We start from the raw sequence: 56,663 nt of genomic DNA on the forward strand, positions 1-56,663 counted from the left end.
GTGCCGACCGCCCGTTCGACGAACGTGATCGGCACCTCCACCACCCGCAGCCCCTGCCGGGCCGTGCGGAGCGTGAGGTCCACCTGGAAGCAGTAGCCCTCCGACTCGACGTCGGACAGGTCGAGCTTGTCCAGCGTCTCCGCGCGGTAGGCCCGGAAACCGGCGGTCGCGTCACGGACCCCGAGGCCCAGCATGATGCGGGTGTAGACGTTGGCGCCCCGGGACAGCAGCTGACGGGAGGCCGGCCAGTTGACCACCTTGCCGCCGGGCACGTAGCGCGAGCCGATCGCCAGGTCGGCGCCGCCGGCCACCGCCCGCAGCAGCTCGGGCAGCTGCTCGGGCTGGTGGGAACCGTCGGCGTCCATCTCCACCAGCACGTCGTAGCCCTTGTCCAGGCCCCACCGGAAACCGGCGAGGTAGGCGGCGCCCAACCCCTGCTTGCCGGGCCGGTGCAGCACGTGGACGTGGTCGTCGGCGGCGGCCAGCTCGTCGGCGACCGCACCGGTGCCGTCGGGGCTGGCGTCGTCGGCCACCAGCACGTGCGCCTCGGGGACGGCGGCGCGCAGCCGCTCGACGATCAGCGGCAGGTTGTCACGCTCGTTGTAGGTCGGGACGATGACGAGCACACGGTCGAGAGCCTCCACGGTCAGTCACTCCCCATCCGGTCTCCTCGCCTTCCGGCGCCCCACATGGCGACGCCGGCCGCCGCCACTCCCATCAGCGCCAGCGCCCACTCAGGCAGCGCGCCCACCCGGGTCGCGATCGTCTCCTGCGTGCGCACGGGCACCTTCACCACGGTCATGTCCGCGACGAGCTCGCGGGTCCGCCAGGAGACCTTACCGTCCGGCGTGACATAGGCGGAGATCCCCGTGGTGGCGGCCGTGACGACCGCCCTGTTGTGCTCCACGGCCCGCAGCTTGGACATGGCGAGCTGCTGCGGCGGCAGGTTGGTCTCGGCGTAGCTGGCGTTGTTGGTCTGCACCACGATCGGGGTGGCGCCGGTGCGGACGGTGCCGCGGACCGTGCCGTCGTAGGCGACCTCGTAACAGTTGACGGCCCCGATCGTCACCGGGCCCAGCCGGAGGTCGCCCGGCCGGGTGCCGGCCACGGACTGCCTGCCGACGAGGTTGGCCCGCTCCCACAACGCCAGCACGATCTCCTTGAACGGGGTGTACTCGCCGAACGGCACCAGATGCTGCTTGTCGTAGTAGGCGCCGGGCCCGGTGGCCGGGTCCCAGACGAGGCTGCGGGTGGCGCGGTGCTCGTCGCCGATGGCCACCACCGCGCCGACCAGGGTCGGCACGCCGACGTCCTTGACGGAGTCGTCGATGATCTCCCGGGCGTACGGGTCGCGGTAGGGATCGATGTCGGTGGAGTTCTCCGGCAGCACGACGAGGTCGGGCCTGGGCAGCCGGCCCTCACGCACGGCGCGGGCGAGCCGCTTGGTCTCGTTGACGTGGTTCTTCAGCACCACGGCCGGCTCGTCGCCGAGCGCGTACATGCCCCGGCCAGGGACGTTTCCCTGGACGATGCCGACGTTGACGGTGCGGCCCTCGTCGCCGGGCCGCGGCACGGCCGCCGTCACCAGCGGCACGGCCAGCGCCAGACCCACGGCGCCGGCCGGCACCCACCGCCGCGCCCCGCGCGCCCGCCCGCCCCTCAAAGGTGGCGAGCCGCGCCGAGCCAGGACCGCGTACGCCAGCAACCCGCCGCACAGGACGACCGCGAAGGACACCAGCGGCGCGCCGCCCAGCGCGGCGTAGCGCGTGAACAGCGACTCGCCCTGGCTGAAGGCGAGCCGCGCCCAGGGGAACCCGCCGACCGGGACGAGCCCGCGCGCCCACTCCATGGCCACCCACAGCCCGGCGAACCACAGCGGCCACCATCGCAGCCGGAACACCGGCGCGGCCAGCGCGGCCATCACGGCGTAGAAGACACCGGAGACGCCGACCAGCATCACCCAGACGTCGTCGCCGATGGGGCGCACCCAGGCGAGAGCGGGCAGCAGGAACACGACGGCGGCCAGGTAGCCCAGCCAGGCGGCCCGGCGCGGCCGGGTGCCGTGAAGGGCCGCCACGACCAGGCCGATGCCGAGGGGCGCGCCGATCCACCAGTCGATCGGCGGGAACGCGAGGTACAGCAGCGCCCCGCCCGCCATGGCCGCCACCGTCCTCGCCAGCGTGGCCCTGCGGGACTCGGGCGGGCTGCCCGCGCGCCCCACGACGGGCGGGACGCCGCCCGGCCCGCCCGAAACGTCACGCGCGCCGCCGCCCGCGACCCCGCCGTCCGCAGTCCCGCCGTCCGCAGTCCCGCCGCCCGCAGTCCCGCCGCCCGCAGTCCCGCCCTCCGCGATCCCGCCACCCGCGATCCCGCCACCCGCGGTCCCGCTCTCCGGAGTCCTGTCGTCCTGGGTCCTGTCATCCGCGGTCGTGTCGTCTACGGTCCTGCCGTCCGGCGCCTGCTCCACGGGGCGGGGCGGGACGGTGGGTCGGCCGCCGGACGGGCCAGGGCGCGACGGCGGCTCGCCGGACGATGGCTCACCCGTCGTCGGCCGTAGGCCCCTGCTGTCCTGCACCACTCCGCCCGCTCCTCGCCGCGCCTGCCCCGGGCACGCGCCCGCCTGCCCTCGTCCGACCCTCATGTCGCATCAGCAGGCCGCGCCCGTGGCGGCGAACCTGCTAGTCGAAACGGTACCGCTCCCGGGCGGCCCTGAGGTCGCCGTGGCGCGGCTGATCGCGCAACAGGAGCCCCAGGTGTGCCACGGGTGGGAAGGGAGACCGCCGCGCGCGGGGGCGGCGGGCCGGGCGGAGGGCGGGGATCGCTGGTGGAGCCGGAGGTGGAGCGGCTGGGTGATCCCGCGGACGACGAGGCCGAGGGATCACCCGCGCTGATGGCGATCCTGCGCACGAGAGCGGGAAGAGGGCCCGGAAACCCTTCGGACCGGACCCGTCTCGTCGGCGGCGAGCGCGGAATTCCGTTGTCTACTGGGCTACCGGGCCCGTCCCGGGTCCAACCCCCCGCCCGGCTGGGGTGCCCCGACTCGACGGACCGACGGCCCTGCACCTGGCTGTGTGGACGAAGTCACGCTCCGTCACGGACGCAGGATCCGACGATGTCAGAGACGGCCAACCGGCCAAGTCCCGTGCTGGACTGCGCAGCAAACTACCGACTCCACCTCAGATGTCAACCGTGTCCCGATCAGCAGAAACATCAAGTTTTCGCAGGTAGGACATGCTTGGCCTGCCTCGCCAAAGCGAGTCAGAGCCCATTTGTCGACATATGTCCCTGCCGCGGCAGGTCGCCGAACGCCTCCGCCAGCGGGCCGGGCAACGGCTCGTCGTACAGGATGCCGAGTCGCTGGGTGGCCCTGGTCAGCGCCACGTAGAGATCGCTCAGCCCGCGCGGCGACTGGGCGGCGATACCGCCCGGCTCCGCCACGAGCACCGAGTCGAACTCCAGCCCCTTGGCGTCGGCGACCCCCATCACCGTGACCGGCGCGTCGAGCGCCGCCGCTCCCCCGCTCCGGCCGGTGCCGGGGGCGACCACCACGGCGCCGTCCACGGCCGCGGCGACCCGATCGCCGAGCGGGCCGAGCAGCGCGTCGGGCACCACGACCGCGACCTTGCCGCCCTCGCCGGCCTCGGCCTTGACCAGCTCGGGCAGCGCGGCGGCCGGCGCGGTCCAGGGGCGGACCCCGCCCTCGCGGACCGACGCGGGCGCCCGCAGGGCCGGGTCGATGGCGGCGAGCACCCGGGCGGCCACCTCCATGAGCTCGACCGGCGTGCGGTAGTTGACGGTGAGCCGCTCCTGCCGCCAGCGCCCCGCCACGTACGGGTCGAGCACCTCGGCCCAGGAGCGGGCGCCCGCCGCCGAGCCGGTCTGCGCGATGTCTCCGACGATCGTCATCGACCGGTTGGGCACCCGCCGCATGACGGCCCGCCAGGCCATGGGCGACAGCTCCTGCGCCTCGTCCACGATGACGTGGCCGTAGGCCCAGGTGCGGTCGGCGGCGGCGCGCTCGGCGGTGGTGAGGTAGGGGCCCTGGCCCCGCTGGCGTTCGGCGAGCCGTTCGGCTTCCATGACGTCGGACAGGCCCGTCAGCTCCAGCACCTCGCGGGCGTAGGCCAGCTCGGCCTCCCGCTCGTGCTCCTCGGCCTGCCGGGCCGCCGCGAGCTCCTCCTCGGCCTGCAGCGCGGTGGCGCGCAGCACCTGTTCGTCGATCTCGCCGAGCAGTTCGGCGGCCTCGTCGAGGAGCGGCACGTCGGACTCGGTCCACTCCGCGGCCCGGCCGGCGTCGCGCCGGAGCAGCGCGCGCTCCTCGCGGGTCAGCGCGGCGGCGGCGTGGCCGAGCCGTTCGGGCGAGCCGTACAGGCCGAGCAGCAGGCGCTGCGGGGTGAGGTATGGCCAGAGCCGGTTGAGCGCCGCCTTGACCACGGGCTCGGTGCGCAGCTCCTCGCGCAGGTCGGCCAGCTCGTCGTCGTCGATGAGGCCCCTGCCGAGTTTCTTGGCGGCCTGGCGGGCCAGGGCGTTGAGCACCGACCTGACGAACACGGTGCGGGCCTGGTTGTGCGGGCGGCGCGAGCGGCCGGCCTTGTGCCGGGCGGCGTCCAGCATGGGACGGTCGATGGTGAGGGTGTAGCGCCCGAGGGCGAGCTCGACGGGCTTGCGCGGCATGCGCTGGCGGTCGCGGACGGCCCGCGCGATCACTTCGGCCATGCGCGCGTCGCCCTTGAGCGCGGCCACCTCGGGGCGCTCGCGGGCGGTGGCGGTCAGGCCGGGGTAGAGCTCGCCGACCGTGGACAGCAGCACGTCCGTCTCGCCGAGCGAGGGCAGGACCTGCTCGATGTAGCGCAGGAACGTCGGGTTGGGGCCGAGGATGAGCACGCCGCGGCGCTCCAGCCGCTCGCGGTGGGTGTAGAGGAGGTAGGCGGCCCGGTGCAGGGCGACGACGGTCTTGCCGGTGCCGGGGCCGCCCTGGACGACGAGGACACCGTTGAGGTCGGCGCGGATCACCCGGTCCTGCTCGGCCTGGATGGTCGCGACGATGTCGCGCATGCGGCCGGTGCGCCGCTCGTCCAGCGCGGCCAGCAGGGCGGCCTCGCCGTTGAGCGTGGCGCGGTCGTCGTCGCTCAGCGCGTCGAGGTCGAGCAGGTCGTCGTCCACGCCGACCACCGCGCGGCCCTTGGTCTGCAGGTGGCGGCGGCGGGTGACGCCCATGGGCGCCGCCGGGGTGGCGCGGTAGAACGGCTGCGCCACGGGGGCCCGCCAGTCGATGAGGAGGCGCTCCTGCTCGTCGTCGGTGAGCCCGAGCTTGCCGATGTAGAGCCGCCCCTCCTCGACGTGGTCGAGCCGGCCGAACGCCAGGCCGCGCTCCACCGCCCACAGCCGGGCCAGGCGGGAGGCGTACATCTCGGCGAAGGTGTCGCGTTCGGAGCGGTTCTGCATCGTTCCCACCGCACCCGCGGCCAGCACCTCCTTGAGCCGGCGCTGCGTGCGCTCGCGCAGCGTGTCGAGGCGCTCGTAGAGGCGGGTGACGTAGTCTTGCTCCCTGGCGAGCTCTGTTTGACGAGTTCCCGCCAGACCATTATTGTTGTTAATGGGACACTCCGGGCCATTCTGCTTGTTGTTACGACAAACGACGACATTAGCACGCCCGTCGAGGCACTCCCATTCTTCCGCCTCTCCGACGCCTCGCGTCGCGCCGGCCGCAGTCACGGCTTGGTTTCACCTCTTGACCTCAGGGCCCTGGACTCCTTACGTTCACCTCTAGTTAGGAAAGTTTCCTAACTTCGAGCGAAGGAGGACGTGTGAGCAGTCCTGTGCCGGGGACTCCGAGCCTGCTCCGCGCGATCAACGACCGCGCGGCGCTGCAGGCGCTCCTGGAGCGGGGGCCGCTGACCCGTCCGGAGATCGGCGCCCTGACCGGCCTGTCCAAGCCGACCGCCTCCCAGCTCCTGGCCCGCCTGCAGGAGGCGGGGCTGGTGGTGCTGGACGGCATCAGGGAAGGCCTGCCGGGCCGTACGGCGGAGCTCTACCGGATCAACCCGGCCGCGGCGTACGCGGGCGCGCTCGACGTCACGCCCGGCCGGATCGAGGCCCGCGTCGCCGACATCACCGGGGCGATCGTCGGCGAGCACACCCTTCCCACTCCGCGCAGGCCGGCCGGCGAACTGGTCGACCGGCTGCGCGCCGCGCTGGACGGCGCCGGCCCGCCCGGTCCGCTGCGGCAGGTGGTGATCGGCGTGCAGGCGGCGATCGACCCGTCCACCGGCCGGCTCGGCTACGCCACCGCCAAGGACATGCCGGGCTGGCACATCCCGGACCTGGTGCCCACCCTGTCACGAGGGCTCGGCGTGCCCGTCGCGGTCGAGAACAACGTCAACCTCGTCGCGCTCGCCGAACAGGCCCACGGCGCCGCCCACGACCACCCGGACTTCGTGCTGCTGTGGGCCGACGAGGGCATCGGCTCGGCCATCGTGCTCGGCGGCCGGATGCACCGCGGCGCCACGGGCGGCGCGGGCGAGGTCGGCTACATGCCCACCCCGGGCGCGCCGACGGCCCGCGAGGCCGGACGGCTCGCCAACCACGGCTACCAGGCGCTCACCGGCGGCCAGGCGGTGCTGAAGCTGCTGCGCTCGTACGGCGTGCGCGGCCCGGACTTCCGCCAGGCCGTCGCGAACGCGGTGCGCCTGGCCCAGGGCGGCGGCCAGCGGGCCGACGACGCGCGGGCGGGGCTGCGCGACATCGCCGCCCGGCTGGCCGTGGGCCTGGCCGCCATCACCTCCGTCGTCGATCCCGGCCTCATCGTGCTGACCGGCGGCGTCGTGCTGTCCGGCGGCGAGACCCTGCGCGAGCTGATCGAGCACGAGCTGCACGCGCTGACCATCCCCCGACCCCAGGTGCGGCTGTCGAGCGTCGACGGCAACCCCGTGCTGGCCGGGGCGCTCGACCTGGCCCTCGCCACGGCCCGTGACGAGGTCTTCCGTTCCACGGTAGTCCCCACATGATCAGGAGGCACCCCCCGTGCGCTTCGTCCCCCTCGCGGCAGCCGGCCTCACGGCCCTGGCGCTGACCGCCTGCACCGCGGGCAAGGAGGCGGCGCCGTCGCTCGGCGCGCAGCCCAAACCCTCCGGCTCGGCCTCGCAGGCCCTGCCGGCCGCGACCCTCGAACTGTGGCACGGCTTCTCCACCGACGCCGAGGTCAAGGCCTTCGAGGACGCCATCGCGGGCTTCAACAAGAAGTTCCCCCAGATCAAGGTGAAGGCCACCAAGGGGGTCCAGGACGACCAGATCACCCAGGCCATCCGGGGCGGCAGGGCGCCCGACGTGGCGGCCTCCTTCACCACCGACAACGTCGCCCAGTGGTGCCGGTCGGGATCGTTCCAGGACCTCACGCCGGTCATCGAGCAGGACGGCATCGACCTGACTGTGCTGCCGGAGGTGTCGCGCACCTACACCGCGTTCGAGGGCAAGCGCTGCACGATGCCGCTGCTCGCCGACGCGTACGGCCTCTACTACAACAAGTCCCTGATGAAGGGCGAGCAGCCGCCCAGGACGCTGTCGGAGCTGACCGCGCTGACCAAGAAGCTCACGGTCCGCGACGCGAACGGCGACATCAAGGTGGCCGGGTTCATCCCGAGCTTCCAGTACTACGAGAACTCCCCCAGCCACATGGGCCCGATGGTCGGCGCGAAGTGGTACAACCCCGACGGCACCTCGGCGATCGGCTCCGACCCTGCCTGGAAGCAGCTGCTGACCTGGCAGAAGGAGCTCGTGGACTGGTACGGCTACGACAAGCTGGAGAAGTTCCGCAAGAGCCTCGGCGACGAGTGGAGCGCCGAGCATCCCTTCTTCAAGGGCAAGGTCGCCATGATCCTCGACGGCGAGTGGCGCAACGCCATGATCGCCAATGATCCCCAGGCGAAGGACATGGACTACGGCACGGCCCCGTTGCCGGTGGCCGACGACAAGCCCGACCTGTACGGCAGCGGCTTCACCGCCGGGACCGTGATCGGCGTGCCGAAGGGCGCCAGGCACCCCCAGCACGCCTGGGAGCTGGTCAAGCACCTGACGACCGACACGGACTCGCTGGTGACCCTGTCGAACGCGCTGCGCAACGTGCCCACGACCAAGGCGGCCATGGAGTCGCCGAAGCTGGCCGAGGACGCCAACTTCAAGACGTTCCTCGACATCTTCGCCCACCCGAAGACCTCGACGCTGCCGGCCAACGTCAACAGCGTCTTCAACCAGGAGGCCATGTCCACCTTCCTGGCCCGGTGGGAGAAGGGCGCCGTGCCCGACCTGGACGCGGGACTGAAGTCCGTGGACAAGCAGATCGACGACAAGCTGAAGCTGTCCGGGGGCTGATCCGCGATGGCTTCCGTCTCCCACGCCGCCACCCCCCGGTGGCGGCGCGGCGAGGGCCTGCGGGCCCTGTTGTGGCTGTCACCCTGGCTGGTCGGCGTGTCGGTGTTCTTCGTCTATCCGCTGTTGGCCACGGTCTACTTCTCCTTCCACCGCTACGACCTGTTCACGCTGGAGTTCGTCGGGCTGGACAACTACCGCTACCTGCTCAACGACCCCAGGGTGGTGACGTCGGCGCGCAACACGCTGTGGCTGGTGGCCTTCATGGTGCCGGCGCAGGTGCTGTTCGCGCTGGGGCTGGCCCAGCTCGTCACCATGCTCAAGGCCGGGGTCGGGCTGTTCCGGACGATCTTCTACCTGCCGACGCTGGTGCCGGCGGTGGCCGGGACGGTGACGTTCGTGTTCCTCATGAACCCGGGGACCGGGCCGTGGAACCAGTTCCTCGCCCTGGTCGGCGTCACCGGACCCGACTGGTTCGGCGACCCGGCCTGGTCCAAGCCGAGCCTGACGCTGCTGGCGCTGTGGGGCTGCGGCAACACCATGATGATCTTCCTGGCGGCCCTGCTCGACGTGCCCAGGCACCTGTACGAGGCCGCCGCCATCGACGGGGCCGGGCCGTGGCGGCGCTTCCGCAGCGTCACGCTGCCGGTGATCTCGCCGGTGCTCATGTTCTCCGCGATCACGGGGGTGATCTACGCGCTGCAGTACTTCACCCAGGCCATGATCGCCTCCCGGGTGGCGTCGGGCGCGACCGACTCGGCCGGCTCCGCCTTCGTCCCCGGCTACCCGGACGAGTCGCTGCTCACGTTGCCGCAGTGGCTCTTCCACGTCGGGTTCCGCGACTTCAGCATGGGATACGCCTGCGTGCTGGCGCTGCTGCTGTTCGGCACGTCGATGATCTTCACGTTGGTCCTGCTGCGCCAGTTCCGCCGTGCCGAGGAGGGCTCGTGAGCGTCACCGTCACCGCGTCGTCCCCCGCCGCCCTGCGGGGTGCGCGCCGCGCCGGCGCCGGCGCGCGCCGGCGCCGGGTCCTCATGTGGGTCGCCACGCACGCGCTCGCCCTCGCGCTGGCCCTGATGTTCCTGGCACCGGCGGTCTTCCTGTCGCTGACGGCGCTGATGACCGACGAGCAGGCCCTGACCAGCCGGCTGTGGCCGCACACCTGGAACTGGGACAACTTCGCCACCGTCTTCGCCAAGTCGCAGCTGCTGCGCTGGACGGCCAACACCCTGCTGTACGCCACCCTCGGCACCGTGTTCATGCTGGTGTCGTCAGTGCCGGTGGCGTACGCGCTGGCGAGGTTCCGCTTCCGCGGCCGGCGGCCGGCGTTCCTGCTGGTGATCACCACGATGATGCTGCCGCCGCAGGTCGTCGCGGTGCCCGTCTACCTGCTGTGGGCGCGGGCGGGGCTGACCGACAGCCTGTGGCCGCTGATCCTGCCGATGCTGCTGGGCGACGCCTACTCGATCTTCCTGCTGCGCCAGTTCCTCATCACGATCCCCCGCGACTACACCGACGCCGCGCGGGTCGACGGCTGCTCCGACCTGCGGACGCTGCTGCGGGTCGTGCTGCCGATGGCGCGGCCGGCCATCGCGGCCGTCGCGCTGTTCCAGTTCTTCTACTGCTGGAACGACTACTACGGGCCGCTGCTGTACGGCGGAGTGGCCCAGGACGGCTGGACCCTGTCGGTGGGGCTGGCCACGTTCAAGGCGTTCCACAGTGTCCAGTGGAACCTCACCATGGCCGCCACGCTGCTGGTGACGGCCCCGGTGATCGTGTTGTTCTTCTTCGCCCAGAGGGTCTTCATCGAGGGCGTCACGCTGACAGGAGTGAAGGGTTGAAACTCGCCGTGGTCGGGGGCGGCTCGACGTACACGCCGGAGCTGGTCGACGGGTTCGCGCGGCTGCGCGACGAGCTGCCGGTGACCGAGATCGCCTTGATCGACCCGAACGGGCGGCGGCTGGAGCCGGTCGCGGGAATGGCGCGGCGGATGCTCGCGCACGCCGGGCATCCCGGCCGGGTGACGGCGACCTCCTCGGTCGAGGAGGGCGTCGCGGGCGCGCAGGCCGTGCTGGTCCAGCTCAGGGTGGGCGGGCAGGCGGCGCGCGAGGTGGACGAGACGCTGCCGCCGCGCTGCGGCTGCGTCGGCCAGGAGACGACGGGCGCGGGCGGGCTGGCCAAGGCGCTGCGCACCGTGCCGGTCGTGCTGGAGATCGCCGACGTGGTGCGGCGCAACGCGCCGGAGGCGTGGATCGTCGACTTCACCAACCCGGTCGGCATCGTCACCCGGGCGCTGCTGGACGCCGGGCACCGGGCGATCGGGCTGTGCAACGTGGCCATCGGCTTCCAGCGGCGCTTCGCCGGCCTCCTGGGGGTGCCGCCGTCGCGCGTGTCGCTCGGCCACGTGGGGCTGAACCACCTGACGTGGGAACGGTCGGTCCACCTGGACGGGCGGGACGTGCTGCCGTCGCTGCTGGCCACGCACGGCCGGGAGATCGCCGACGCGGTCGGCCTGCGCCCGGAGCTGGTCCGGCGGCTGGGCGCGGTGCCGTCGTACTACCTGCGCTACTTCTACGCGCACGACGCCGTCGTCGAGGAGCAGCGCTCCAAGCCGCCCCGGGCCGCCGAGGTGGCGGCCATGGAGGCGGAACTGCTGCAGCTGTACGCGGACCCGTCGCTGGTCACCAAGCCCGAGCTGCTGGCCGAGCGTGGCGGCGCCTACTACTCCGAGGCGGCGGTGGCGCTCATCGCGTCGCTGCTCGGCGACCGGGGCGACGTCCAGGTGGTCAACGTGCGCAACGACGGCACGCTGCCCTTCCTCGACGCCGACGCGGTGATCGAGGTGCCCGCCGCCGTGTCGGCCGCGGGCGCCAGGCCGCTGCCGGTGGAGCCGGTCGAGCCGCTGTACGCGGGGCTGATCGGGCACGTGTCGGCGTACGAGACGCTCGCCCTGGAGGCGGCCAGGCACGGCGGCGCCGACCGGGTGCGCGACGCCCTGCTCGCCCACCCGCTGGTCGGTCAGGACGCGGTCGCCGAGGAGCTGACCGGGCTGCTGCTGGAGGCCAACCGCTCCTTCCTGCCGTGGACGGTGCGTCCGTGAACGGTGCCCCGGCACAGCCCCGCAGGCTCGTCCTGGCGGTCGACGGCGGCAACAGCAAGACCGACGTGGCCGTGGTCGCCGACGACGGCGAGGTACTGGCCACGGCCCGCTCGGGGCCGTTCCTGCCGCAGAGCGCGGGCGTCGCGGCGGCCGTGGACGTGGTGGAGCGGGCCGTGGCCGACGCGGTCCGGCACGTCCTGCCGGCCCGAGGGCGGCCGCCGTTCGACCACGTGGCCGCCTACCTGGCCGGGGCCGACCTGCCGGTCGAGGAGGAGGCGCTGGCCCGCGAGTTCGCGGCACGGGGCTTCGCCGCGGACGTGGTCGTGCGCAACGACACCTTCGCGCTGCTCCGGGCGGGCGCGTCGGGCCCCTGGGGGGTCGCCGTGGTGTGCGGCGCGGGCATCAACGCCGTCGGCGTCTCGCCCACGGGTGAGGTGGCGCGCTTCCCGGCGCTCGGCCGGATCAGCGGCGACTGGGGCGGCGGCCAGGTCGTCGGCGAGGACGCGCTGTGGCACGCGGCGCGCGCCGAGGACGGCCGCGGCCCCGCCACGGTTCTGGTGGACGTGCTGCGCGCCCACTTCGGCGTCCGCACGGTCGAGGAGCTGGTGCTGGACCTGCACTTCGGGCGGGTGCCGCACGGCCGGCTGCACGAGCTGGCCCCCGGTGTCCTCGCGGCGGCGGCCGGCGGTGACGCGGCCGCGCTGGGCCTGGTGGAGCGGCTGGCCGGGGAGGTGACGACCATGGCGCGGGTGTGCCTGCGCCGCCTCGGCCTGCTGGAGCAGCCGGCCGAGGTGGTGCTCGGCGGGGGTGTCCTGCGGGCGCGCGATGCGCTGCTGACGTCGCTGCTGGAGCGCGGCTTCGCCGCGGCGGCGCCGTACGCCGAGATGGTGGTGGCCGACGTGCCGCCGATCGTCGGAGCCGCCCTCAACGGGCTCGACCGCCTCGGCGCCGGAGAGGCGGCCAGGTCCCGGCTGCGCGCCCGCTACGCGGAAGGCGTGCCGGCCTGACAGCGCGGACGGGACGGACGCCCCGCACAGCACCGACGACCCGCACGGCAGGGACAGCCGGCACAGCATGGGCAGCACGGGCAGCACGGGCAGATGTCACCGGCCCGGCATGACGCGTGTCATGACAGGCCGGTGACACAGCGGACTAACCCGGCGCCGCCGAAGGGATCATGCTGATGCCATGATTCCCACCCGATCGACCGTCCGGAAGGACGACAGGACCGACGACAGGACCACGGCGCGGCGCCGGGGCCGCCGGATGCTGGCCGCGACCGCCGCCGGTGCGATGCTCGCCACCGCGGCGACGGCCGCTCCGGCCGCCGCCGTCACCCCGGTGACCGGCCCGTCCGCCACTCCGTCCGCTGCCCCCGCCACGCCGTCGGCGGCGGACGGCTCACCGCTCGACCGCGGCGCGCTGCGGCAGTCGCTCGACGCGGTCCACGAGGCCGGCATGTACGGGATCTACTCAGCCGTGCGCGACGGGGGCCACGGCTGGAAGGGCGCCTCGGGCGTGGCCGACGTGGAGACCCGCCGGCCGGTGCGGCCGGACATGCGGCACCGGGTGGGCAGCATCACCAAGACGTTCACCGCCGTGGCCGTGCTGCAGCAGGTGGAGCGGGGCGCCGTCGAGCTGGACGCGCCGGTGAACCGCTATCTGCCCGGGCTGCTGCCGGGCGAGCGCGGCGGCAAGGTGACGGTGCGGATGCTGCTCAACCACACCAGCCACATCGCCGACTACATCGCCGGGGCGTTCCCGTCGCTGGTGCAGGGGTCGCCCGCCAGCCTCGACGAGCACCGCTTCCGCACGCTGCAGCCGCGTGAGCTCGTGGAACTCGGGCTGGCCGCGCCGCCCACCGGCGAGCCCGGGGCCACGCCGGGCTCGTACTCCAACACCAACTACATCATCGCCGGCATGCTGCTGGCGAAGGTCACCGGCACCCCGGCCGAGCGCTACATCACCCGCCACGTGATCGACCGGGCGGGGCTGCGCGACACGTCGTTCCCGCGCGGCCCGCGCATCCCCGGGCCGCACTCCAAGGCGTACGAGTCGTTGTACGGGCTGATCGACCCGCCGCGCGACTACAGCGTCTACGACATGTCGTGGGGCGGCACTGCCGGGGCGCTGGTGTCGACGATGGACGACCTCAACCGGTTCTACCGGGCGCTGCTGCGGGGCCGGCTCGTCGGCGCGGCCCAGCTGGCCGAGATGCAGAAGACCGTGCCGGTCGGGGTGGGCGGGTTCGCCATCGACTACGGCCTCGGCCTGTACGCGCTCGACCTGCCGTGCGGCCGGTTCTGGGGGCACGACGGCGGGGTGTGGGGCATGGGCACCCAGTCGCTGACCGGCCCCGACGGCCGCCGGCAGCTGTCGTTCGGGTTCAACCTGATGAAGTACCAGCGGGTCAACGAGGACGGCCGGCTGGAGCCCCACCCGATCGACGGGGCCATGGTGAGCCACCTGCTCGCGGGCCTGTGCGGGACGGACGCCGCCAGGACGGCGCAGGCCCCCGTCACGCCGCTGCCGGCGGACCGGATGCTGTCGATCAAACGCTGACCCTCGCGCGGGCGCGGGCGCGCCGCCGGGCGGCGCGCCCGCTGTCAGGGCACCGTGTCAGGACACCGTGTCAGGACACCGTGTCAGGCAGGGCCGCCGGCAGCCGCCGTCAGGGGGCGGCGTCGGGCCCGTCGGGCTTGCCCGGGTGGCCCGCGAGCTCGGCGGCGCGGTGCTCGTAGGGGGTGCTGAGCACGACCGTGGTGCGGGTGGAGACGTTGGCCGAGGCGCGGATCTGCTGCAGCAGGTCCTCCAGCGCCACCGGGGAGGCGACGCGGACCTTCAGGATGTAGCTCTCGTCGCCCGCCACGCTGTGGCAGGCCTCGATGGCGCTCAGGTGGGCCAGCCGGTCGGGGGCGTCGTCGGGCGCGGCCGGGTCGATGGGCTTGATCGACACGAAGGCGGTGAGCGGCAGCCCGATCGCGTCGTAGTCGATGATGGCGGCGTAGCCGCGGACGACTCCCCGCTTCTCCAGGCGGCGCACCCGTTGGTGCACGGCGGAGACCGAGAGCCCGGTCTCCCTGGCCAGGTCGGTGAAGCTCATCCGGCCGTCACCGGCCAGCAGCGTGACGATCCGGCGGTCGATCTCCTCCATCGGTCAAAAATAGCCCGTCGAGGTCACGACATGGTCCCGACGGGGGTGACTCCCCTGCGCATGGCATGCTCGACGAGCGTGATCAGCACGTCGCGGCCGGAGTCGCGCCGGCGGGCGTCGCACAGCACGATGGGGATCTCGGGCTCCAGGTTGAGCGCCTGGCGCACCTCGCCGACGGTGAAGGGCCGGGCGCCGTCGAAGCAGTTGAGCGCCACCACGAACGGCGTCTCGCGCCGCTCGAAGTAGTCGATCGAGGGGAAGCAGTCGGCCAGCCGGCGGGTGTCGGCGAGCACGACCGCGCCGAGGGCGCCCATGGTCAGCTCGTCCCAGACGAACCAGAACCTCTCCTGCCCCGGCGTGCCGAACAGGTAGAGCATGTAGTCACTGTGGATGGTGATGCGGCCGAAGTCCATGACGACGGTCGTGGTGGGCTTGGATTCCACGCCCGACAGGTCGTCCACGTACTGCCCGACGTGCGTGAGCGTCTCCTCGGTGCGCAGCGTGCGGGTCTCGGAGACGGCGCCGACCATGGTGGTCTTGCCCGCGCCGAAGCCACCGGCGATCAGGATCTTGATCGCGGTGGGCAGTCTCCGGCGGCCGGAGAGGCCGAAGTCCATCGAGCACCGCCCGTATGTCCCTGCGCGGCAGGGCCGCACGTAGTCCGCCCAGGAGGGCCTTGTCAGGCGAAGCTGTCAAGGCGCAGAAGTCGTTGATCAGTTACCTCGATACCGAGCCACCCTAGCAACGCCACATAGTCCCCTCAAGCCACATACCCGTTCAAATATCAACTTTTCCTGGCGCCGTCACCTCCGTGCGGCCAGGCCCTCAGGACCTCAGGCGGGCGCCCCGTGCACCCCGGCGTGGAAGTGCATGCGCCGCCGCAGGTAGGCGGCCGTGCGGGGGCTGAGCCGGCTCAGCTCGCCGATCAGTTCGGCGGCCTCGCGCGCCAGCTCCGCCATCGCGCCCGTCACCTCGGCCCGGCTGACGCCGAGCATGAGCACGTTGAGGTCGCCCCAGCTGACGTCCCGGCGGTAGGAGGCAAGGTCGCCCAGCAGGTGCAGGTAGCGCTGGACCTGCCCGCTGGCGGGCAGCAGCTCCGCCAGATGCCCCCGGGCCCACTCCTCCCCCGCGTAGATCCAGTACGACAGGTCCACGAAGCGGGAGCCGTGGCTGTCGGCGTTGTCGACGTACCCGGCGAGCGTGGGCACGGCCCGGCTGTCGCGCCACACCCAGGCGCGGACCATCGCGGTGAGCATCCGGGCGAGCTGGTCGCGCCACAGCCGGTGCGCGGCCCCGAAGGCGGCGACCGTGTCCAGCTCGTCGCGCAGATCCGCCAGGAACCGCGTCACCGCCGTCCTGGGGCCGGCCCCGTCGGCGACGGCCAGGCAGTCGCGCACCAGGGCGTCCACCTGGTCACGGCCCGTGGCGGTGTGGTGGACCAGCCGCTCGACGGCCAGCACCCACAGCGCGGCCCGGTTGCCCACTTTCAGCCCGTCGGCCCCCGTCCAGGGCGAGCTGAACGCGCCGGCCAGCGTCAGCGAGGTGTACAGGTCGGCGTCGAAGGCGGCCGGAGGGAACAGCCCGCCGTACATCTGGGCGCAGCGCCGCAGGTCCCTGCCGCACTCGGCGGCCAGCGCGCAGGCCCGACCGGCCGCGAACGCGTCGTCCAGCTCGTCGGCCGGCATCTAGGACCGCTCGATCGGCACGCGGATCATGGGCGGCGTCCCCCGCTGTCCGGCTGTCATCCCTCGCATGCGCATTGTCACATGATCAACACATCCGATCAAGGCGCGCGACGCGCCGCCGCAGTCGGCGAGGATGGAGGCGACCCGGCCTCGGAAGGGGAGCCGCCATGCAGATCACGCTCGTCCAGGGTGACATCACCCGGCAGCACGTCGACGCCGTCGTCAACGCCGCCAACTCCTCCCTGCTGGGCGGCGGCGGGGTGGACGGCGCCATCCACCGGCGCGGCGGACCGGCCATCCTGCGGGAGTGCCGCATGCTGCGCGCCGGCCGCTACGGCCGGGGCTTGCCGACGGGCCAGGCGGTGGCCACCACGGCGGGCGACCTGCCGGCCCGGTGGGTGATCCACACCGTCGGACCCGTCCACTCGGCCACCGAGGACCGCTCAAGTCTGCTCGCCTCCTGCTACCGCGAGGCGCTGCGCGTCGCCGACGAGCTGGGCGCCGCCACGGTGGCCCTGCCCGCCGTGTCCACCGGCATCTACGGCTGGCCCGTCGAGGACGCCGCCCGCATCGCCGTCAGCACCGTCAGGTCGGCGCGCACCCGGGTGACCGAAGCCCGGTTCGTGCTGTTCACGGCCGACGCGCACGCCGCCTTCCGGCGCGCCCTGGAGGCGGCCGGACCCTCGGACGAGGAGATCGCGGCCCGGCTCGCCGCCCAGCCCGAGGAGCGCTGGCAGGAGCTGTTCGCCCGCGCCGACGCGCTCACCCCGGACGACCTGCGGGTGTCGTGGGGCGGCGGCCAGGAGGTCCGGCCCGGCGTCATCCAGGCGCCCTACCCCGTCTACGGCGACGCCGTCACCCGGATCCTCCGGCTGCTGGGCGAGCTGGAGGTGACGGTGGTGTTCGGCTGGCCCGACTGGGTGCGCGGCAACCCCCTCTGGCCGGCCGGGCAGGGCCTGGACGACGCCCCGGTGGCCGACGCGGCCCGGCTGGTCACGGCGATCGTCCGCGGCGAGCGGTTCGCCGACGGGACGATCGGGCAGGCCATCGACCAGGGCGCCTTCCAGGCCGTCCTACGCCGGCTGCGCCACTGGTTCGACGAGGAACGCCCCCTCGCCGGATAGCCGGGCCGGCCGGGTCACTCCTTGGCCACCGCCCGGCCGATGACCAGCCGCTGGATCTGGTTGGTGCCCTCGACGATCTGCAGCACCTTCGCCTCGCGCATGTAACGCTCCACGGGGAAGTCCTCGACGTAGCCGTAGCCGCCGAGCACCTGCACCGCGTCCGTGGTCACCTTCATGCACACGTCGGTGGCGAACAGCTTGGCCATCGCCGCGCGGGTGCCGTACGGGCGGCCGGCGTCGCGCAGCCGGGCCGCGTCGAGGTAGAGCGCGCGGGCGGCGGCGATCTGCGTGGCCATGTCGGCCAGCATGAACGACACACCCTGGAAGTCGACGATCCGGCTGCCGAACTGCCGCCGCTCCCGCGCGTAGGCCGCGGCGGCGTCGAAGGCGGCCTGGGCCAGGCCCACCGCGCAGGCGGCGATGCCGAGCCGGCCGCCGTCGAGCGCCGCCATGGCGATGCGGAAACCCTCGCCCTCGGCGCCGACCAGCGCCTCGGGCGGCAGGCGTACCCCGTCGAAGCGCACCTGCGCGGTGGGCGAGGAGCGCATGCCCATCTTCCGTTCGGGCGCGGCGAACGACAGCCCGTCCACCCCGGCGGGGACGTGCAGGCAGGACACGCCACGCGCGCCCGGCTCGCCGGTGCGGGCCATGAGCAGGTAGAAGTCGGCCACGCCGCCGTGGGTGGTCCACGCCTTGACCCCGTCGACGGTGTAGCCGCCGGGCCCGGGCACGGCCCTGGTGGTCAGCGCGGCGGCGTCGGAGCCGGACTGCGGCTCCGACAGGCAGTAGGCGCCGAGCAGGTCGCCGCCGACCATGCCGGGCAGCAGCGACTCCTTCTGCTCCGCGCCGCCGAACGCCGCCACCGGGAAGCAGGACAGCGTGTGCACCGACACGCCGAGGCCGACGGCGAGCCAGCCGGCCGCGAGCTCCTCGACGACCTGCAGGTAGACCTCCTGCGGCTGGGCGGCGCCGCCGTACTCCTCCGGGTAGGGCAGGCCCAGCAGCCCGGCGGCGCCCAGCGTGGCGAACACCTCGCGCGGGAACCGCCCGGCCGACTCGTCGGCCGCGGCCCGGGGCGCGACCTCCTTGGCCACCAGCTCACGGGTCAGCTGGATCAGGTCGTGCGCCTCAGGGGTGGGCAGGGCACGCTCAACGGTCATCGAGAAACTCCTTGTGAGAGTGTAGGTGTCCCGATTCTGCCTAAACGATCACCAATGTACGAGGGGTGTCGTTGAGCCGGATCGGGCCGTCGTCTCCGCACACCACGATGTCCTCGATCCGGGCGCCGTGCCGGCCGGGCAGGTAGAAGCCCGGCTCGACGGAGAAGGCGAAGCCCGGCTCCATCAGCTCGGTGTTGCCGGCGACGATGTAGGGCTCCTCGTGGGTCTCGACGCCGATGCCGTGGCCGGTCCGGTGGATGAAGTACTCGCCGTAGCCGGCCTCGGTGAGGACGTCGCGGGCGGCCGCGTCGATCGACTCGCACGTCACGCCGGGACGCACGGCGGCGCAGGCCGCCTCCTGGGCCCGGCGCAGCGCCTCGTACGGGGCGGTGAAGTCGGCCGGCGGCTCGCCCACGCAGTAGGTGCGGGTCGAGTCGGAGCAGTAGCCGTTGTGCAGCTGGCCGCCGATGTCGACCACGACGGGCTCGCCCGCCTGGATGACCCGGTCGGACACCTCGTGGTGCGGGCTGGCGCCGTTGGGTCCGGACGCGACGATGACGAAGTCGACCGTGGCGTGACCGGCGGCGAGGATGGCCTCGGCGATGTCGCGCCCCACCTCCCGCTCGGTGCGGCCGGCCCGCAGGAAGCCGGGCACCTGCCGGTGCACCGCGTCGATCGCCTCGCCCGCCTGGCGCAGCGCGGCGACCTCCGCGGGCGACTTGCGCATCCGCAGCTCGCGCAGCACGCGGCCGGCAAGCACCTGCTCGGCGTCCGGCAGCACCTCGCGGAAGCGCAGGGACGCCATCGCCCACATGCGGTCGGCCAGCCCGACCGTGGCGGGCCTGCCGAGCCGGTCGGCGGCGATCCGGTAGGGGTCGTCGGTCTCGTCCCACGCCACGAACTCCAGGCCCAGCCGGGAGGCGGGCGAGGCCTGAGCGGCGGGCAGCTCCAGGCGGGGCACCATCATGTACGGCTCGCCGGAGGCGGGCACCACCAGGCAGGTCAGCCGCTCCAGCGGCTTGGCGTCGTAGCCGCTGACGTAGCGCAGGTCGGGGCCGGGCGTGAGCAGCAGCGCGTCGATGCCGGCCTTGGCGGTGGCCTCCTGGACAGCGGCGAGGCGCGAGACGGGGTACAGGTCTTCTGAGGACGTCACAGCCCAAATCTACTCGGATGACGCCGCCTAAAATCCGCGAAAAGGTCTCGCCACACGGCTGGCCATGACCACCGTCCGCACCTGTACGGTCGCATATTGTGAGGCTAATGTCCCGTTCCACGCGTTCCGAGGGTGAGCTGATGGTCGACGTCATGAGCGGCGGGCCGGGGCAGCTCCGCCGTACGACGAGCACGGCCGCCGCCACCCGCCAGCCGGGCGAGCTGCTCGCCGCCCGCCTGGCGCACGCCCAGCGGCTGGGCAACATGGGCTGGGCCGAGTGGGACCTGCGCACCGGCGCGGCCACCTGGTCCGACCAGATGTACGTGATCTTCGGCCGGGACCCCGCCGACGGCCCGGTCGGGCTGGCCGAGCTCGCCGCCCACGTCGAGCCGGCCGACCTGCGGCTGCTCGACCAGCTCCTGGTGACGGCCGTGCAGGGGCGCGGGCCGGCGCAGGCGGAGTTCCGCATCCGCCGCGGGGACGAGCTGCGCAACCTGCGCGTCGTGCTCGAACCTCTCGACCCGTACGCCCGCACCGGCCCGGCGGACGGCGCGGGCGCGACGCGGGGCGTGCACGGCGTCGTCCAGGACATCACCGGCCGCCGCCGCGCCGAGCGCATCATGTCGGAGTCGCGCCGCCAGCTGCTGGAGGCCCGGGAGCGGGCGGCCGAGGAACGGCACGTGATGCTGGCGCTGCGCGAGGCCATCCTGCCCGAGCCGACCGGCTGCCTCGACCTGCCGCACACCAGGATCGCCGTGCGCTACGTGCCCGCCGAGAAGACGGCGAGCCTCGGCGGCGACTGGTTCGAGGCGACCCCGCTGCCCGACGGGCGGGTCCTGCTGGCCATCGGCGACGTGTCGGGCCACGGCCTGCCCGCCATCGCCCACATGGCGCAGCTCCGCCACGCCCTCGTCGGTCTCACCATGACCGGCGAGTCGGCCGGCGGGCTGCTCGCCTGGCTGAACGAGCTGGCCATCCACCGGCTGGAGGGCACCACCGCGACCGCCGTCCTCGGTCACCTCGACGCCTCCACCCGGGTGTTCACCTGGGCCAGGGCCGGCAACCTGGCGCCGATCCTGGTGCGTGACGGCGTCGCCCGGCCCCTGGACCAGCCGCGCGGCGTGCTGCTGGGCGCCACCTGCGACCAGCCGTACGAGCTGGCCAGGACGCAGCTGACCGAGGGCGACCTGCTGCTGATGTTCACCGACGGGCTGGTGGAGCGGCGCACCCGCGACATCGACGAGGGCCTGTCCCTGGTGCTGGCCGCCGCCGCCCGGCTGCGGGGCTGCGACCTCGACGCGGGACTGGACAAGCTGCTGGCCGACATCGGCGGCCCCAATCCCGAGGACGACGCCTGCCTGCTGGCCGTCGGCATCCGCGACGACGCGCCCGCACCCTGACCGGCCGGGCCCGGAGAGTGCGACGATGGGGGCGTGCTCATGCTTCTGGACACCCCGTCGCTGTACTTCCGGGCCTTCTACGGCGTCCCCGAGTCGATCACCGCGCCCGACGGGCGGCCGGTCAACGCCGTCCGCGGCCTCATCGACATGATCGCCACGCTGGTCCGGCAGCACTCCCCCGACCGGCTGGCCGCCACCATGGACGCCGACTGGCGGCCCGCCTTCCGGGTGGCGGCCGTCCCGACGTACAAGGCGCACCGGGTCGCCCAGGGTGACGCCGAGGAGGTGCCCGACACGCTGGTGCCGCAGATCGCGATCATCGAGGAGGTCCTCGACGCCATCGGCATCGCCCGCCCCGAGGCGGCCGGCTACGAGGCCGACGACGTGATCGGCACCCTCACCGCCCGCGAGCCCGGCCCGGTCGACATCGTGACCGGCGACCGCGACCTGTTCCAGCTCGTCGACGACGCCCGCCCGGTCCGCGTCCTCTACACCGCGCGCGGCATCCGCAACCTGCAGGTGGTGGACGAGGCGTTCCTGACGGCCAAGTACGGCATCCCCGGCCGGGCCTACGCCGACTTCGCCACCCTGCGCGGCGACCCCAGCGACGGCCTGCCGGGCGTGGCCGGCGTCGGCGAGAAGACCGCCGCGGCCCTCGTCACCCGGTTCGGTTCGCTGGAGGCCATCCTGGCGGCGCTCGACGAAGGCGTCGCCGACGGGTTCCCGGCGGGCAGCCGCACCCGGCTGGCGGCCGCCCGCGACTACCTCGCCGTCGCCCCCGCCGTGGTCGAGGTCGTCTCCGACGTGACGCTGCGCGCGGACGACCTCACGCTGCCGGCTGAACCCCGCGACCCCGCCGCCCTGGTGCGGCTGGCCGACGAGCACGGCCTGGACAGCCCGCTCAACCGGCTTCTCGACGCCCTGACCCGCTGACCGGCCCGGCCGGGCCGGTAGGTTGTGGCCCGTGTCGAGCATCCAGGTCACCGGCGACGTCCCGGCCCGCCTCGAGGACGGCTTCGTCCGCATCGCGCGTGAGGCCGGGCTTCCCGGCGCGTTCCCCCAGGCGGTGCTCGACGAGGCCGACTGGGTGGCGGAGGTGCCCCGGCTGCCCGGCGAGGACCTGACCGACCTGCCGTTCGTCACCATCGACCCGCCCGGCTCGATGGACCTCGACCAGGCCCTCCACCTCGAACGGCTACGCGGCGGCTACCGCGTCTGGTACGCCGTCGCCGACGTGGGCGCGTTCGTCCGGCCGGGCGGCGCGATCGACCGGGAGGCCCGCGAGCGCGGCGAGACCGTCTACCTGCCCACCGGGTCGGTGCCGCTGCACCCGAGGGTCCTGTCGGAGGGCGCGGCCAGCCTGCTGCCGGGCGCGGCCCGCCCGGCGGCGGTGTGGCGGATCGACCTCGACGCCGACGGCCGCCCCCTGGGCGCCGACGTGCAGCGGGCGCTGGTGCGCAGCCGCGAACGGCTCGACTACGCCTACGTGCAGGCGGCCGTCGACACCGGCACCGCCGACGGCGTGCTCGGCCTGCTGGCCGAGATCGGCGCCCGCCGGCTGGAGCTCGAACGGGAGCGCGGCGGCGTCACGCTGCCCACCCCCGAGCAGGAGGTGGTGCCCGGGGGCGGCGGTTACCGGCTCGCCTTCCGGCCACCCCTGCCCGCCGAGGCGTGGAACGCGCAGATCTCCCTGCTCACCGGCATGGCGGCGGCGTCGATGATGCTCGACGCGGAGATCGGCGTGCTGCGCGTCCTGCCGCCGCCGCGGCCGGACGACCTGGACAGGGTGCGCAGGGTGGCCACGGCCCTCGACGTGCCGTGGCCCGACGGAGCCTCCTACGGCCAGGTGGTGCACGGCCTCGACCCGGCGGTCCCCCGGCAGGCCGCCTTCCTGCAGGAGTCCCGGGTGCTGCTGCGCGGCGCCGGCTACGTCGCCTTCGACGGCGCCCCGCCCGCGCTGGCCGACCACGCCGCCGTGGGAGCGCCGTACGCGCACGTGACGGCCCCGCTGCGCCGCCTGGCCGACAGGTACGTCACCGAGGTGTGCCTGGCCGTCGCGGCGGGCGAGCCGGTGCCCGCCGCGACTCGCGAGGCGCTGGCGGACCTGCCCGGCCTCATGGCCGCCTCCGGCCGCCGCTCCGGCGCGGTGGAGCGCGCCTGCGTGGACCTGGTGGAGGCGTTCGTGCTCCGCGACCGGCTGGGCGAGCCGTTCGACGCGATGGTGATCGACGTGGCCGACCACGGCGGGAGCGGCCAGGTCCAGCTCGCCGACCCGGCCGTGATCGCCCGCTGCGACGGCCCCCTGCCCTTGGGCGAGCGCGTCACCGTCCGCCTCACCCGCGCCGACCCGGCCACCCGCGAGGTGCGCTTCACCCTCGCCTGACGCGCGGCGGCGTCAGCGGACGGTCCAGGTGACAGTCCGGGTCAGGTCGCCGTAGGTGTTGTAGGACCTGGCCCACCCGAGGGTCTCGAACCGCCCGTTCTCCTGGTTGATCCACTTGTCTTCGCGGTTGAAGTTGTAGCGGTCGTAGGCGTGGACGGTGATGTCCATCGTGGCCTGGTCGCCGTCGATCCGGACGTCCGCGCTGCCCCAGATCGAGTGGCGGCCGAGCGCGAACTCCCAGTTCTTCGTCTCGGTCTCCTTGATCTGCGCCGGCTCGCCGGTCATCTGGAACTCCCGCCGCCCGGTCTCCCGGTGGAGACGCTCGGCGTTGTCCTGGGCGCGGCGGATCTCGGCGTCGACGGCCTCGCGGATCAGCTTGTCGTCCTGGTAGGCCTTCTCGTAGTCGACGCTGTAGTCGTCACCGGAGCCCTCCAGGTAGTGCTTGAAGGTGGCGGCCGCCTCGTCGAAGCCCGGCGTCGCCTCCTCGGCGAGCTGCAGCGCCCGCCACTTCTGCCAGGCCACGAGGTCCTCCGCCGACGCTGTCGCGTCCGGGTCGTACGGCCACGGGTCGTCGTAGGGGATGCCCGGGTCGCGGGCCGGGCCGAGGTCGTATCTGCCGTCGCGCGGACCCTCCTCGGGGGGGTTCAGCGGCGGCCGCGGGCGGCTCTCCGGCCACCCCGCCACCACCCAGGCGGCCCCCGCGGACGTGGCGATCAGCCCCTTGTTCCCATACGCCCGGCGCAGCGGCGAGAGCGCGGGGCGGGCCTGGAACGACGGCGCCTTGGCGCGCAGGATGCGGCGCAGGCGGGTCTCCACGGCGCGGATCAGCTTCTGGCCGAAGTATCGCTCCAGCCTGCCGCGCAGCGTCGCCACGGCCTTCCTGGCGAACACCCGCAGCATCATGACCACGCCGCGCGCCTTGACCGCGGCGAGCCCGCCGGAGACGACGGCCATGGACGCCGCCCACACCAGGGCGATCAGGACGTAGGTCGCCAGCAGCAACAGGGCGATCTTGACGATCTCGACGGCCCGCGCGAACACGTCGCAGCCGTCGGCCAGGGCGTGCAGGGAGGCGGCGAGACCCTGCAGGTGACCGGACCGCTGATCCTCGGCGTGGTAGTCGGCCCAGTGGCCGGCCATCGCGTCGATGTGGTCGCCGGCGTTGTGCCGGACGGCGTGCCCGACGGCGCCGTGCGCGGTGGGGATCGTCTCGCGTTCGAGGGCGGTGGCGCAGGCGCGCAGCGCCGCTCCGCAGGCGCGGATGCCGTCCTCGTCCTCCGGCGGCCAGTCCACCTCGAGCAGGGCGAACGGGGACTGCAGCTGCGCGGGCAGGGTCAGGGCCATGGATCGCGGGGTACGGCGTCAGACCGGGAGGGCGCCGGGCACGGTGGGACCGGGGAGCGTTCCAGGGACGCGGGCGCCGGGAGCCGCGTGGGCACCCGCGCCGGGGGCGGGCGGTGCGCCGGCCTGCACGGTGGCCACGGCGTCCTGCTCGGCCCCCCGCAGATCGTCGGCCATGGCCTGGAAGCCGTCTCCGGTGCCGCGAAGGTTGGCGTGCAGCACGCCGCAGACCTCCTCGAGCAGATCGCCGAGCCGGTCCATCGCCATGCCGACGGAGGTCCCGCCCCACGCCGTGCCGCCCGTGCCGCGCACGGCCGCCAGCAGGGCGCCGGTGTGCCGCTCGAAGTCGGTCGCGGCCTCAAGCATTCCCTGGCCGGCGCCGCGCAGCGACGAGCGGTCGAAGGTGTACCCCTCCTGCACCTCGTGCCCCCTCCATCACCCAAGACACTGACAAAAGACACTTTACCCAGGCGGCTCCGCTGGGCAGACGTCCCGGGGCCGCGCCATCGGCGGTCGCGGCCCCGGCGGTGGGGCGTCGGGTGAGTGGCGGCCCGCGCCGGTGACGGGCCGCGCCGGTCAGGTGAGGGAGGAGTAGGCCACGACGCCGCGGCGCATCGCGTCGACCGCCTTGGTCGCGGTCTGCTTGATCCTGCTGTCCGGCGGGGCGGCGTGGCCGAGCTGCCCGAGCAGGTCCATCAGCTGCTTGACCCACCGGACGAAGTCGCCCGCCGCCAGCTCGTTGCCGTTGACGCCGTCCATGAGCACCGCGTCGAGGCTGTGCCCCTTCGTCCACCGGAACGCCGCCCAGGCGAAGCCCAAGTCGGGCTCGCGGATGGTGTCGAGGCCGTGGTCGGCCTCGATGCCCTCCAGCTCCCCCCACAGCCGGATCATCGAGGTCAGCGCGTCCTGCGCCCGTCCGGCCGGGATGCGCGGGCGGCGGGCGTCGTCGGCCTGCCGCGACTCGAACACCAGCGCCGACACGCACGCGGCCAGCTCCGCCGGCTCCAGCTTCTCCCACAGCCCGGTGCGCAGGCACTCGGCGGTCAGCAGGTCGAGCTCGGTGTAGAGGCGGCCGAGGCGCCGGCCCTCGTCGGTGACGGTCTCGTCGTGCAGGTAGCCGAGCTGTTCGAGCACCGAGCAGATGCGGTCGAAGGTGCGGGAGATGACGTGCGAACGCCCCTCGACGCGCCGCCGCAGCCCCTCGGTCTCGCGCAGCAGCTTGTAGTAGCGCTCGGCCCAGCGGGCGTGCTCCTCGCGCTCGTCGCAGCCGTGGCACGGGTGCCGGCGGATGCGCCGCCGCAGGTCGTTGATCTCCTCGTCCTCCACGGCGTGGTCGCGGGCCCGCGGCGGCTTGCCGAGATCACGGTCGCCGATCTTGGCGAGCAGCGTGGAGACGAGGTTGGCCCGCTCCTTCGGCGAGCGGCCGTTGAAGTTCTTCGGGATGCGCAGCTTCTCGATCGGCTCGACCGGCACCGGGAAGTCGGCCGGGTCGAGCTTCTTGACCTGCTTGCCGATCGTCAGGACCAGCGGGCTGGGGCCGTGGCCGCGCGGGTTGCGGCCCGGGTCGAGCACGATCGCCAGGCCCGCCCGGCGCCCGCCCGGCACCCGGATGACGTCGCCCGGCTGGAGCGCCTCCAGCGACCGGACGGCCGCCGCCCGCCGGGCGGCGCCGCGCTGACGCGACAGCTCGGCCTCGCGGTCGGACAGCCGCCGCCGGAGCCCGGCATACTCCGTGAAGTCGCCCAGGTGACAGGTCATCGCCTCCTGGTAGCCCTCCAGGGCCTCCTCGTGCTTGCGCAGCTGCTTGGCCAGCCCGACGACCGCCCGGTCGGCCTGGAACTGCGCGAACGACTCCTCCAGCAGGGTGCGGGCCCGCTCGCGGCCGAACTGGCCGACCAGGTTGACGGCCATGTTGTAGGACGGCTGGAAGCTGGAGCGCAGCGGGTAGGTGCGGGTGCCGGCCAGCCCGGCGACCGACAGCGGGTCCATGCCCGGCTGCCACAGCACCACGGCGTGCCCCTCCACGTCGATGCCGCGCCGCCCGGCCCGGCCGGTGAGCTGCGTGTACTCGCCGGGGGTGAGGTCGGCGTGGCTCTCGCCGTTCCACTTGTCGAGCTTCTCGATGACGACGCTGCGGGCGGGCATGTTGATGCCGAGCGCGAGCGTCTCGGTGGCGAAGACCGCCTTGACCAGGCCGCGGGTGAACAGCTCCTCGACGACCTCCTTGAACGCGGGCAGCATGCCGGCGTGGTGGGCCGCCAGGCCGCGCTCCAGGCAGTCGCGCCACTCCAGGTAGCCGAGCACGGCCAGGTCCTCGTCGGGCAGGTGGGCGGTGCGTTCGTCGACGAGCTGCCTGATCTCGTGCCGCTCCCGCTCGGTGGTGAGCCGGATGCCGGCGTGCAGGCACTGCATGACGGCCGCGTCGCAGCCGGCGCGGGAGAAGATGAACGTGATCGCCGGAAGCAGGCCCTCGGCGTCGAGCTTCTCGATCACCTGGGCGCGGTCCGGCGGGCGGGAGCGCTGCGGGCGGCCGTAGCCGCGCCGGCCGCGGCCCGCGGTGAGCCGCTCGGCGTCGCGCGTCACCCGCATCAGCGTGGGGTTGATGCGCGGCACGTCGTCGTCGGCCATGAACATGTCGTAGACGCGGTTGCCGACCATCATGTGCTGCCACAGCGGCACCGGCCGGTGCTCGTCCACGATGACCGTGGTGTCGCCGCGCACCTCGCCCAGCCACTCGCCGAACTCCTCGGCGTTGCTGACCGTGGCCGACAGGGCCACCAGCCGGACCGACTCGGGCAGGTGGATGATGACCTCTTCCCACACCGCGCCGCGGAACCGGTCGGCGAGGTAGTGGACCTCGTCCATGACGGCGAAGCCCAGCCCGGCCAGCGTCGCCGACCCGGCGTAGAGCATGTTGCGCAGCACCTCGGTGGTCATGACCACGATCGGGGCGTCGCCGTTGACGCTGTTGTCGCCGGTCAGCAGGCCCACCTTGGCGGTGCCGTAGCGCTTGACCAGGTCGTTGTACTTCTGGTTGGACAGCGCCTTGATGGGCGTGGTGTAGAAGCACTTGCGGCCCTGCTCCAGGGCGAGGTGCACGGCGAACTCGCCGACGACCGTCTTGCCCGAGCCGGTGGGCGCGGCCACCAGGACCCCGTCGCCGGCTTCCAGCGCCCGGCAGGCGTCCACCTGGAAGTCGTCGAGCTGGAAGTCGTACAGACCTCGGAACGATCTGAATGCGGCCCCGTCGTCCCCGAACTTCTCGCGGAAGGCCGCGTAGCGTTCCGCTGGCGTCGTCATAATCGCCAGCCTACCGAAATCAGCATTCCGGTCCGTCCGGGGTGATCGCGGCACCGCCCGCGCCTTTACATCGTAGATCTCATGCCAGGACCCTGAGCACGCCCGGCCGCACCGCGCACGCCACCGGCCCCGGGCCGACGCGTTCGCCGTCGGCGTAGGCCACGACGTCGGGAGCCTCCAGCAGCACGCTCCGCACCCGGGTGATCGACACGGCCGGATGGGTCACGTGCGTCCCCCGGTAGACCCGGGGGAAGACCCGCAGGAACTCCCCCGTGCCGACGGCGTCCAGCACCATCACGTCCAGCAGCCCGTCGTCGGGCCGGGCCTGCGGGCACACCCGCATGCCCGCGCCGTAGGAACGGGTGTTGGCCACCGCGACCAGCATCGCCTCCCGTTCGGACGTGACGCCGTCGAGCGTGATCCGGAACGGGATGGGCCGGAAGCCGCGCAGCTCCTCGGCGACAGCGACCAGGTACCTGGCCCGCCCCGGCGGCCAGGTGAGCCGGTTGGCCCGCTCGTTCACCCGCGAGTCGAAACCACAGCACACCACCCCGGCGAACAGCTCCTCCACCCCGCCCGCGCTGACGGCCGCGGCGTCCACGGGCCGCGACCGCATCCGCAGCACCGTGCGGGCGGCCGCCATCAGGTCCCCGCGCGGCAGGCCGAGCGCGGCGGCGATGTCGTTGCCGGTGCCGGCCGGGATGATGCCGAGCGGCACGTCGGTGCCGGCCACGGCCTGCACGGCCAGGTGCACCAGCCCGTCACCGCCGAAGGCGACGAGCGCGTCGGGACGTTCGGCCACGGCGGCGCAGGCCCGTTCCAGGGCGTCGGCGGCGTCACGGCCGGCGATCACCGACACCTCCGCGCCGCCCGCGCGCAGGCGGCGCGCCACGGGCTCCAGCAGTCGCAGGGAACGGCCGCCACGGGCGGCGGGGTTGACGAGCAGGACGAGTTGAGGGGACACGCCCGGAACGTATCGCCTATCGCGCCGGACCGGAATCCTCTTCCAGCGGCGAGGCCTCGTCGTCGGACAGGTGCGAGAAGTCCTCGGCGTCCGGCGACCGCTTCTCGCGCAGGTACATGAACCCCTCCGCCACGAAGTACAGGATGATCATCGGTGCGGCGAGCGCCATCATGGTGATGGGGTCGCCGCCCGGCGTGATGATCGCGCCGAACACGAACATCCCGAAGATCACCGTACGGCGGTGCTTCTTCACCGTGGCCCGGGGCAGCACGCCGATGATGTTGAGGAACACCAGCAGCAGCGGCAGCTCGAACGAGACGCCGAAGATCACCAGCATGATGAGCACATAGCTGACGTACTCGTCGATCTGGACGGCCGCCACCGCGTCGCTGGGCGCGAACCCGAGCAGGATCGCCAGGCTGGTGTCCATGACGATGTAGGCGAGTGCCGCGCCGACCAGGAACAGCGGGAGGGCCAGCGCCATGAAGGTGACGGAGTAGCGCTTCTCGTTGCGGTAGAGGGCCGGGGTGACGAACGCCCAGATCTGGTAGAGCCAGACCGGCGACGACGCGACGACGCCGACCAGCGCCGAGACCTTCAGGGTGAGGAAGAAGGACTGGAAGATGCCGCTGAAGACGAGCGTGCAGGTGTTGTCCCGCAGCATCTTCGCCTGCGCGGTCTCGCAGTAGGGGGCCTTGACGAACTCCCACACCGGATCGAAGAAGATCCAGCCCACGATGATGCCGCCCACCAGCGCGATCGTCGAGACGAGCAGCCGGTTACGCAGCTCCCGCAGGTGGTCCATGAGCGGCATCCGACCCTCGGGGTCGGGCGTGGGCCCGCTACCGTTCGACCGTTTGAGCAGCGCCATCTAGCAGTCCAGGTGAGGAGTAGGGACGGGTCAGGCTCGCTTGTCGGCCTGGGCGCCGGCGCGCAGCCGGGCGGCCTGCTCCTCAAGCTGGCGGGCCTGCTCCTCGGCCGACGGCGCGGGCGCGACGGGCTGCGCGGGCGCGATCGGCTGCGGCTGCACCGTGGGCTGGGCGGTGGCCTGAGCGGTGGTCTGGGTGCCCGACGGCTCGTCGTCGTCGTCGCGCAGCTTGGCCGTCTCGGACTTGAAGATGCGCAGGGACCTGCCCACACCGCGCGCCATCTCGGGCAGCTTCTTGGCGCCGAACAGCAGGATGAGCACCAGGGCGATGATCAGAAGTTCAGGGACTCCGAGGTTCGGCATGTCACGTCCTTACCGGGCTAGTGCCTTTTCAGGCACGATCGTACGCTCCCAGAGCATGTGTCTCATCCTCCGGCGAGTGAATTCTGGCCGACTTCGCCGCGAGCCGCGCCCGCGCCCCGGCGACCTCCCTGTTCAGCCTACGTGCCGCCCGGATGACGCGGGCGCCCGCCACCAGCAGCGCGAGCACACCGGCCACGCCCAGCCCGGCAGCGAGAAGGATCCACGTCATGACCGATGAGCGTACAGCGCCAGCGCCCGCTCGGCCTGCTCGCGGACCCGCTCGGCCATGGCGGGCGGCGAGACGACCCTGCCGGTGTCGCCGAGCCGCAGCGCCAGCTTGACGACCCAGTCCTCGTCGCGGGCGCGCAGCGTGACCCGCAGCCGCCCCTCGCCCAGCTCGGCGAGCCGCTCGCACGGGTAGTACTCGGCCACCCACCGCCCGGCGGCGCTCACCTCCAGCTCGACCAGCTCGTCGGTCGGCGAGGGCCGGAAGACCCCCCGGGTGACGTCGATCGGCTCGGCCTCGGCGGGCGGGTCGGCGGGCACGTCCAGCACGTCGACGCCGAGCACCCGGTCGAGCCGGAACAGCCGCATCGCCTCGGCCCGGTAGCACCAGCCCTCCAGGTAGGTGCGGCCGTCGGCCACCACCAGGCGCATGGGGTCCACCTCGCGCGGCGTCACCTCGTCGCGGCCGGGCACGTAGTAGCGCAGCGAGAGCCTGCGCCGCCGGGTCAGCCCGTCGCGGACGCGGGGCAGCGCGTCGGGGGCGGCGTCGACGTCCACGGCGACCTGGCTGCTGACCTCGGCGGCGCCCTCGCCCGCGGCCCGCTCCAGCTTGGCGACCACCCGGGGCAGCGCGTCCCCGGGCACCTCGGCCAGCTCCGGCATGGCGGCCAGCATGCGCAGCGCCACCAGCAGCGCGCTCGCCTCGTCGATGCCGAGCCGCAGCGGCCTGGCGATGGTGTCGGCGTTGTCGATGACGATCTCGCCGCCGTCCCACGACACGTCGATGAGGTCGCCGGGCGTGTGGCCGGGCAGCCCGCACATCCACACGAGCTGCAGGTCGTCGATGAGCTGCTTCTCGCTCAGCCCGAACACCTCGGCCACCTCGCCGACCTGCGCGCCCGGGTGGGACATCAGGTACGGGACGAGGGCCAGCAGTCTCGGCAGCCGGTCGGCGGACCCGCTCATGCCAGGGCTCCCTTCAGTCGGCGGATGACGGCCTCGCGGGCGTCGGGCGGCTCCACCACCTCGACGTCGGCGCCGAGGCTGGCCATCCAGCCGGCCAGCCGCTCGGTGTCGGTGAACACCAGCTCGGCCTCGTCCCAGCCCTCCGAGCCGGGGTGGACGGCCGTGGCGAGCTGGCGCAGCCCCTCGCAGGCGCCCTGCCGGACGCGGACGAGGGCGGTGCGTTCGGGGGCCGGATCCTCGGGGAAGCCGACCATGGCCCGCAGGTCGACCCCCTCGGGCACCTCCACGGCGCCCGGCCTGCCGACGGTGGCGACCTGCCCGGTGATGCGGCTCAGCCGGAACGCGCGGGGCGCCCGGCGGTCGCGGTCGAACCCGGCCAGGTACCAGCGGCCGCGCCGGCTGACCACTCCCCACGGCTCCACGGTGCGCTCACGGACGTTCTCGCTGCCGGCGCCGCGGTAGTCGAAGCGGACCACGCGCCGGTCGCGCACGGCGTTCCACAGGGCCGGGAAGGCCGGATCGCGCGTGTCGACGCGCAACTCCAGCGCGCCGCCGCCGACCCCGCCGCCGATGCTCTCGTCGGTGGCCACTCCCCCGGCTCGCAGCTTCAGCAGCGCGCCGGAGGCGGCCTCGGCGAGGCTGGCGCGCTGCCACACCTGCGCGGCCAGGCCCAGCACGGCCGCCTCGTCGGGCTCCAGGGTGATCTCGGGCAGCTCGTACGACTGGCGCTGGATGCGGTAGCCCGGCTCCTCCTCCCACGGGTCGCGGACCACGTCGATGGGGATGCCGATCTCCCGCAGCTCGTTCTTGTCCCGCTCGAACATCCGCTGGAACGCCTCGTCGCCGTCGCGGTCGTAGCCGGGCACCGCGTGGCGGATCTGCTCGGCCGACAAGGGCCGCCGGGTGGCGAGCAGGCAGATCACGAGATTCAGCAACCGCTCGGTCTTACGGCGCGACATCTGCCTCACTCCTCCTTCATCGACGCTACCCTGCCCCCGTGATCAGATGGCGCAAGGGCGAGGTCGTACGGATCCGGCGCGAGTGGCCGGGGGCGGTGGAGCTGGACGTCGCCGTGCCCGAGGGGCAGTGCCGGGCGCTGGCCTATCCGGCCCTGGTGGGCCGCCCGGAACCCGGCGACGAGGTGCTGCTCAACACGACGGCACTCGCGATGGGTCTCGGTACGGGAGGTTACGCCATGGTGGTGGCCCTCCCGAACCGTTTGCCGCAAGATCCTGAGGGGCCGGGGCACCTGGTGAAGGCGCGCTACACGCCGCTGCAGGCCACGGTGCTCGGCGCGGACGAGCAGGACTCCCCCCACCACGAGATCCTGCGCGACGCCGACTCGCTGGACGGGATGCCGGTGGTGGTGGCCGACCTGCACTCGGCGCTGCCGCCGATCCTGTGCGGCCTGTACGAGGCGTCCGGCGGCGCTCCCGGCGTCCGGGTGGCGTACGTGATGCAGGACGGCGGGGCGCTGCCCGCGTGGTTCTCGATGGCGTGCGCGCGGCTGCGCGAGATCGGCTGGCTGGCCGGGGTGGTGACGGTCGGCCAGGCCTTCGGCGGCGACGTGGAGGCGGTCACCACCCACACCGGCCTGCTGGCGGCCCGGCACGTGCTGCGGGCCGACGTGGCCGTGGTGACCCAGGGACCGGGCAACCTCGGCACGGGCACCCGGTGGGGGTTCTCGGGCGTCGCGGCGGGCGAGGCGGTCAACGCCGCCGCCGTGCTGCTCGGCCGGCCGGTGGCGGCGCTGCGGGTCAGCGAGGGCGACCTGCGCGAGCGCCACCTCGGCGTGTCGCACCACTCGCTGACCGCCTACGGCCGGGTGGCGCTGTCCCGCGCGCACGTGCCGGTGCCGATGCTGCCGGGCGAGTTCGGCGAGCGGGTCCGCGACCAGGCCGAGCTGCTGGCCGTCCGGCACGAGCTGGTGGCCGTGCCGGTGGCCGGGCTGCACGAGGCGCTGCGGGAGTCGCCGGTGCGGTTGTCGACGATGGGGCGGGGGCTGGAGGAGGACCTGGCCTACTTCCTGACCTCGGCGGCGGCGGGCAGGTTCGCCGCCTCGTTGCTGTCGTAGGGCTCCTGGAAGGTGAAGGCCGCGGGGCTCGGCCCCTCGGCCTTGAGGTGGCCGAGGCGCGCCATGGCCTCGGCCAGGGTGGGGATGGTCCCCTCGGGCACCCACCACATCACGCTGTACGGTTCGGCGACCCGCAGGAACCACTCCCTGCGGCGCCGGAGCACGCCCAGGTGGGCGCTGCGGTAGGCGAAGTTCCACAGGTTCTCGATCGAGTCCCACACCGAGAAGTTGACCAGCAGGTGGTCGCCGTAGTCGTGCACCACGGTCGCGGTGGGATCCTCCTCGCTCTCCTTGAGCCGCCAGACGAACCCCGGGGCGGCGTCGGCCAGGTCGTTGATCGGCTCCAGCAGCTCGACGAACGTGGCGAGCTCGGGGGCGTCGATGGGCGCGCGCAGGTGCGCGACGTTGAGCTGGGCGAGATGCATGGAAGTCAGCAGACCACTCCGCCCCCTTCTATGTCAATCTTCATTTGTTTTAGAAGTGAGTGACACACAGCACTCCCCCACCAGCGGATCCAGCACCGCCCGCTCCGGCACGTCGCCCAACCCCGCCAGCAGGCCCTGGCACAGCGCCAGGTTCATCGAGCACACCAGCAGCGGCTGCTCCCTCGACAGCGCGTGGAAAGGGCAGTTGCGCAACCTCAGCCGCCCCCGCGCCGCATACGGCTCGTAGCCCCGCGCCCGCAGCACCGCCTCGACCGGCTCACCCCGGTGGCCGCGACCCAGCCGCTCACCGGCCGCCCTGGCCGCCCGCTCGGCCTCCTCCTCGGCGCCCAGCGCGTCCACCACCGCCGCCAGCACCGAGGCCAGCACCCCGTACTCGCGCGGCGGCAGGCTGACCGACCGCTCCCCCGCCGCCCGGCGGTAGACCTTGGCCGGCCTGCCGCTCCCCGGACCGCCCCGCTCCGGCCGCCTGAACCCGCTCTCCAGCAGCCCCGCCTCCACCAGCCTGTCGAGGTGGTGACCGGCCAGCGTCCTCGACACCCCCGCCGCCTCGGCCGCCTCCGCCCGGCCCACCTCACCGCCGCTGCCCGCCACGGCCTCGTACAGGCTGCGCCGGACCGGATCGTGCAACAGGGCCAGGGCGTCCAGGTCGTCATCGCTCACGACCCGGAGTCTAGGCCGCCCGAGACTCCCGCCCGTACGCCCGCCACGACGCGCAAAAGCCCGGCGGCACGAAGCCGCCGGGCCGAAACTCCGCGGACCGTCAGTAGGCCGCCAGCACGTCCACCACGAACACCAGCGTGCTGTTGGCCGGGATGTTCTGCTGCGCCTGCGCGCCGTACCCGAGGTCCGGCGGGATGCTCATCACGACCCGGCTGCCGACCGGCACCCCGGCCAGCCCCTTCTGCCAGCCCTGGATGACGTTGCCGAGCGGGAACGACGCCGGGTCACCCTTGCCCCAGCTGGAGTCGAACTCCTTGTCGGTGCCCCAGATCTTGCCCGTGTAGTGCACCGTCAGCGTGTTGCCCGGCTCGACCTTCTTGCCGGTGCCCTCGATCAGCGTCTTGACCACCAGCTCCTTCGCCGGCTTGTCCTTCGTCTTCGTCGTCAGCGTCGGCGCCTTGTCACCGCCCGGGCTGTCCACCTTGACTCCCTTGAGCGTCTCACCGGTCTCCTTGCCCTCGGCGGCCTTCAGCGGCGCGGGCGGCGAACCGACGACGTCGAGCACGAACACCTTGGTCGGCGCCGCCGGCTGCTGCGACTGCTGCTGTTGCTGCTGCTGCGAGGCGTCGGCCGCCAGCACGGCCAGCAGCCGGCCGCCGTGCTTGACCTTGGTGAAACCGTCACGCAGCACCTGCGGCAACTGCTCGTCCACCGGGATGGTCTCCGGCTGCTTGTTGTCGTACGTCGAACCCTGGAACGGGTTCTGCTTGCCGTCCCAGTCGTAGACCGTCAGGTTGACGATCACCTTGTCGCCGGCCTTGACCGCCGGACCGGTGCCGGCGCTCAGGACCTCGTACGACGACTTGCTGGCGGGCGTGCCGCTGGGGAAGGTCACCGTGGGCTTGGCGCCCACGTTGCCGGTGACCTTCACCCCGGCCGGCTGACTCTGCGCGGCGCCACCGGCGCCCGAATCGGAGCCGCAGGCGGCGGCGAAGAAGATCAAAGGCACGGCGGCCATGGCGGCCATTGCGCGGCGCATGGAGTTCCCTCGGAAAAGACGTCAGATTCGCGTCACCCTATCCGACAACCAGGTAGGGCCGAGGTAAACCACGCGGTTACATTCCGGCGATCAGCTTGTCCACCCGCTCGTCGACGCTGCGGAACGGATCCTTGCACAGCACCGTGCGCTGCGCCTGGTCGTTCAGCTTCAGATGCACCCAGTCGACCGTGAAGTCGCGCCGCTTCTCCTGCGCCTTGCGGATGAACTCGCCCCGCAGCCGCGCCCGGGTCGTCTGCGGCGGCACCGACTTCGCCTCGAAGATCTTCAGGTCGGAGGCCACCCGCTCCACCGAACCGCGCTTCTGCAGCAGGTAGTACAGGCCGCGCTTGCGATGCACGTCGTGATAGGCCAGATCGAGCTGCGCCACCCGCGGCGACGACAGCGGCAGGTCGTACTTCCTCCGGTAACGCTCGATGAGCTGGTACTTGGTCACCCAGTCGATCTCGCGGGCCACCAGGTCGAGGTTGCCCGTCTCCACCGCGGTCAGCGTGCGCTCCCACAGCTCCAGCACCCGCTTGGCGATCGGGTCGCCGCCACGCCGGTCGACGAAGTCCTTCGCCTTCGACAGGTACTCCTGCTGGATCTCCAGGCTCGACGCCTCACGCCCGTTGGCCAGCCGCACCCGCCTGCGGCCCGTCATGTCGTGCGACACCTCACGGATCGCCCGGATCGGGTTCTCCAGCGACAGGTCACGCATCACCGTGCCCGCCTCGATCATGCGCAGCACCAGATCGGTGGCGCCGACCTTCAGCAGCATGGTCGACTCGCTCATGTTGGAGTCGCCCACGATGACGTGCAGGCGGCGGAACCGCTCGGCGTCGGCGTGCGGCTCGTCACGCGTGTTGATGATCGGCCGGCTGCGCGTGGTGGCGCTCGAGACGCCCTCCCAGATGTGCTCGGCCCGCTGCGAGACGCAGTAGACGGCCCCGCGCGGCGTCTGCAGCACCTTGCCCGCACCACAGATGATCTGCCGCGTCACCAGGAACGGGATGAGCACGTCGGCCAGCCGGCCGAACTCGCCGTGCCTGCCGACGAGGTAGTTCTCGTGGCAGCCGTAGGAGTTGCCCGCCGAGTCGGTGTTGTTCTTGAACAGGTAGATGTCGCCGGCGATGCCCTCCTCGCGCAGCCGCTTCTCGGCGTCCACCAGCAGGCCCTCGAGGATGCGCTCGCCCGCCTTGTCGTGGGTGACGAGCTCGATGACGTTGTCACACTCGGGTGTTGCGTACTCGGGATGGCTGCCTACGTCGAGGTACAGGCGTGCGCCGTTGCGGAGGAAGACGTTGCTCGATCGGCCCCAGGACACGACCCGCCGGAACAGGTAGCGCGCGACCTCGTCCGGCGACAGCCTGCGCTGCCCCCGGAACGTGCAGGTCACGCCGTACTCGTTCTCCAGCCCGAAGATGCGACGATCCATCACCTCACACTATGCCCACGGATCGGCCAGCGGGAGAGATCGCGCGGCGTGTTTTGCCGCCGGGAACCGCCGCGCACGCCCGCCGGGCCCGGCGGGGCGATCCGCTACGGGGTGTAGATCTCCTGGATCCTCACGATGGCGCCCTCGCGCACCGTGATCATCGCTGGGCGCTGCAGCCGCTTGGCCACCAGCGACCGGGGACAGCGCTTGACCCCCAGACCCCTGCGGTCCACGGTCAGGCTCGTGCCGACCCTGCCGCAGCCGAGAGCCGACAGGTAGACGAGACGACTCGACAGGCGCGAGGCGTAGGCCATCACCTCGCCCTCCGGCGGGCCGACGAACCGCCCCTCGGTGTGGGTGCCCTTCTTCCACCTGATCGGCTCGTACTCGGCGACACCGCCGCTCACGTGCGTGACCCAGCCGCGCAGGACGCCGTCGTGCCGGGACCTGATCCGCTTGGTGAAGTCGTGCCCGGGGTCCTGCTGGAAGGTCGTGCCGAAGATCTTGGGCAGCCGGTGCTCCGGGGCCGCCCGCAGCACGATCGGGGCGCCGCCGCCGGTGGCCGCCGACGCGCCCGCCACCACGGCGCCCGACGTCACGACCAGAGCCGCGGCTGCGCCGCCCGCCAGCACGACACGCGAAAAAGTCCTCATGGCCGGTGAGATCCCGGGCCGTCCCACCGGGTTCACCGCCACTCTGGTGATTCAGGTCACACGCGACAGTTCCCGGGGCAGGCGGGGGGAGATCCTGCCGGACCGGGGGGAGACATCTGGCCGGGTCAGACCAGCTCGTACACCGCGCGCACGGTCACGGTGACCGCGCCCTGGCCGGGGCTGATGAACGACTGGTCCGCCGCCATCGCGAACCGGGACGTCGGGGTGTCGCTCTGCTCCTCCAGCTTCACGACGCGGCCCAGCCTGCGCCCGCTCAGCGACGCGTACTCCTGAGCCCTGGCGAGCGCGTCCCGGTAGGCCGCCGCACGCGCCTTGGCGACGAGCGCCTCCACCTTCGCGACCTCGAACGCGATGCCGTTGATCCGGACGTCCTCACCCACGGCCGCGACGGCGTCCACCACCGCGTCGGCCTTCGACAGGTCGCGCAGCAGCACCTGGACGTTCTGCGACGCCTGGTAGCCCACCACCTTGACGCCGTCCTGCTGGTAGTCCGCCCCGAACCCGAGGCCGCTCGTCTGCATGTCGGCCGCCGCGATGCCGACCGACGCCAGCGCCCGGGCCAGCCTCGCCCGCGCGCTCTTGACGGCCGCGAACGCCTCCGCGGCCCGGCCCTTGTGCACCTCGACGCCCACGTACAGGCGCATCGCGTCCGGCGCCGCCGACACGCTGCCGCTGCCGGTGACGGTGATCTCGGCCCGCCCGCCCACCACGGCCGGCGGGGCGGAGGCGGACTCGGACAGGGCCAGTGCGGGAGCGGCCTGCGCCCCCAGGAGGGTGAAGGCCGCGCAGGCCAGAACGACACTCAACTTGGTCATGGGCACATGGCACCACCTGACCGGCTCCGCGCCGCGCCGCCCACACCCCGCGAGGCCGAGACTTGACCGGGAAAGGGAAGAGGCGGGGTAGCGACCCCGCCTCTTCCGCACACCTCTTTGCCCACCGAAGCCCCGAAGCGGACTCCCGGGGTGTTACAGCGGCGACGACCCGTCGTCCACGTCACCGTCGGGAGCCGTGGGCGGCTGCGCCTCCCCCGGCTCGGACGCCTTCGGCGACTTCGGCGACTCCGGCGAGGACGCCGGCTCGGCGGGCGGGGTGGCACCCTGCGACAGCAGCCGCTCCAGGCGCGGCCCCACCAGACGCAGGAACTTGCGATGCTCGCGCGTGCGGTCCAGCACCGCCACCTCGAGCTGCCCCACCGGCGGCCGCTCACCCCCGGGCTCGGTCAGCGCCGTCAGCGCCACCTCCAGCGCGTCGGCGAGCGGCATGCCGTCCCGGTAGTGCTCCTTCAGCCGGGTCGCCACCGCATCGGCCTGGCCGCCCATCGCCGCGAAGCCGTGCTCGTCGAAGACCGAACCGTCGAACGTCAACCGGTAGATCGCGTCACCGTCGGGCGTGTCGCCCACCTCGGCCACCACGACCTCCACCTCGAGCGACTTGATCGACTCGGTGAAGATGCGACCCAGGTTGGACGCGTAGAGGTTGGCCAGGCCACGGCCCGTCACGTCGGACCGGTCGTAGGTGTAGCCGTTGATGTCGGCATAGCGGATGCCGCCGAGCCGCAGCTCCTCGAACTCGTTGTAACGGCCGACCGCCGCGAAACCGATCCGGTCGTAGATCTCACTGATCTTGTGCAACGCCCTCGACGGGTTGGGCGCCACGAACAGGATGCCGTGCTCGTACTGCAGCACGACCACGCTGCGGCCCCGCGCGATGCCCTTGCGCGCGTAGTCCGCCTTGTCCCGCATGATCTGCTCAGGGGACGCATATCCGAAAGGCATGGACACCGTGATGGTCCTTTCTAGCGCAGCGGGGCGATGGGGCCGTCGGGCGAGATCAGGCGCGCCTCGAGCATCTGCTCGACATAGCCCGACACCTGCTCGTCGGTGAGGCGGCGATAACCGTCGGCGTCGATCACCGACACGATCGGCCAGATCTTCCGCGTCACGTCCGGCCCACCGGTCGCCGAGTCGTCGTCGGCCGCGTCGTACAGCGCCTGGATGAGCGTCATCACCATGTCGTCGGCCGAGGCGCCCTCGCGGAAGAGCTTCTTCAGCGAACCCCGCGCGAAGATCGAGCCGGATCCGATCGCGTCGAACCGCTCACGCTCGTACGGGCCGCCCGCCACGTCATAGCTGAAGATCCGCCCCGCGTCGCGATCGGGGTCGTAGGCCGCGAACAGCGGCACCACCACCAGCCCCTGCATCGCCATGCCGAGATTGCCGCGGATCATCGTCGCCAGCCGGTTGGCCTTGCCCGCCACCGACAGCGTGCGGCCCTCCATCTTCTCGTAGTGCTCCAGCTCCACCCGGTAGAGACGGGCCATCTCGATGCCGGTGCTGGCCGTGCCCGCGATGCCCATGCAGGAATAGTCGTCGGTGCGGAAGACCTTCTCGATGTCACGCTGGGAGATGATGTTGCCGGAGGTGGCCCGCCGGTCACCCGCCACCGCCACGCCACCCGCGAAGGTGGCGGCGACGATCGTGGTCGCGTGGGGGACCTGGTCACCGATCGGAGCGGCGAGGACGCCGTCTCGCTGCGGCAGCAACTCGGGCGCGTACGAACCCACGAACTCCGTGAACGACGAACTCCCCGTGTTGCTGAAAAGATGGTTCACCAAGCCGGCGGGCAGATCCCTGTGCGATGCCACGCGACTCCCTCCCAAAGGTCAGTGTTCCTAGGGCGACCCTACTCATGTTGGGTTGCTGTCTGCACTTCCCACGATCAGCTCACGGCGAACCGGGACCCCGGATCGGTTCTCCACCTCCCCCGGCACCGTGCGTCACCGGCCGCCGCTCCCCGCCCACCGGCACACCCCCACCCGGCCCCTCGCGACAGCGGCGGCCGGGCGATACTGACACCATGACCACCGGGTCCGGCCCGGCCGCGCGCGACTGGGTCCTGCACGTCGACCTCGACCAGTTCATCGCCGCGGTCGAGCTGCTGCGCCACCCCGAGCTGCGCGGCCGGCCCGTCGTCGTCGGCGGCTCCGGCGACCCCACCCGGCCGCGCACCGTCGCCGCCACCGCCACCTACGAGGCCCGCGCCTACGGCGTCCACTCCGGCATGCCGCTGCGCACCGCGCTCAGACGCTGCCCGCACGCCGTCTTCCTGCCCAGCGACCCACCCGCCTACGAGGCCGCCTCCGCACGCGTCATGGCCGTCCTGCGCGGCTTCCCGGTGCGCGTCGAGGTGTGGGGCTGGGACGAGGCGTTCGTCGGCGCCACCACCGGCGACCCGGAGGCCCTCGCCACCGACCTGCGACAGGCCGTGCTCGACGCCACCGAACTGTCCTGCTCCGTCGGCATCGGCGACAACAAGCACCAGGCCAAACTCGCCTCGGCCTTCGCCAAACCCGCCGGGATCCACCGGCTCACCGGCGCCGAATGGGCCGAGGTCATGCACGACCGGCCCACCGACGCCCTGTGGGGCATCGGCGCCAGGACCGCCCGGAAACTCGCCGCGCTCGGCCTGCACACCGTCGGCCGGCTCGCCGCCGCCGACCCCGCCGAGCTGGCCCGCCACTTCGGCCCCACCAACGGCCCCTGGCTGCGCTACCTCGCCGAAGGCAGAGGCGAGACCGAGGTCACCACCACACCATGGGTGCCGCGCGGCCACGGCCGCGAGACCACCTTCCCCGAGGACCTCACCGACGCCCGCGACATCTCCGCCCGCGTCGCCGCTCTCGCCGAGCAGGTCGCCCGCGACGCCGCCGCCGACGGCCGCATCGCCGTCCGCGTCACGGTCAAGGTACGGTTCGCGCCGTTCCTCACCCGGACCCGCCAGTCCAAGCTGCCCGGCCCGACCGCCGACCCGGTCACGCTGACGCGCGCGGCCCTCGCCGTGCTGGACCGCTTCGACCTCACCCGTCCGGTGCGGTTGCTGGGGGTCTCCGTCGAGTACGCCCCGCCCGCCGACGCCGCCTACACCCTGACCACCCTGGAGTAGAACTCCGACCGCGCGTCCTCGTCGGCCCGGTCCAGCCGCGCCAGCTCCTCCGGCGAGGGCGCCCGGTCCGTGTACTCGTCCGCCGGGACCGGCAGGGCGGCCTCCACGTACGCCAGCGCCCGCCGCACCACGACGGGGTCGTCGCGGAACTGCCCGATGCCGGTGTTGCACGGCAGGCACAGCACGAAGCGCACGCCACCCGTGCGATGACAGTGGTCGACGTGCTCGGGCGGCCTGTCCCAGCACAGCGCGCACAGGCCGTGCTGGTCGGCGATCATGCGTTCGACGTCCTCGTGCCGGACGTTGTAGCGCCGCGCCAGGTGGGAGCTCCGGCCCGGAGCCACGTCACCGCCGCGCCGAGGCGGGGGCGGCACCACGAACTCCGGCCGGAACACCTCCCCGTCCAGGTAGAGGGCGGCCAGCTCCAGCAGCACCGTGTTGTCGCCGAAGTGCCCGAGCCCGTTGTTGCAGTTGAAGCAGAGCACGCCCCGCACCTGTCCGGTGCGGTGGCAGTGGTCGACGAAGGCTCCGGGCACGGCCTGGCAGATGGCGCAGAGCCCGCCCTGCCGAACGAGCATGCGCTCGAAGTCGTCCTCGGTGATGCCGTAGCGGAGCTTCAGTTTGTAGTTGCGGTCACTTCCATGATTCTTGACCCGATTATCCAACGTCGTCCGGGCATGACATGGCCTGCAGTAACTTGTCAGGCCGTCTCTCGTCGATCGATTGCGCCCGAAGTCCGTCTCGGGAAGCACCTGGGCGCATCGCGGGCAGTACTTGTGTGCCGGCGGCACCTCGATCCGCTCCCGCACGGGTCTGCCCTGCTCGGCCCTGCGCTTGCGATAGCTCTGTTTGGAGCGGGCCCCGAAACAGACCTTGCAGTAGCGCGCACGCCCGTCGGCCATGCGCTTGTTGAGCCCGAACGCGGAGAGCGGCTTGTCCTCCCCACAGTCCGGGCACCGCTTCGCCCCCTCAGGCGCTTCCACCCGATTCGACCCGCTTCATCCTGTCCGTTTTGTCCTACTCTCCGCCCTTTTGCACGTATGACCGGACAAACTCCTCTGCGTTCTCTTCGAGAACTTCGTCTATCTCGTCCAGGATCGCGTCCACGTCGTCCGTGAGCTTCTCCTGGCGCTCCTGAACGTCGGACGCGGCCGACGCCTCGGTCTCCTCGACCTCGGCCTCGCGCCGACCAGCCTGCTTCTGGCCGCCGGTGTCCTTGGTTGCCATGCTCTACCTCCACTCGGGGGGACTGCCTCCAAGGCATATCTTCCCCGAACCGACCGACAATGCGCGCAGATCATCCCGCGATCTCGCCGACTTGACTAGATAGCTCCACTATCCAATACTGGGCCGACATTCTCACAGGAGGTGTTCGATGTCCCCCATGTCCCTGACCCTGGCCGGCGTCATGCTCGTCACCGTGCCCGGCGTGGCCGTCGGCGGCGTGACGCTGCTGAAGTTCCTCATGCGCGACGTCCCCGGCTACCTGGACAACCCGTCCGCCGGGGGCTGTGGCGGGCCGGGCACGCTCACGCCGGTGTGCTCGTGCTGTTCGGCCTGGTGGCGATGCCGTACGTCGATCAGGCCGATCTGCCCGGCGTCCTGCAGGTGCTGGCACGCGTGCTCATCGTGGCGGCGCCGGTGCTGATGCCGCTCGGCTTCTTCCTGTCGGTGGTCCGGCCTGGCGACACCAGGCCGAACGGGCTGATCCGGCTGACCCTGCTCGGCGGGGGCTGCCTGGCGGCGGGCACGCTGCTGCTGGGCGTCGGGCTGCTGCGAGCCGGGCTCCTGGCGGCGTAGCGCCTGGGGCCCGGCTCGGGGCCCGGCTCGGGGCCCGGTTGCTCGCCGCGGGCCGGTCAGTCGCCGCCGGTGAGGGCGGCGACGAGGTCGGCCGCGGTGCGGCAGCGGTCGAAGAGCTCCCCCACGTGGGCCTTGGTGCCGCGCAGCGGCTCCAGGGTGGGGACGCGCTGCAGTGACTCGCGCCCGGGGATGTCGAAGATCACCGAGTCCCAGGAGGCGGCGGCGACCGACTCGCTGTACTGGCTCAGGCAGCGGCCGCGGAAGTAGGCCCGGGTGTCGGTGGGCGGCTGCTCGACGGCCCGCTGGACCTCGTCCTCGGTGACGAGCCGCTGGATGCGGCCGCGGGCGACCAGGCGGTTGTACAGGCCGCGGTCGGGCCGGATGTCGGAGTACTGGAGGTCGACGAGCTGGAGCCTGGAGTGGGACCAGGGCAGCTTGTCGCGGGTGCGGTAGCCCTCCAGGAGTTCCAGCTTGGCGACCCAGTCGAGCTCGCGGGCGAGCTGCATGGGGTCCTCGGCGAGGCGGGTCAGGACGGACTCCCAGCGGTCGAGGACGTCCTTGTTCATCTCCTCCTGGGCGGTGCCGCGTTCCTCGACGTACTTGCGCGCCTGTTCGAGGTATTCCATCTGCAGTTGGACGGCGGTGAGCTTGCGGCCGTCGCGCATGGGGATCTCGTAGCGGCAGGTGGGGTCGTGCGAGACGGCGCGCAGGGCCTGGACCGGGTTGTCGACGGTGAGGTCGCGGCTGAGGAAGCCGTCCTCGATCATCGCGAGGACGAGCGCGGTCGTCCCCAACTTCAGATATGTGGAGATTTCCGACATGTTGGCGTCGCCGATGATCACGTGCAGCCGCCGGTACTTCTCCGGATCGGCATGCGGCTCGTCGCGCGTGTTGATGATCGGCCGCTTGAGCGTGGTCTCCAGCCCCACCTCGACCTCGAAGAAGTCGGCCCGCTGGCTGATCTGGAAGCCCTCGCCGCGCGAGTCCTGCCCAATGCCGACCTTGCCGGCGCCCACCACGACCTGCCGGGAGACGAAGAACGGCGTGAGGTGGCGGACGATGTCGGCGAACGGCGTGGCGCGCCGCATGAGGTAGTTCTCGTGACAGCCGTAGGAGGCGCCCTTGGCGTCGGTGTTGTTCTTGTAGAGCTGGATGGGGGCGTTGGTGGGGATGGCCGAGGCGCGCTGCGCGGCGTCGTACATGACCCGTTCGCCGGCCTTGTCCCAGATGACGGCGGCGCGCGGGTTGGTGCACTCGGGTGTGGAGTACTCGGGGTGGGCGTGGTCGACGTAGAGGCGTGCCCCGTTGGTGAGGATGACGTTGGCGAGGCCGAGGTCCTCGTCGGTGAGCTGGCTCGGGTCGGCGACCTCCCGGGCCAGGTCGAAGCCGCGCGCGTCGCGCAGCGGGTTCTCCTCCTCGAAGTCCCATCTGGCCCGGCGGGCGCGGGCCGCCGAGGCGGCCAGGTAGGCGTTCACCACCTGGGAGGAGGTCACCATCGCGTTGGCGCCCGGCTGACCTGGTACGGAGATGCCGTACTCGGTCTCGATGCCCATCACCCGACGCACCGTCATGCAACACCCTCTGTTCGTCCGGATCTGTCTGTCCGCCGTTTATATGCCCGAGCCTATGCCCTTCACCGTGCCCCGGGGTCACAGAGTTATGGCACCGACGCCTTTTCGACGTGTGCGGCGGGAGCCGGCCGCGCCGGGGGGCGCCGGCGCGGCCTGAGGAGGCGCTGGATGGGCCGTTCGGCAAAGGAGTAGACGAGATATGACAGGAGCACGGCAGCCAGCGTGGTGAGCGTGGCGGTGAGCCAGGGCGGCATCAGGTCGCGCAGCAGGGGGACGAGAGCGACGGCGAGCAGGGAGTGGAACAGGTAGAGGGGATAGGTGGTGCCGCCGAGCGCGGTGAGGGTCCTGGACGGCCGGAGCCGGAAGATGCCGAGGGCGACGACGGCCATGACGGTGAAGATCGCGGTGATGGTGAGGATGACGCCGGCGTCGGTGACGGGCATGTTCGCGAAGCCGGCGAGGTCGATGCGGCCGTGGACGCGGGTGAGGGCGGAGTGGAGGGACATCGCCCAGCCGGCGACGACGTAGAGCCAGGGCAGCCAGGCGTTGCCGTGCTTGTGGACGAGGTAGAGCGCCATGCCGGCCACGAAGTAGGGGGCGTAGCGGGGCATGAAGATCTCGGCGAGGAGGTCGTTGCCGAGGAGTTCGGCGGTGAGGGCGGCGGCGAGCCAGAGGCCGCAGAAGATCAGGACGCGGGCGTACGTGATGCCGATGATCACGAGGATGGAGATCAGGAGGTAGAAGCGGAGCTCGGCCCAGAGCGACCAGTAGACGCCGGTGGCGTCGCTGACGTCGAACAGCCGCTGGAACATGGTGGCGTTGAGCAGGTACTCGCCGGTGGAGAGCTTGGGGTCGAGGGCCTTGGCGGCGGTGAGCCCGTACAGGGCGGCGACGGCGGCCAGGCTCAGCCAGTAGGCGGGGTAGAGGCGCACGACCCGCGACCAGGCGAAGGCGCCGAGACCGCGGCCCCAGGCGCTCATGAGGATGACGAATCCGCTGATGACGAAGAAGAGCTCGACGCCGAGGATGCCGAGGCCGGCGAGGGGGGCCACGGCGGGGAACAGCTCGGCGGGCCTGTCGCCCCAGACGGAGGCGTAGGCGACGAGGTAGTGGAAGGCGAGCACGGCGAGGGCGGCGACGAACCGCAGCAGGTCGAGTTCGGCGAGTCTGCCGTCCCCCTGGGCGCGCCGGGGCCGGTTGCGGTTGTGCACGCTCATTGGACGTCACATCCGTCACATCGGTTCCGGCGGTCACCTGTGTCACTCTGGCCACGGGCTCATGGGAGGCCCGGCCGTGGGGGGTTCGACGGCGTGGCACGGGTGAGCCGTACGCCCGTCGGCGTGTCCAGGATGGCAGGGCTCGTGGCCGGGCGCCGGGCGAACGCCAAGGGCCGCGCGGGTGTTTCCCGCGCGGCCCTTGGCGTTGGTGACCGTGGTTCTACAGGTACTGGCCGGTGTTGGCGACGGTGTCGATGGAACGCCCGGCCTCGGCGCCCTGCTTGCCGGAGACGAGGGTGCGGATGTAGACGATCCGCTCGCCCTTCTTGCCGGAGATGCGGGCCCAGTCGTCGGGGTTGGTGGTGTTGGGCAGGTCCTCGTTCTCGGAGAACTCGTCCACGCAGGCCGTGAGCAGGTGCTGGACCCGCAGACCCTTCTGGCCGGTCTCGAGGAACTGCTTGATGGCCATCTTCTTGCCCCGGTCGACGATGTTCTGGATCATCGCGCCGGAGTTGAAGTCCTTGAAGTAGAGGACTTCCTTGTCGCCGTTGGCGTAGGTCACCTCGAGGAAGCGGTTGTCCTCGCTCTCGGTGTACATCCGCTCGACGACGCTCTGGATCATGCCGTGGATGGTGGCCTCGCGGGACCCGCTGTGCTCGGACAGGTCGTCCGGGTGGAGCGGGAGGTCCTCGACGAGGTACTTGGAGAAGATGTCCTTGGCCGCCTCGGCGTCCGGCCGCTCGATCTTGATCTTGACGTCCAGGCGGCCGGGCCGCAGGATCGCCGGGTCGATCATGTCCTCGCGGTTGGAGGCGCCGATGACGATGACGTTCTCCAGGCCTTCGACACCGTCGATCTCCGACAGGAGCTGCGGGACGATGGTGTTCTCGACGTCGGAGGACACGCCGGAGCCTCGGGTGCGGAAGATCGAGTCCATCTCGTCGAAGAACACGATCACCGGGGTGCCCTCGGAGGCCTTCTCCCGTGCGCGCTGGAAGACCAGGCGGATGTGCCGCTCGGTCTCGCCGACGTACTTGTTGAGCAGCTCGGGGCCCTTGATGTTGAGGAAGAAGCTCTTGCCGGACTGGCCGGTCTTCTCCGCGACCTGCTTGGCCAGGGAGTTGGCGACGGCCTTGGCGATGAGGGTCTTGCCGCAACCGGGCGGGCCGTAGAGCAGCACGCCCTTGGGCGGGCGCAGCTTGTGCTCGCGGAACAGGTCGGCGTGCAGGTAGGGCAGCTCGACGGCGTCCCTGATCTGCTCGATCTGGCGGGAGAGGCCGCCGATCTCCTCGTAGGAGATGTCGGGGACCTCTTCGAGGACCAGCTCTTCGACCTCGGACTTGGGGATGCGTTCGTAGACGTAGCCCGAGCGGGGCTCGAGCAGCAGTGAGTCGCCGGCCCTGATGGGCTGGCCGACCAGCGACTCGGCGAGCCGGACGACGCGCTCCTCGTCGGCGTGCGAGATGACCAGGGCGCGCTTGCCCCCGTCGAGGAGCTCCTTGAGCATCACGATCTCGCCGACCTCTTCGTAGCCGAGTGCCTCGACCACGTTGAGGGCCTCGTTGAGCATGACCTCCTGGCCGCGCCTGAGCGAGTCGACGTCGACGGCGGGGCTGACGTTCACCCGCAGTTTGCGGCCGCCGGTGAACACCTCGATCGTGCCGTCTTCTCGGGCCTCGAGGAAGGTGCCGAAACCGGATGGCGGCTGCGCCAGCCGGTCGACCTCCTCCTTGAGGGCGACGATCTGGTCCCGGGCCTCCTTCAGCGTGGCGACCAGGCGCTCGTTCTGGCCGGTCACGGCCGCGAGGTTTGCCTGTGCCTCGTGAAGGCGCTCTTCGAGGACCCTGGCCTGACGGGGTGACTCGGCCAGCTTCCGCCTCAGCGCGGTGATCTCCTCCTGGAGGAAGGAGACCTGTGTTGAAAGATCAGCGACCTCCCGTTCGCGCTGCGCGGCTCGAGCCTCAGCATCATCGCGAGCTGCCACGCCCCGTCACCTCCTTCCCAGTCGAGGGCGACTACTTAGGACCTTACCTATCTCGGGCCCCTCCGTAACCTGGCCGGGCAGTGTTCGTAGAGTGACATACAGTGTTCGGTGAATTATCCCTAATGGTGCGTTTGATACTGCCAGCATCTGAACACGGGTGCTTGTTCCCGCGTCAGGCAACAACGCACCCTCGTGGCCAAATTGTCATAGTTCTTCAGTGGTTCCCTTCGGTCGTCTGCGGCGCGGCGGGGGGGTGACGCCGTCCGCCATGCGGCGGGCCGTGACGAGGAAGCCCGTGTGCCCGATCATCCGGTGGTCGGGTCGTACGGCGAGCCCTTCGACATGCCAGTCGCGAACCAGGGTCTCCCACGCATGGGGCTCGGTGAAACTCCCGTGATCGCGAATCGCCTCGACCGTTTTCGACATTTGGGTCGTCGTGGCCACGTAGCAGCAGATCACGCCGCCCGGCGTGAGGGCCTTGGCGGCGGCGTCGACGCACTCCCAGGGGGCCAGCATGTCGAGGATGACCCGGTCGACGTCGATCTCGTCGATGGCGGAGACCAGGTCGCCGACCACCAGCCGCCAGTTGCCCGCCGGGCCGTCCTCCTCCGCTCCGAAGAACTTCTCCACGTTGCCCCGCGCGATGTCGGCGAAGTCCTGGCGACGCTCGTAGGAGGTGACGTGCCCCTCGGGGCCGACGGCGCGCAGCAGGAAGCAGGTGAGCGCGCCGGAGCCGACGCCGGCCTCGATGACCCGGGCTCCGGGGAAGACGTCGGCCATGCCGACGATCTGCGAGGCGTCCTTGGGGTAGATGACGGCCGCGCCGCGCGGCATGGCCAGGACGTAGTCCTGCAGCAGGTGGCGGAAGGCGAGGTACTGGGTGCCGCCGGAGGAGCGCACCACGGAGCCCTCCGGCTGCCCGATCAGGTCGCTGTGGGGGATGGCGCCCTTGTGCGTGTGGAAGACGCCGTCCTGCTTGAGCGTGATCGTGTGGCGCTTGTTCTTGGGGTCGGTGAGCTGCACCTGATCCCCCACCTGGAACGGCCCATGCCTGCGGAAACCCATGGCGGCAAGGTTATAGGGCTTTCGGCGGGTCGCTGACGCGCGGTATCTATGGGGGATGCTCCCCCGTGATGTGATCGCCGCCGGCCCGCTGGTGCTGCGGCCGCCGGTCGAGGCCGACGCCGAGGCGATCGTGACCGCGTACGACGACCCGGCGGCCGGCGGATGGCCGGCGCTGCCCTCGCCGTACACGCGGGACGACGCCCGCGCCTATCTGGCCTCGGCGGAGGACAGGTGGCGCGGCGGCGGGGCGGAGTTCGCGATCACCGAGGGCGGCGCGCGGGTGGGGTCCGTCAGCGTGCGGCCGCCCGACCGGTGGGGCGCGGTCGAGATGGGCTACCTGGTGGCGCCGGCCGCTCGCGGCCGCGGGGTGGCGACCGGGGCGGTCCGGGCGGTGACGCAGTGGCTGTTCGACCAGGACGTGCACCGGGTGGAGCTCCGGGTCGCGGTGGAGAACGTCGCGAGCCTGGTGGTGGCGTACCGCGCGGGGTTCCACGAGGAGGGGCGGCGGCGTGAGGCCACGGTGGCGCCTGACGGGCGCCGTGTCGACGCCGTCGTGCTGTCCCGGCTGGCCGGCGAGCCGGGCGAGGGCGCGCCGGCCTATCTGCCGCCGTTCAGGGGCGGCGAGCTGACCGACGGCGTGGTGCGGCTGACGCCGCTCGACGTGGCGGACGCCGCCGACTTCCACGCGATGATGGCCGAGCCGAGCGTGGCCGCCTACCGCTTCGGGCCGGCGACGACGCTGGAGGACGACGAGCGGCGCTGCCGCAACACGGGCTACTGGTGGGTGTCGGGCCAGCGGATCGAGCTCGCGGTCCGCGACGCGGAGTCCGGCGCCTTCGCCGGGCAGTTGCAACTGGTGCAGGTGGTTCCGACCCTCGGGCAGGCCGCGGTGGGCTACGCGATGCGATCGGTGTTCCGGGGCAGGGGGCTCATGACGCGGGCGGTGCGGCTGCTGGTGGACTGGGCGTTCGACCACACGGCGCTGCACCGGATCGTGGCGGGCACCAACGCGGGCAACGCCGCGTCGCACGCGGTGCTGACGCGGGCGGGGTTCGTGCGGGAGTGCGTGCACCGGGAGCTGTTCCCCGGCCCGGACGGCGAGCGGGCGGACGACGTGCAGTGGGTACGGTTGCGGCCGCGGTAGGTCTTCTTCCATCGCGCGCCCGAAAACGGCAGAAATTTCCCTTTCCTGTTGAGGTCTGGTCAAGTGCCGCGTGGAGGGTGATACTCCGGGTCACCGCCACTGATACTTCCGTGACCGGGGCCGCGCCATCTCGCCCCCTCCTGCCGAGGGACACCAGGATGCCTTGCAACCGTGTCGATGCCGCCATGCGCCAGCTCATGACCTCGCTGTCCGGACTCCACCCCGCTGAACTCCTCGACCGGCTCGCCCGGACCGCCGCCGCGGTCACCGGGGCGCCGTGCGCGGGGTTCGCGCGGGTGGACCGGCTCGGTGAGGAGGCCGTCGTCGTCCACGTCCACGCGCCGCCGGGCGACCCGCTGCGGGTGCGGGCGTGGCTGGCCGAGTCGGGGGTGCTCAAGGCCCTCGCGGTGTCGCCGGGCCGGGCGCTGCTCCCCCGCGACGCGTCGGTGGGCGAGCCGGGGTTCCTCGCCGTGCCGGTGCCGCCGGTGCCGCCGGTCCGGTGCGAGGAGGTGCTCGTCTGGGTGGCCGGTCGCGACTTCGGCGAGTGCGACGAGCACCTGCTGGGCCGCTTCGCCACGGCCGCCGGACGGGCCCTGGAGGCGGCCAGCGGGCTGGAGGCGGCCGTACGGATCCTGCGCGGCGTCCATGCCTTCGCCGGCGCGGACGCCTCCAGGGCGACGGCCCGCGCCCCCTCCCCCACGAACCCCGCGACGGGCTCGTGGCCCGCCCCCCGCTGACGCGCCCACGCGGACCGCGACCGCGCCAGGACCCGGGATCACGTGCGCGAACTCGTGACCCGTCGCAGACCGGCCACAGACCCGAACTCGTGACCCGCCGCAGACCGGTCACAGGCCTGCGGGGATCCGTCACGGGCCCGAGCTCGTGGCCCGCGGGGGTCGTGGTGGGGAGGGACGGTCAGCCGCGGTGGGGTTCGAAGCGCAGGGTGCGGGAGACGCCCACGCGGACGGTGGTGCCGGGGGCGATGGTGACGGGCTCGTTGGGCGGGATGTCGTAGAAGTTGGGGTCGCCCGGCGGCTGGATCTGGGTGCCGTTGACCGAGCCGAGGTCCACCAGGTTGACGTCCCAGCCGTCCAGCGCGACGCGCAGGTGGCGGCGCGAGACGGAGCCGTCGGGGCTGGTCACCTTGGCCGGCCTGGCGGAGCCGCCCGCCACCTCGGGGGCGCGTTCGGGGTCACGGCCGAGGAGGTAGTCGGATTCGAGGGGCAGCGCGGTGCCGTCGTCGAGGACGAGGACGCCGAGCGACGGCCGCGGCCCCTTGTAGGGGACGAGGGTGCGCTGCACCAGGGCGATGCCGCAGACCGCGCAGTAGGAGGCGCGCGGGTCGTTGAAGTGGTCGTTCTTGCAGTCGACCCCGTAGACGAGGGGCCGGTCGCCGTGGTCGGGCTGCTCCTGCTGCGGCGGCTGGTCGTAGGGCTCCGGGGCGCCCATCGGCTGGGGGCCGGGCTGGTCGGCGTGGTCGGGCGCCTGCTGGGGGCCGGCGTCGAAGTAGTCGGGAACGGCCGACAGGTGCTGGCCGGGCTGGCCGGGCTGGCCGAAGGGGTCGGGCGCCGGCTGGTCGTAGTCGCCGGAGGTGGGGCCGCTCGATCCGGCGGCGGGCTCGTCCAGGCTGGAGAAGGAGTTGTACTGCTCCTGGCGGTAGGGGGACGGCTCGGCGGCCTGGGGGCCCGACGGCGGGCCGGGCTGGAAGCCGTGCTGGGCCGGCGCGGAGTGCTGCGCCGCGGGGAGGCCCTGCGGTGCGGGCGGGTGGTCGCCGGACATCGGGTAGGGCGGGTTGTTGACCGCGGGCCGCTCGGTGGCGGGCGGGGCCTGGACGGGCTCGGGTGCGGCCTGGACGGGCTCGGGCGAGGGCTGGACGGGCTCGGGTGCGGGTCCGGACCGGGCCAGGTCGGGCTCGAAATGCAGGGCGGTGTCGGGCAGCTCGCTGGTGAGCTGGCGGACCGGCGCGGCGGCCTGCTCGCCGAACTCGCCCGCGAGGCCCGCGCCGTGGACGACACCGCCGTCGAGCCGGACGGCGGGGTGCGCCCGCCCGGCCCCCGGAAGGGTGAGCTCGACGCGGGTGACGGGGCCGCCGATGAGCCGGTCGGCCCAGGTGAGGGAGTCGCTGCCGGACAGGCGGGTCTCGCCGTCCGCGGTGCTGATCGTGGCGGCGGCCGCGCCGCTGACCAGGACGGCGACACCGCCGTCGCCGACGGGGCCGGCCACGGCGCAGGTGGCGGGGTCACCGGTCATGTTGGCGGCGAGCACCTGCGCGGCGCGCCGGGCGAGCGCCCTGCCGTCACCTCCCGCGGCGGCCGTGGAGCGCAGCGCCTCGATCAGGTCGTCGGCGGCGGCCTCGCCCGCGTCGCAGGCCAGCAGCAACCCGCCCAGGTAGGCGACCAGCCCGTCGCCGGGAAGCGGGCGCACCAGCCCGAAGCCCTGGCCGGTCATGAGTCCTCCTTCATGCCGACGGTGCCGCGGTCATCGGTGGCCTCGCTGCGCTCGGTCACTCAACTCTCCTCCCCGGAAGCCGGCGGTGGAACGGCACCGCACTGCCGTGCCGGCCGCCGGCCTTACGCGTACCCGGACGACGGGGCGCCGCAGCGGCCGGCCCCATATCGGGACCGAGACGGACCGGCCGCGGCAGAGCCCTTGACACTGTAAGTCTGGTCGAACGGAACCCTATCGGCCAGCCGTCGCTTCCCCGAACCCCCGGGGGGGCGCGATCCGGCCGATCACCGGCTCCGACCCTAGCCGGGCCGTGCCGGTTATTCGAGTGGGACAAATCAGACGCCGGTGAAGACGCGGTTGACGTCGGCGGTGGCCAGCACGCCGTAGATCTCGCCGCCCCGCTCGACGAGGAGGTACTCGCCGGCCGGGGTCTCGCGCATGGCGTCGATGAGCGGCTCGCCCTCCAGGTCGGCGGCGAGCACCAGGGAGGGCTCCAGCGACTTGGCCACGGAGCCGACGTTCACCCAGGGGCGCCGGTGCTCCGGGGTGGCCTGCACGGCGGCCTCGTTGACGATGGCGAGCGGGCGGCCTTCGTGGTCGACGACGACGAGGGCGCCGGCCCGCTGCTCGGCCGCCTGCCGCAGCGCCTCCGACAGCGGCGTCTCGGCGGTGACGGGGATGGCTCTGCGGGCCAGCGTGCGGGCGTTGACCTGCGGGATGCGGGCGCGGATGCGGGCCGTGCTGAGCGACTGGCTGGCGCCCATCCAGATGAACGAGGCGAGTACGAGGGGCCACAGCAGACTGGAGTAGTCGAGCTCCTGGCCGCTGATCGTCGCCATGGTCAACGGCCAGGCGACCAGCAGCACGGCGAGCACCCGGCCGCCCCAGGCGGCGGCGACGGTGCCGGCGACGGGCCGCCGGGTGAGCTTCCAGACGCCGGCGCGCAGCATCCGGCCGCCGTCGAGCGGCAGCCCGGGCAGCAGGTTGAACACGCCGACGATGAGGTTGGCCACCCACAGTTGCCAGACGAGCACCTCGGGGATGCCGCCGCCGTTGACGACGTAGACGTCGGCGGCCAGCCCGATCCCGGCGAGCCCCAGGGACAGGGCCGGCCCGGCGGCGGCGACCATGAACTCCTTGCCCGGCGTGGGCGGCTCCTTCTCGATCTCCGACACGCCGCCGAGCAGGTAGAGGGTGATGCGGCGCACCGGCAGGCCGTAGGCCTTGGCGAGCACGCTGTGGGCGAGCTCGTGCAGCAGCACGGAGACGTACAGCAGCACGGCGAACACGAACGCCACCGCGTAGGCGAGCGCCTGGTCGAGGTGGGGCAGCATGTCCTGGACGCGACCGCCGATGACCCAGGTGATGAGCGCGGCCACGATGAACCAGGTCCACGAGACGTAGACCGGAATGCCGAACGGTTTTCCCATCCGAAGACCGGAGAACTCCTGTCTCGGGCTCTGCTCGCTCACCGCACTCCTCGTCGTGTGTCACATGCCGGTGCTGCCTCGATGCTACGCGCCCGGTCACGTCATCCCGATCCCGGCGAGGCCTATTCTGTCGGCTTCTTGACCTAGAGTGCGGTGCATGACGTCGACCGAGCCGGTGATCATCGGAGCTCTCTCCCCGTCCCGGGCGGGCGACTACATGACGTGCCCGCTGCTCTACAGGTTCCGCGTGATCGACCAGTTGCCGGAGCGGCCGTCCCAGGCGGCGGTGCGCGGCACGGTGGTGCACGCGGTGCTGGAGCGGCTCTACGACCTGCCGGCTCCGGCGCGCTCGGTGCGGGCGGCGCTGGAGCTGCTGGAGCCGCAGTGGCGGCGGCTGCTGGCCGAGGAGCCGGCCTACGCGCAGATGTTCGCCGACGAGGCGGAGCAGGCCGAGTGGCTGGCCCAGGCGCGGAGCATGCTGGAGCGCTACTTCACGCTCGAGGACCCGACGCGGCTGGAGCCCGCCGAGCGGGAGCTCTACGTCGAGGCGGTGCTCGACGGGGGGCTGATGCTGCGGGGCTATGTCGACCGGCTCGACGTGGCGCCGACCGGCGAGGTGCGGGTGGTCGACTACAAGACGGGCAGCGCGCCGACGCCCGACTTCGAGGCCAAGGCGCTGTTCCAGATGAAGTTCTACGCGCTGGTGCTGTGGCGGTTGCGCGGCGAGGTGCCGCGGTTACTCCAGCTCGTCTATCTGGGCGGGGCGGGCGAGGTGCTGCGTTACGCGCCCGACGAGGCCGACCTGCTGGCGACCGAGCGCAAGGTGCGGGCGCTGTGGGAGGCGATCGAGCGGTCGTTGCGGTCGGGCGAGTGGCGGGCGCGGCGCAGCCGGCTGTGTGACTGGTGCGACCATCAGGCGCTGTGCCCGGAGTTCGGCGGCACCCCGCCGCCGGTCCCCGACCGGCAGCCGGGCGACACGGTCCGCAGCAGCCGCCGCGCCGCCACCGACGAGCTGTAGCGGTCCGGCTCTCGCTCGGTGCGGTGGGAGGAGTCGCACGGGCCTGGCCCGGACCCCCGGCCGGCCCCGCGCGAGCCGGCCGGTGCGACGCCGACCTGCTGCGGGTGGGCGGCCTGACGTGGCCGGCTCGACTGTCGCCGGCGTGAGGGGGCACGACCTCGGCACGGGGTGGCGCGCCGTCCGCCGGTGCGACCGCGGTGGCGCCACCCGCCATGTTGGTCGCGCTGCCGGACGTCCCGCGGTGGGGCCTCCTCCTCCGCCGTTTCCGCCGTCGGGCCTCCCGCCCACTGTTCCCGCCGTCGGGCCTCCGCCGCGTCCCGTGGGCCGGGTACGTCACCCCGCTCGGCCGCTTCTGGTCAGCCGGGCGCGATATTCGCGCGGCGGGATCCCGTACTCGCGCCGGAACACCCGGCTGAAGTGGAAGGGGCTGGCGAAGCCCGACACGGCCGCCACCCGGCCCACGTCGAGGTCGGTGACCTCCAGCAGCCGGGCCGCGTGCCGTAGCCGGGCCTGGCGGACCGCGCGCATCGGGGAGGCGCCGGTCTCGGCCGTGAAGAGGTGCGCGAAGCGCGACGGCGACAGGGCGACGGCTGCGGCCAGGGAGACGACCGAGTGCCGCGCCCCCGGCTCGGCGGCGATCAGCGCGAGGGCACGGACGACCCGTGAATCCCCGATGCCGCCGGTGCCGCCGCCGTGCGGGGCCGCCGCCGCGGTGGCCAGGATGAGCACCTCCTCCAGCGCCCCCATCGCGAGCTCCCTGGCCGGGGCCGACTCGGCGACCGCCGGTGCCGGCTCACCCGCGATGGACGGCCCCGGGACGGCGGCGGGCGGGCCGGGTGACGCCGAGCCGCCGGGCGACGGCCGGAGCGCGGGATGGATGGGGGCGAGCCAGCGGGCGTCCCGGTGGGCGCGGCGGAAGGCCTGGTCGATGCGGCTATGCAGGGCGGCGGGCATCGCGCCGACGAGATGGCAGCCGGGCGCCAGCGCGTACGGCGCGAGCCAGGACGACCAGGACGGGCGGGGCTGGAAGTGCGCCCACCAGAAGCGCCATCGGTCCCTGCCCGGCGCGACGCGGTAGTGCTGCGCGGCCCCGGAGGCGAGCACCACCAGGTCGCCGGGCCCTGTCGTGCAGGACGCCCCGGCCTGCTCGACCAGGCCGGCCC

At 72.6% G+C, this 56,663-nt stretch carries 51 protein-coding genes and 1 pseudogene (2 of these 52 cut by a window edge); 18 read left to right on the forward strand and 34 right to left on the reverse strand.

The window, feature by feature from the left end; translation table 11 throughout:
• The 3 genes from CXR44_RS15660 to CXR44_RS15670 form a co-directional block, all read right to left on the reverse strand.
• A protein-coding gene (locus CXR44_RS15660) for a polyprenol monophosphomannose synthase (protein WP_101786772.1) crosses the window boundary here: on the reverse strand, positions 1–644 show its 5' portion. It extends 100 nt beyond the left edge of the window; 644 of the gene's 744 nt are visible here — the first part of the coding sequence; the start codon lies at positions 642–644; the stop codon falls past the left edge of the window.
• 2 nt (positions 645–646) lie between these two features.
• Positions 647–2,467 (reverse strand): apolipoprotein N-acyltransferase, encoded by a 1,821-nt coding sequence (lnt, locus tag CXR44_RS15665; protein ID WP_245899187.1) that lies wholly within the window; start codon positions 2,465–2,467, stop codon positions 647–649.
• A gap of 791 nt (positions 2,468–3,258) precedes the next feature.
• Positions 3,259–5,445 carry a HelD family protein gene (locus tag CXR44_RS15670; RefSeq protein WP_245899214.1) on the reverse strand — a complete coding sequence of 729 codons (2,187 nt, stop codon included), beginning with the start codon at positions 5,443–5,445 and terminating at the stop codon, positions 3,259–3,261.
• Between the two features lie 362 nt (positions 5,446–5,807).
• Between CXR44_RS15670 and CXR44_RS15675 the strand changes: the two genes are divergently transcribed.
• The 7 genes from CXR44_RS15675 (at position 5,808) to CXR44_RS15705 (ending at position 14,026) form a co-directional block, all read left to right on the forward strand.
• On the forward strand, positions 5,808–7,007 hold the full coding sequence (locus tag CXR44_RS15675) for an ROK family transcriptional regulator (protein ID WP_101786775.1): 1,200 nt from the start codon (positions 5,808–5,810) through the stop codon (positions 7,005–7,007).
• A 16-nt stretch (positions 7,008–7,023) separates the two neighbouring features.
• On the forward strand, positions 7,024–8,367 hold the full coding sequence (locus tag CXR44_RS15680; protein ID WP_101786776.1) for an extracellular solute-binding protein: 1,344 nt from the start codon (positions 7,024–7,026) through the stop codon (positions 8,365–8,367).
• 6 nt (positions 8,368–8,373) lie between these two features.
• Complete coding sequence (locus CXR44_RS15685) at positions 8,374–9,315, forward strand: carbohydrate ABC transporter permease (protein ID WP_101786777.1); 942 nt, start codon at positions 8,374–8,376, stop codon at positions 9,313–9,315.
• Positions 9,312–10,205, forward strand: a complete 894-nt coding sequence (locus tag CXR44_RS15690) for a carbohydrate ABC transporter permease (protein ID WP_245899188.1) — start codon at positions 9,312–9,314, stop codon at positions 10,203–10,205. The genes CXR44_RS15685 and CXR44_RS15690 overlap by 4 nt, the downstream gene beginning before the upstream one ends.
• Positions 10,202–11,464, forward strand: a complete 1,263-nt coding sequence (locus tag CXR44_RS15695) for a 6-phospho-beta-glucosidase (protein WP_101786778.1) — start codon at positions 10,202–10,204, stop codon at positions 11,462–11,464. The genes CXR44_RS15690 and CXR44_RS15695 overlap by 4 nt, the downstream gene beginning before the upstream one ends.
• Positions 11,461–12,471 carry an N-acetylglucosamine kinase gene (locus CXR44_RS15700; protein ID WP_101786978.1) on the forward strand — a complete coding sequence of 337 codons (1,011 nt, stop codon included), beginning with the start codon at positions 11,461–11,463 and terminating at the stop codon, positions 12,469–12,471. The genes CXR44_RS15695 and CXR44_RS15700 overlap by 4 nt, the downstream gene beginning before the upstream one ends.
• Before the next feature lie 181 nt (positions 12,472–12,652).
• Positions 12,653–14,026: a serine hydrolase domain-containing protein gene (locus CXR44_RS15705; RefSeq protein ID WP_245899189.1), complete on the forward strand. Its 1,374-nt coding sequence runs from the start codon at positions 12,653–12,655 to the stop codon at positions 14,024–14,026.
• A 109-nt stretch (positions 14,027–14,135) separates the two neighbouring features.
• Here the strand turns inward: CXR44_RS15705 and CXR44_RS15710 are convergent, their stop codons facing one another.
• The 3 genes from CXR44_RS15710 to CXR44_RS15720 form a co-directional block, all read right to left on the reverse strand.
• Positions 14,136–14,618 (reverse strand): Lrp/AsnC family transcriptional regulator, encoded by a 483-nt coding sequence (locus tag CXR44_RS15710; protein ID WP_101786779.1) that lies wholly within the window; start codon positions 14,616–14,618, stop codon positions 14,136–14,138.
• A 23-nt stretch (positions 14,619–14,641) separates the two neighbouring features.
• Complete coding sequence (locus CXR44_RS15715) at positions 14,642–15,235, reverse strand: GTP-binding protein (RefSeq protein WP_101786780.1); 594 nt, start codon at positions 15,233–15,235, stop codon at positions 14,642–14,644.
• A 216-nt stretch (positions 15,236–15,451) separates the two neighbouring features.
• Positions 15,452–16,303, reverse strand: a complete 852-nt coding sequence (locus tag CXR44_RS15720; protein ID WP_101786781.1) for a terpene synthase family protein — start codon at positions 16,301–16,303, stop codon at positions 15,452–15,454.
• A gap of 167 nt (positions 16,304–16,470) precedes the next feature.
• Between CXR44_RS15720 and CXR44_RS40925 the strand changes: the two are divergent.
• A pseudogene (locus CXR44_RS40925) lies at positions 16,471–16,974 on the forward strand (O-acetyl-ADP-ribose deacetylase); the annotation flags it as partial.
• 24 nt (positions 16,975–16,998) lie between these two features.
• On the forward strand, positions 16,999–17,427 hold the full coding sequence (locus CXR44_RS40930) for a DUF6508 domain-containing protein (RefSeq protein WP_281260281.1): 429 nt from the start codon (positions 16,999–17,001) through the stop codon (positions 17,425–17,427).
• A gap of 14 nt (positions 17,428–17,441) precedes the next feature.
• On the opposite strand, the gene CXR44_RS15730 is transcribed toward CXR44_RS40930, so the two are convergent.
• The gene (locus tag CXR44_RS15730; protein WP_101786782.1) at positions 17,442–18,587 is read right to left on the reverse strand and encodes an acyl-CoA dehydrogenase family protein; all 1,146 of its coding nucleotides are present in this window, start codon (positions 18,585–18,587) and stop codon (positions 17,442–17,444) included.
• A 40-nt stretch (positions 18,588–18,627) separates the two neighbouring features.
• Complete coding sequence (locus CXR44_RS15735; RefSeq protein WP_245899190.1) at positions 18,628–19,740, reverse strand: M24 family metallopeptidase; 1,113 nt, start codon at positions 19,738–19,740, stop codon at positions 18,628–18,630.
• Positions 19,741–19,847: 107 nt separating this feature from the next.
• Between CXR44_RS15735 and CXR44_RS15740 the strand changes: the two genes are divergently transcribed.
• Genes CXR44_RS15740 through CXR44_RS15750 form a run of 3 tightly spaced genes read left to right on the forward strand, consistent with a single transcriptional unit; the run spans position 19,848 to position 23,523 of the window.
• On the forward strand, positions 19,848–21,140 hold the full coding sequence (locus CXR44_RS15740; protein ID WP_245899191.1) for a PP2C family protein-serine/threonine phosphatase: 1,293 nt from the start codon (positions 19,848–19,850) through the stop codon (positions 21,138–21,140).
• A 39-nt stretch (positions 21,141–21,179) separates the two neighbouring features.
• Positions 21,180–22,073 (forward strand): 5'-3' exonuclease, encoded by an 894-nt coding sequence (locus CXR44_RS15745; RefSeq protein WP_101786982.1) that lies wholly within the window; start codon positions 21,180–21,182, stop codon positions 22,071–22,073.
• Positions 22,074–22,104: 31 nt separating this feature from the next.
• Positions 22,105–23,523, forward strand: coding sequence for an RNB domain-containing ribonuclease (locus CXR44_RS15750; RefSeq protein ID WP_219601822.1), 1,419 nt, complete (start codon positions 22,105–22,107; stop codon positions 23,521–23,523).
• Between the two features lie 12 nt (positions 23,524–23,535).
• Here the strand turns inward: CXR44_RS15750 and CXR44_RS15755 are convergent, their stop codons facing one another.
• The 9 genes from CXR44_RS15755 to CXR44_RS15795 all read right to left on the reverse strand — a co-directional run bounded on the left by CXR44_RS15755 (position 23,536) and on the right by CXR44_RS15795 (position 32,509).
• Positions 23,536–24,867 (reverse strand): WXG100-like domain-containing protein, encoded by a 1,332-nt coding sequence (locus CXR44_RS15755; RefSeq protein WP_101786783.1) that lies wholly within the window; start codon positions 24,865–24,867, stop codon positions 23,536–23,538.
• A gap of 18 nt (positions 24,868–24,885) precedes the next feature.
• Positions 24,886–25,284 carry a hypothetical protein gene (locus tag CXR44_RS15760; RefSeq protein WP_101786784.1) on the reverse strand — a complete coding sequence of 133 codons (399 nt, stop codon included), beginning with the start codon at positions 25,282–25,284 and terminating at the stop codon, positions 24,886–24,888.
• 156 nt (positions 25,285–25,440) lie between these two features.
• Complete coding sequence (locus tag CXR44_RS15765; protein ID WP_101786785.1) at positions 25,441–28,164, reverse strand: DEAD/DEAH box helicase; 2,724 nt, start codon at positions 28,162–28,164, stop codon at positions 25,441–25,443.
• 79 nt (positions 28,165–28,243) lie between these two features.
• Positions 28,244–29,128 carry a diacylglycerol/lipid kinase family protein gene (locus tag CXR44_RS15770; RefSeq protein ID WP_101786786.1) on the reverse strand — a complete coding sequence of 295 codons (885 nt, stop codon included), beginning with the start codon at positions 29,126–29,128 and terminating at the stop codon, positions 28,244–28,246.
• Positions 29,129–29,144: 16 nt separating this feature from the next.
• The gene (gene tatC / locus CXR44_RS15775; protein WP_245899192.1) at positions 29,145–29,933 is read right to left on the reverse strand and encodes a twin-arginine translocase subunit TatC; all 789 of its coding nucleotides are present in this window, start codon (positions 29,931–29,933) and stop codon (positions 29,145–29,147) included.
• Positions 29,934–30,029: 96 nt separating this feature from the next.
• Complete coding sequence (tatA, locus tag CXR44_RS15780) at positions 30,030–30,359, reverse strand: Sec-independent protein translocase subunit TatA (RefSeq protein WP_101786788.1); 330 nt, start codon at positions 30,357–30,359, stop codon at positions 30,030–30,032.
• A 28-nt stretch (positions 30,360–30,387) separates the two neighbouring features.
• A complete protein-coding gene (locus CXR44_RS15785; protein ID WP_101786789.1) occupies positions 30,388–30,588 on the reverse strand; it encodes a LapA family protein in 201 nt (66 codons plus the stop codon).
• Positions 30,585–31,550 (reverse strand): helix-turn-helix transcriptional regulator, encoded by a 966-nt coding sequence (locus CXR44_RS15790; RefSeq protein WP_101786790.1) that lies wholly within the window; start codon positions 31,548–31,550, stop codon positions 30,585–30,587. Before CXR44_RS15790 ends, CXR44_RS15785 begins: the two co-directional genes overlap by 4 nt.
• Positions 31,547–32,509, reverse strand: a complete 963-nt coding sequence (locus tag CXR44_RS15795; RefSeq protein ID WP_101786791.1) for a helix-turn-helix transcriptional regulator — start codon at positions 32,507–32,509, stop codon at positions 31,547–31,549. Before CXR44_RS15795 ends, CXR44_RS15790 begins: the two co-directional genes overlap by 4 nt.
• 38 nt (positions 32,510–32,547) lie before the next feature.
• On the opposite strand from CXR44_RS15795, the gene CXR44_RS15800 reads away from it, so the two are divergent.
• Positions 32,548–33,624 (forward strand): DUF3866 family protein, encoded by a 1,077-nt coding sequence (locus CXR44_RS15800; protein ID WP_180903454.1) that lies wholly within the window; start codon positions 32,548–32,550, stop codon positions 33,622–33,624.
• Here CXR44_RS15800 and CXR44_RS15805 read toward each other — a convergent pair.
• The 8 genes from CXR44_RS15805 to prcB form a co-directional block, all read right to left on the reverse strand.
• Positions 33,570–34,049, reverse strand: a complete 480-nt coding sequence (locus tag CXR44_RS15805; RefSeq protein ID WP_101786792.1) for a DUF3291 domain-containing protein — start codon at positions 34,047–34,049, stop codon at positions 33,570–33,572. The two genes, CXR44_RS15800 and CXR44_RS15805, sit on opposite strands and share 55 nt — an antisense overlap.
• Positions 34,050–34,082: 33 nt before the next feature.
• Positions 34,083–34,730, reverse strand: a complete 648-nt coding sequence (locus CXR44_RS40145) for a helix-turn-helix transcriptional regulator (RefSeq protein WP_101786793.1) — start codon at positions 34,728–34,730, stop codon at positions 34,083–34,085.
• Between the two features lie 100 nt (positions 34,731–34,830).
• Complete coding sequence (locus tag CXR44_RS15815) at positions 34,831–35,769, reverse strand: FKBP-type peptidyl-prolyl cis-trans isomerase (RefSeq protein WP_101786794.1); 939 nt, start codon at positions 35,767–35,769, stop codon at positions 34,831–34,833.
• A gap of 76 nt (positions 35,770–35,845) precedes the next feature.
• Positions 35,846–37,204, reverse strand: coding sequence for a Pup--protein ligase (gene pafA, locus CXR44_RS15820; protein ID WP_101786795.1), 1,359 nt, complete (start codon positions 37,202–37,204; stop codon positions 35,846–35,848).
• Positions 37,205–37,308: 104 nt separating this feature from the next.
• Positions 37,309–37,857 carry a hypothetical protein gene (locus CXR44_RS15825; RefSeq protein ID WP_101786985.1) on the reverse strand — a complete coding sequence of 183 codons (549 nt, stop codon included), beginning with the start codon at positions 37,855–37,857 and terminating at the stop codon, positions 37,309–37,311.
• A gap of 125 nt (positions 37,858–37,982) precedes the next feature.
• The gene (locus tag CXR44_RS15830) at positions 37,983–38,693 is read right to left on the reverse strand and encodes an SIMPL domain-containing protein (RefSeq protein ID WP_101786796.1); all 711 of its coding nucleotides are present in this window, start codon (positions 38,691–38,693) and stop codon (positions 37,983–37,985) included.
• A gap of 153 nt (positions 38,694–38,846) precedes the next feature.
• On the reverse strand, positions 38,847–39,656 hold the full coding sequence (gene prcA / locus CXR44_RS15835) for a proteasome subunit alpha (protein WP_101786986.1): 810 nt from the start codon (positions 39,654–39,656) through the stop codon (positions 38,847–38,849).
• Between the two features lie 20 nt (positions 39,657–39,676).
• A complete protein-coding gene (gene prcB / locus CXR44_RS15840; RefSeq protein WP_101786797.1) occupies positions 39,677–40,525 on the reverse strand; it encodes a proteasome subunit beta in 849 nt (282 codons plus the stop codon).
• 212 nt (positions 40,526–40,737) lie between these two features.
• Between prcB and CXR44_RS15845 the strand changes: the two genes are divergently transcribed.
• Positions 40,738–41,823, forward strand: coding sequence for a DNA polymerase IV (locus CXR44_RS15845; RefSeq protein WP_101786798.1), 1,086 nt, complete (start codon positions 40,738–40,740; stop codon positions 41,821–41,823).
• Here the strand turns inward: CXR44_RS15845 and CXR44_RS15850 are convergent.
• Both CXR44_RS15850 and CXR44_RS15855 read right to left on the reverse strand, forming a co-directional pair.
• On the reverse strand, positions 41,799–42,806 hold the full coding sequence (locus CXR44_RS15850) for an endonuclease VII domain-containing protein (RefSeq protein WP_144069978.1): 1,008 nt from the start codon (positions 42,804–42,806) through the stop codon (positions 41,799–41,801). The two genes, CXR44_RS15845 and CXR44_RS15850, sit on opposite strands and share 25 nt — an antisense overlap.
• A gap of 34 nt (positions 42,807–42,840) precedes the next feature.
• A complete protein-coding gene (locus CXR44_RS15855) occupies positions 42,841–43,050 on the reverse strand; it encodes a ubiquitin-like protein Pup (protein ID WP_101786800.1) in 210 nt (69 codons plus the stop codon).
• 312 nt (positions 43,051–43,362) lie between these two features.
• On the opposite strand from CXR44_RS15855, the gene CXR44_RS40935 reads away from it, so the two are divergent.
• Positions 43,363–43,623, forward strand: a complete 261-nt coding sequence (locus CXR44_RS40935) for a hypothetical protein (RefSeq protein WP_245899193.1) — start codon at positions 43,363–43,365, stop codon at positions 43,621–43,623.
• Between the two features lie 56 nt (positions 43,624–43,679).
• On the opposite strand, the gene dop is transcribed toward CXR44_RS40935, so the two are convergent.
• The 4 genes from dop to CXR44_RS15880 form a co-directional block, all read right to left on the reverse strand.
• A complete protein-coding gene (gene dop, locus CXR44_RS15865) occupies positions 43,680–45,194 on the reverse strand; it encodes a depupylase/deamidase Dop (protein WP_101786801.1) in 1,515 nt (504 codons plus the stop codon).
• Positions 45,195–45,280: 86 nt separating this feature from the next.
• Positions 45,281–46,411: an acyltransferase family protein gene (locus CXR44_RS15870; RefSeq protein WP_101786802.1), complete on the reverse strand. Its 1,131-nt coding sequence runs from the start codon at positions 46,409–46,411 to the stop codon at positions 45,281–45,283.
• 220 nt (positions 46,412–46,631) lie between these two features.
• Entirely contained in the window at positions 46,632–48,395 is a 1,764-nt protein-coding gene (gene arc, locus CXR44_RS15875) for a proteasome ATPase (RefSeq protein WP_101786803.1), read from the reverse strand.
• Between the two features lie 204 nt (positions 48,396–48,599).
• Complete coding sequence (locus CXR44_RS15880; RefSeq protein WP_101786804.1) at positions 48,600–49,460, reverse strand: tRNA (adenine-N1)-methyltransferase; 861 nt, start codon at positions 49,458–49,460, stop codon at positions 48,600–48,602.
• A gap of 55 nt (positions 49,461–49,515) precedes the next feature.
• On the opposite strand from CXR44_RS15880, the gene CXR44_RS15885 reads away from it, so the two are divergent.
• Both CXR44_RS15885 and CXR44_RS15890 read left to right on the forward strand, forming a co-directional pair.
• Positions 49,516–50,604, forward strand: coding sequence for a GNAT family N-acetyltransferase (locus CXR44_RS15885; protein WP_101786805.1), 1,089 nt, complete (start codon positions 49,516–49,518; stop codon positions 50,602–50,604).
• Between the two features lie 158 nt (positions 50,605–50,762).
• Positions 50,763–51,341: a hypothetical protein gene (locus CXR44_RS15890; RefSeq protein ID WP_144069979.1), complete on the forward strand. Its 579-nt coding sequence runs from the start codon at positions 50,763–50,765 to the stop codon at positions 51,339–51,341.
• A 178-nt stretch (positions 51,342–51,519) separates the two neighbouring features.
• On the opposite strand, the gene CXR44_RS15895 is transcribed toward CXR44_RS15890, so the two are convergent.
• The gene (locus CXR44_RS15895; protein ID WP_101786807.1) at positions 51,520–53,052 is read right to left on the reverse strand and encodes an FHA domain-containing protein; all 1,533 of its coding nucleotides are present in this window, start codon (positions 53,050–53,052) and stop codon (positions 51,520–51,522) included.
• Between the two features lie 335 nt (positions 53,053–53,387).
• A complete protein-coding gene (locus CXR44_RS15900) occupies positions 53,388–54,482 on the reverse strand; it encodes a site-2 protease family protein (RefSeq protein WP_101786808.1) in 1,095 nt (364 codons plus the stop codon).
• Positions 54,483–54,639: 157 nt separating this feature from the next.
• On the opposite strand from CXR44_RS15900, the gene CXR44_RS15905 reads away from it, so the two are divergent.
• Positions 54,640–55,500: a RecB family exonuclease gene (locus CXR44_RS15905; RefSeq protein ID WP_101786809.1), complete on the forward strand. Its 861-nt coding sequence runs from the start codon at positions 54,640–54,642 to the stop codon at positions 55,498–55,500.
• A 333-nt stretch (positions 55,501–55,833) separates the two neighbouring features.
• Here CXR44_RS15905 and CXR44_RS15910 read toward each other — a convergent pair whose 3' ends face one another.
• Positions 55,834–56,663, reverse strand: partial view of a helix-turn-helix domain-containing protein gene (locus CXR44_RS15910; RefSeq protein ID WP_219601823.1) — the 3' portion only. It continues 115 nt past the right edge of the window; the window shows 830 of its 945 coding nt (coding positions 116–945); its start codon lies beyond the right edge, outside the window; it ends in the stop codon at positions 55,834–55,836.

This window comes from Nonomuraea indica (assembly GCF_002850745.1).
GTDB classification, from domain to species: Bacteria; Actinomycetota; Actinomycetes; order Streptosporangiales; family Streptosporangiaceae; genus Nonomuraea; species Nonomuraea indica.

Bases quoted from the DNA above. Each gene is read 5' to 3' on its own strand.
- CXR44_RS15740 (WP_245899191.1), top strand. From the start codon at position 19,848: ATGTCCCGTTCCACGCGTTCCGAGGGTGAGCTGATGGTCGACGTCATG.
- CXR44_RS15730 (WP_101786782.1), bottom strand. From the start codon at position 18,587: ATGACCGTTGAGCGTGCCCTGCCCACCCCTGAGGCGCACGACCTGATC.
- CXR44_RS15870 (WP_101786802.1), bottom strand. From the start codon at position 46,411: ATGAGCGTGCACAACCGCAACCGGCCCCGGCGCGCCCAGGGGGACGGC.
- CXR44_RS15845 (WP_101786798.1), top strand. From the start codon at position 40,738: ATGACCACCGGGTCCGGCCCGGCCGCGCGCGACTGGGTCCTGCACGTC.
- CXR44_RS15855 (WP_101786800.1), bottom strand. From the start codon at position 43,050: ATGGCAACCAAGGACACCGGCGGCCAGAAGCAGGCTGGTCGGCGCGAG.
- CXR44_RS15900 (WP_101786808.1), bottom strand. From the start codon at position 54,482: ATGGGAAAACCGTTCGGCATTCCGGTCTACGTCTCGTGGACCTGGTTC.
- CXR44_RS15710 (WP_101786779.1), bottom strand. From the start codon at position 14,618: ATGGAGGAGATCGACCGCCGGATCGTCACGCTGCTGGCCGGTGACGGC.
- CXR44_RS15785 (WP_101786789.1), bottom strand. From the start codon at position 30,588: ATGACGTGGATCCTTCTCGCTGCCGGGCTGGGCGTGGCCGGTGTGCTC.
- CXR44_RS15670 (WP_245899214.1), bottom strand. From the start codon at position 5,445: ATGCAGAACCGCTCCGAACGCGACACCTTCGCCGAGATGTACGCCTCC.
- CXR44_RS15765 (WP_101786785.1), bottom strand. From the start codon at position 28,164: ATGACGACGCCAGCGGAACGCTACGCGGCCTTCCGCGAGAAGTTCGGG.
- prcA (WP_101786986.1), bottom strand. From the start codon at position 39,656: ATGCCTTTCGGATATGCGTCCCCTGAGCAGATCATGCGGGACAAGGCG.
- pafA (WP_101786795.1), bottom strand. From the start codon at position 37,204: ATGGATCGTCGCATCTTCGGGCTGGAGAACGAGTACGGCGTGACCTGC.
- CXR44_RS15745 (WP_101786982.1), top strand. From the start codon at position 21,180: ATGCTTCTGGACACCCCGTCGCTGTACTTCCGGGCCTTCTACGGCGTC.
- CXR44_RS15790 (WP_101786790.1), bottom strand. From the start codon at position 31,550: ATGAGCGGGTCCGCCGACCGGCTGCCGAGACTGCTGGCCCTCGTCCCG.
- CXR44_RS15715 (WP_101786780.1), bottom strand. From the start codon at position 15,235: ATGGACTTCGGCCTCTCCGGCCGCCGGAGACTGCCCACCGCGATCAAG.
- CXR44_RS15805 (WP_101786792.1), bottom strand. From the start codon at position 34,049: ATGCATCTCGCCCAGCTCAACGTCGCGCACCTGCGCGCGCCCATCGAC.
- tatA (WP_101786788.1), bottom strand. From the start codon at position 30,359: ATGCCGAACCTCGGAGTCCCTGAACTTCTGATCATCGCCCTGGTGCTC.
- CXR44_RS15890 (WP_144069979.1), top strand. From the start codon at position 50,763: ATGCCTTGCAACCGTGTCGATGCCGCCATGCGCCAGCTCATGACCTCG.
- CXR44_RS15830 (WP_101786796.1), bottom strand. From the start codon at position 38,693: ATGACCAAGTTGAGTGTCGTTCTGGCCTGCGCGGCCTTCACCCTCCTG.
- CXR44_RS15815 (WP_101786794.1), bottom strand. From the start codon at position 35,769: ATGCGCCGCGCAATGGCCGCCATGGCCGCCGTGCCTTTGATCTTCTTC.
- CXR44_RS15895 (WP_101786807.1), bottom strand. From the start codon at position 53,052: ATGACCGGCCAGGGCTTCGGGCTGGTGCGCCCGCTTCCCGGCGACGGG.
- CXR44_RS15705 (WP_245899189.1), top strand. From the start codon at position 12,653: ATGATTCCCACCCGATCGACCGTCCGGAAGGACGACAGGACCGACGAC.
- tatC (WP_245899192.1), bottom strand. From the start codon at position 29,933: ATGGACCACCTGCGGGAGCTGCGTAACCGGCTGCTCGTCTCGACGATC.
- CXR44_RS15720 (WP_101786781.1), bottom strand. From the start codon at position 16,303: ATGCCGGCCGACGAGCTGGACGACGCGTTCGCGGCCGGTCGGGCCTGC.
- CXR44_RS15880 (WP_101786804.1), bottom strand. From the start codon at position 49,460: ATGGGTTTCCGCAGGCATGGGCCGTTCCAGGTGGGGGATCAGGTGCAG.
- CXR44_RS15755 (WP_101786783.1), bottom strand. From the start codon at position 24,867: ATGGCCCTGACCCTGCCCGCGCAGCTGCAGTCCCCGTTCGCCCTGCTC.
- dop (WP_101786801.1), bottom strand. From the start codon at position 45,194: ATGACGGTGCGTCGGGTGATGGGCATCGAGACCGAGTACGGCATCTCC.
- CXR44_RS15905 (WP_101786809.1), top strand. From the start codon at position 54,640: ATGACGTCGACCGAGCCGGTGATCATCGGAGCTCTCTCCCCGTCCCGG.
- CXR44_RS15685 (WP_101786777.1), top strand. From the start codon at position 8,374: ATGGCTTCCGTCTCCCACGCCGCCACCCCCCGGTGGCGGCGCGGCGAG.
- CXR44_RS15795 (WP_101786791.1), bottom strand. From the start codon at position 32,509: ATGTCGCGCCGTAAGACCGAGCGGTTGCTGAATCTCGTGATCTGCCTG.
- CXR44_RS15885 (WP_101786805.1), top strand. From the start codon at position 49,516: ATGCTCCCCCGTGATGTGATCGCCGCCGGCCCGCTGGTGCTGCGGCCG.
- CXR44_RS15825 (WP_101786985.1), bottom strand. From the start codon at position 37,857: ATGAGGACTTTTTCGCGTGTCGTGCTGGCGGGCGGCGCAGCCGCGGCT.